Origin of the sequence: Paenibacillus gyeongsangnamensis (assembly GCF_027533625.1) — a bacterium.
GTDB lineage: Bacteria > Bacillota > Bacilli > Paenibacillales > NBRC-103111 > Paenibacillus_G > Paenibacillus_G gyeongsangnamensis.
The window spans coordinates 1-57,671 of record NZ_JAQAGZ010000007.1 but is presented as its reverse complement, the minus strand read 5'-3'; the positions used below and the strand labels follow the sequence as shown (position 1 = coordinate 57,671).

General features: G+C 48.2%; 56 protein-coding genes and 1 riboswitch (1 of these 57 running past the window's edge). Of the genes, 48 read left to right on the top strand and 8 right to left on the bottom strand.

Annotated features, from left to right (window positions below; genetic code table 11):
- The 7 genes in view from O9H85_RS12250 to O9H85_RS12220 are tightly spaced (at most 60 nt apart) and all read left to right on the top strand, a layout consistent with a single transcriptional unit that may run on beyond the window.
- Positions 1-84, top strand: partial view of a carbohydrate ABC transporter permease gene (locus O9H85_RS12250; protein ID WP_269881672.1) — the end only. Its footprint begins 804 nt before the window's first position; 84 of the gene's 888 nt are visible here — the last part of the coding sequence; its start codon lies off the left edge, out of view; the stop codon is at positions 82-84.
- Between the two features lie 60 nt (positions 85-144).
- Complete coding sequence (locus O9H85_RS12245) at positions 145-1,662, top strand: ABC transporter substrate-binding protein (protein WP_269881671.1); 1,518 nt, start codon at positions 145-147, stop codon at positions 1,660-1,662.
- Positions 1,663-1,704: 42 nt separating this feature from the next.
- On the top strand, positions 1,705-4,230 hold the full coding sequence (locus O9H85_RS12240) for a glycoside hydrolase family 2 TIM barrel-domain containing protein (protein ID WP_269881670.1): 2,526 nt from the start codon (positions 1,705-1,707) through the stop codon (positions 4,228-4,230).
- A 39-nt stretch (positions 4,231-4,269) separates the two neighbouring features.
- Positions 4,270-5,052 carry a tyrosine-protein phosphatase gene (locus O9H85_RS12235; protein WP_269881669.1) on the top strand — a complete coding sequence of 261 codons (783 nt, stop codon included), beginning with the start codon at positions 4,270-4,272 and terminating at the stop codon, positions 5,050-5,052.
- A 45-nt stretch (positions 5,053-5,097) separates the two neighbouring features.
- Positions 5,098-6,795 (top strand): glycoside hydrolase family 3 protein, encoded by a 1,698-nt coding sequence (locus O9H85_RS12230; protein ID WP_269881667.1) that lies wholly within the window; start codon positions 5,098-5,100, stop codon positions 6,793-6,795.
- 22 nt (positions 6,796-6,817) lie between these two features.
- Positions 6,818-7,141 carry an HAD family hydrolase gene (locus O9H85_RS12225; RefSeq protein WP_269881666.1) on the top strand — a complete coding sequence of 108 codons (324 nt, stop codon included), beginning with the start codon at positions 6,818-6,820 and terminating at the stop codon, positions 7,139-7,141.
- Between the two features lie 4 nt (positions 7,142-7,145).
- Positions 7,146-7,319: a hypothetical protein gene (locus O9H85_RS12220; RefSeq protein ID WP_269881665.1), complete on the top strand. Its 174-nt coding sequence runs from the start codon at positions 7,146-7,148 to the stop codon at positions 7,317-7,319.
- 176 nt (positions 7,320-7,495) lie between these two features.
- Here O9H85_RS12220 and O9H85_RS12215 read toward each other — a convergent pair whose 3' ends face one another.
- Together O9H85_RS12215 and O9H85_RS12210 are read right to left on the bottom strand one after the other, a co-directional pair.
- Entirely contained in the window at positions 7,496-8,326 is an 831-nt protein-coding gene (locus tag O9H85_RS12215; protein ID WP_269881664.1) for an ABC transporter permease, read from the bottom strand.
- Positions 8,319-9,272 (bottom strand): ABC transporter ATP-binding protein, encoded by a 954-nt coding sequence (locus O9H85_RS12210; RefSeq protein ID WP_269881663.1) that lies wholly within the window; start codon positions 9,270-9,272, stop codon positions 8,319-8,321. Before O9H85_RS12210 ends, O9H85_RS12215 begins: the two co-directional genes overlap by 8 nt.
- A 241-nt stretch (positions 9,273-9,513) precedes the next feature.
- Here O9H85_RS12210 and O9H85_RS12205 point away from each other — a divergent pair, with 241 nt between their 5' ends.
- Genes O9H85_RS12205 through O9H85_RS12180 form a run of 6 tightly spaced genes read left to right on the top strand, consistent with a single transcriptional unit; the run spans position 9,514 to position 15,586 of the window.
- Positions 9,514-10,713, top strand: a complete 1,200-nt coding sequence (locus tag O9H85_RS12205; protein WP_269881662.1) for an FAD-dependent monooxygenase — start codon at positions 9,514-9,516, stop codon at positions 10,711-10,713.
- Positions 10,714-10,727: 14 nt separating this feature from the next.
- Positions 10,728-11,168 carry a sugar 3,4-ketoisomerase gene (locus tag O9H85_RS12200; RefSeq protein WP_269881660.1) on the top strand — a complete coding sequence of 147 codons (441 nt, stop codon included), beginning with the start codon at positions 10,728-10,730 and terminating at the stop codon, positions 11,166-11,168.
- Positions 11,149-12,279: a DegT/DnrJ/EryC1/StrS family aminotransferase gene (locus O9H85_RS12195; protein WP_269881659.1), complete on the top strand. Its 1,131-nt coding sequence runs from the start codon at positions 11,149-11,151 to the stop codon at positions 12,277-12,279. The genes O9H85_RS12200 and O9H85_RS12195 overlap by 20 nt, the downstream gene beginning before the upstream one ends.
- 21 nt (positions 12,280-12,300) lie before the next feature.
- Complete coding sequence (gene rfbA, locus O9H85_RS12190) at positions 12,301-13,212, top strand: glucose-1-phosphate thymidylyltransferase RfbA (protein ID WP_269881658.1); 912 nt, start codon at positions 12,301-12,303, stop codon at positions 13,210-13,212.
- Complete coding sequence (gene rfbB, locus O9H85_RS12185) at positions 13,209-14,273, top strand: dTDP-glucose 4,6-dehydratase (protein WP_269881657.1); 1,065 nt, start codon at positions 13,209-13,211, stop codon at positions 14,271-14,273. The genes rfbA and rfbB overlap by 4 nt, the downstream gene beginning before the upstream one ends.
- Positions 14,274-14,293: 20 nt before the next feature.
- Complete coding sequence (locus tag O9H85_RS12180; RefSeq protein ID WP_269881656.1) at positions 14,294-15,586, top strand: glycosyltransferase; 1,293 nt, start codon at positions 14,294-14,296, stop codon at positions 15,584-15,586.
- Between the two features lie 142 nt (positions 15,587-15,728).
- Here the strand turns inward: O9H85_RS12180 and O9H85_RS12175 are convergent, their stop codons facing one another.
- Together O9H85_RS12175 and O9H85_RS12170 are read right to left on the bottom strand one after the other, a co-directional pair.
- The gene (locus tag O9H85_RS12175) at positions 15,729-16,310 is read right to left on the bottom strand and encodes a TetR/AcrR family transcriptional regulator (RefSeq protein WP_269881655.1); all 582 of its coding nucleotides are present in this window, start codon (positions 16,308-16,310) and stop codon (positions 15,729-15,731) included.
- Positions 16,311-16,326: 16 nt separating this feature from the next.
- Positions 16,327-17,043, bottom strand: coding sequence for an MBL fold metallo-hydrolase (locus tag O9H85_RS12170; protein WP_269881654.1), 717 nt, complete (start codon positions 17,041-17,043; stop codon positions 16,327-16,329).
- Positions 17,044-17,298: 255 nt separating this feature from the next.
- Positions 17,299-17,435, top strand: a riboswitch (cyclic di-AMP (ydaO/yuaA leader).
- An 83-nt stretch (positions 17,436-17,518) separates the two neighbouring features.
- Here O9H85_RS12170 and O9H85_RS12165 point away from each other — a divergent pair.
- Positions 17,519-17,902 carry a hypothetical protein gene (locus tag O9H85_RS12165; RefSeq protein ID WP_269881653.1) on the top strand — a complete coding sequence of 128 codons (384 nt, stop codon included), beginning with the start codon at positions 17,519-17,521 and terminating at the stop codon, positions 17,900-17,902.
- 79 nt (positions 17,903-17,981) lie between these two features.
- Here O9H85_RS12165 and O9H85_RS12160 read toward each other — a convergent pair whose 3' ends face one another.
- Together O9H85_RS12160 and O9H85_RS12155 are read right to left on the bottom strand one after the other, a co-directional pair.
- Complete coding sequence (locus O9H85_RS12160; protein ID WP_269881652.1) at positions 17,982-18,335, bottom strand: DUF4386 family protein; 354 nt, start codon at positions 18,333-18,335, stop codon at positions 17,982-17,984.
- The gene (locus tag O9H85_RS12155; RefSeq protein WP_269881891.1) at positions 18,263-18,712 is read right to left on the bottom strand and encodes a hypothetical protein; all 450 of its coding nucleotides are present in this window, start codon (positions 18,710-18,712) and stop codon (positions 18,263-18,265) included. The genes O9H85_RS12160 and O9H85_RS12155 overlap by 73 nt, the downstream gene beginning before the upstream one ends.
- Positions 18,713-19,125: 413 nt before the next feature.
- Here O9H85_RS12155 and O9H85_RS12150 point away from each other — a divergent pair, with 413 nt between their 5' ends.
- From O9H85_RS12150 to O9H85_RS12035, 24 genes are all read left to right on the top strand, one after another.
- Positions 19,126-21,468 carry a beta-ketoacyl-[acyl-carrier-protein] synthase family protein gene (locus tag O9H85_RS12150; protein WP_269881651.1) on the top strand — a complete coding sequence of 781 codons (2,343 nt, stop codon included), beginning with the start codon at positions 19,126-19,128 and terminating at the stop codon, positions 21,466-21,468.
- 77 nt (positions 21,469-21,545) lie between these two features.
- Positions 21,546-21,830: a phosphopantetheine-binding protein gene (locus tag O9H85_RS12145; RefSeq protein ID WP_269881650.1), complete on the top strand. Its 285-nt coding sequence runs from the start codon at positions 21,546-21,548 to the stop codon at positions 21,828-21,830.
- 102 nt (positions 21,831-21,932) lie between these two features.
- Positions 21,933-23,450: a phytoene desaturase family protein gene (locus O9H85_RS12140; RefSeq protein WP_269881649.1), complete on the top strand. Its 1,518-nt coding sequence runs from the start codon at positions 21,933-21,935 to the stop codon at positions 23,448-23,450.
- On the top strand, positions 23,447-24,190 hold the full coding sequence (locus O9H85_RS12135) for an SDR family NAD(P)-dependent oxidoreductase (RefSeq protein ID WP_269881648.1): 744 nt from the start codon (positions 23,447-23,449) through the stop codon (positions 24,188-24,190). Before O9H85_RS12140 ends, O9H85_RS12135 begins: the two co-directional genes overlap by 4 nt.
- A gap of 11 nt (positions 24,191-24,201) precedes the next feature.
- The gene (locus tag O9H85_RS12130; protein WP_269881647.1) at positions 24,202-24,939 is read left to right on the top strand and encodes an SDR family NAD(P)-dependent oxidoreductase; all 738 of its coding nucleotides are present in this window, start codon (positions 24,202-24,204) and stop codon (positions 24,937-24,939) included.
- Positions 24,940-24,967: 28 nt separating this feature from the next.
- Positions 24,968-25,990 (top strand): 3-oxoacyl-ACP synthase III family protein, encoded by a 1,023-nt coding sequence (locus O9H85_RS12125; protein WP_269881879.1) that lies wholly within the window; start codon positions 24,968-24,970, stop codon positions 25,988-25,990.
- 3 nt (positions 25,991-25,993) lie between these two features.
- Positions 25,994-27,913, top strand: a complete 1,920-nt coding sequence (locus O9H85_RS12120; RefSeq protein WP_269881646.1) for an HAD-IIIC family phosphatase — start codon at positions 25,994-25,996, stop codon at positions 27,911-27,913.
- Positions 27,910-28,143, top strand: coding sequence for an acyl carrier protein (locus O9H85_RS12115; RefSeq protein WP_269881645.1), 234 nt, complete (start codon positions 27,910-27,912; stop codon positions 28,141-28,143). The genes O9H85_RS12120 and O9H85_RS12115 overlap by 4 nt, the downstream gene beginning before the upstream one ends.
- Positions 28,143-28,973 (top strand): 2-oxo acid dehydrogenase subunit E2, encoded by an 831-nt coding sequence (locus O9H85_RS12110; RefSeq protein WP_269881644.1) that lies wholly within the window; start codon positions 28,143-28,145, stop codon positions 28,971-28,973. Before O9H85_RS12115 ends, O9H85_RS12110 begins: the two co-directional genes overlap by 1 nt.
- Positions 28,957-30,495, top strand: coding sequence for a phytoene desaturase family protein (locus O9H85_RS12105; protein WP_269881642.1), 1,539 nt, complete (start codon positions 28,957-28,959; stop codon positions 30,493-30,495). The genes O9H85_RS12110 and O9H85_RS12105 overlap by 17 nt, the downstream gene beginning before the upstream one ends.
- Complete coding sequence (locus O9H85_RS12100; protein WP_269881641.1) at positions 30,492-31,274, top strand: enoyl-CoA hydratase/isomerase family protein; 783 nt, start codon at positions 30,492-30,494, stop codon at positions 31,272-31,274. The genes O9H85_RS12105 and O9H85_RS12100 overlap by 4 nt, the downstream gene beginning before the upstream one ends.
- A gap of 19 nt (positions 31,275-31,293) precedes the next feature.
- Positions 31,294-31,755, top strand: a complete 462-nt coding sequence (locus O9H85_RS12095) for a 3-hydroxyacyl-ACP dehydratase FabZ family protein (protein WP_269881640.1) — start codon at positions 31,294-31,296, stop codon at positions 31,753-31,755.
- Positions 31,756-31,773: 18 nt separating this feature from the next.
- On the top strand, positions 31,774-32,199 hold the full coding sequence (gene acpS, locus O9H85_RS12090) for a holo-ACP synthase (RefSeq protein WP_269881878.1): 426 nt from the start codon (positions 31,774-31,776) through the stop codon (positions 32,197-32,199).
- Entirely contained in the window at positions 32,196-33,125 is a 930-nt protein-coding gene (gene fabD, locus O9H85_RS12085; protein ID WP_269881639.1) for an ACP S-malonyltransferase, read from the top strand. The genes acpS and fabD overlap by 4 nt, the downstream gene beginning before the upstream one ends.
- Positions 33,126-33,128: 3 nt before the next feature.
- Complete coding sequence (gene accD / locus O9H85_RS12080; RefSeq protein ID WP_269881638.1) at positions 33,129-33,977, top strand: acetyl-CoA carboxylase, carboxyltransferase subunit beta; 849 nt, start codon at positions 33,129-33,131, stop codon at positions 33,975-33,977.
- Between the two features lies 1 nt (position 33,978).
- Positions 33,979-34,992, top strand: a complete 1,014-nt coding sequence (accA, locus tag O9H85_RS12075) for an acetyl-CoA carboxylase carboxyl transferase subunit alpha (RefSeq protein WP_269881637.1) — start codon at positions 33,979-33,981, stop codon at positions 34,990-34,992.
- A 48-nt stretch (positions 34,993-35,040) separates the two neighbouring features.
- A complete protein-coding gene (accB, locus tag O9H85_RS12070; protein ID WP_269881636.1) occupies positions 35,041-35,562 on the top strand; it encodes an acetyl-CoA carboxylase biotin carboxyl carrier protein in 522 nt (173 codons plus the stop codon).
- Between the two features lie 5 nt (positions 35,563-35,567).
- Positions 35,568-36,959: an acetyl-CoA carboxylase biotin carboxylase subunit gene (gene accC / locus O9H85_RS12065; RefSeq protein WP_269881877.1), complete on the top strand. Its 1,392-nt coding sequence runs from the start codon at positions 35,568-35,570 to the stop codon at positions 36,957-36,959.
- An 82-nt stretch (positions 36,960-37,041) separates the two neighbouring features.
- Positions 37,042-37,398 carry a YrdB family protein gene (locus O9H85_RS12060; RefSeq protein WP_269881635.1) on the top strand — a complete coding sequence of 119 codons (357 nt, stop codon included), beginning with the start codon at positions 37,042-37,044 and terminating at the stop codon, positions 37,396-37,398.
- Positions 37,398-38,201 carry a hypothetical protein gene (locus tag O9H85_RS12055; protein WP_269881633.1) on the top strand — a complete coding sequence of 268 codons (804 nt, stop codon included), beginning with the start codon at positions 37,398-37,400 and terminating at the stop codon, positions 38,199-38,201. Before O9H85_RS12060 ends, O9H85_RS12055 begins: the two co-directional genes overlap by 1 nt.
- Before the next feature lie 14 nt (positions 38,202-38,215).
- Entirely contained in the window at positions 38,216-39,199 is a 984-nt protein-coding gene (locus tag O9H85_RS12050; RefSeq protein WP_269881632.1) for an MBL fold metallo-hydrolase, read from the top strand.
- A gap of 181 nt (positions 39,200-39,380) precedes the next feature.
- Positions 39,381-40,490 carry an efflux RND transporter periplasmic adaptor subunit gene (locus O9H85_RS12045; RefSeq protein WP_269881631.1) on the top strand — a complete coding sequence of 370 codons (1,110 nt, stop codon included), beginning with the start codon at positions 39,381-39,383 and terminating at the stop codon, positions 40,488-40,490.
- A gap of 36 nt (positions 40,491-40,526) precedes the next feature.
- The gene (locus O9H85_RS12040) at positions 40,527-41,105 is read left to right on the top strand and encodes a TetR/AcrR family transcriptional regulator (protein ID WP_269881629.1); all 579 of its coding nucleotides are present in this window, start codon (positions 40,527-40,529) and stop codon (positions 41,103-41,105) included.
- Between the two features lie 33 nt (positions 41,106-41,138).
- Positions 41,139-44,255, top strand: coding sequence for an efflux RND transporter permease subunit (locus tag O9H85_RS12035; RefSeq protein ID WP_269881627.1), 3,117 nt, complete (start codon positions 41,139-41,141; stop codon positions 44,253-44,255).
- An 83-nt stretch (positions 44,256-44,338) separates the two neighbouring features.
- On the opposite strand, the gene O9H85_RS12030 is transcribed toward O9H85_RS12035, so the two are convergent.
- Entirely contained in the window at positions 44,339-45,286 is a 948-nt protein-coding gene (locus O9H85_RS12030) for a TIM barrel protein (protein WP_269881625.1), read from the bottom strand.
- Positions 45,287-45,351: 65 nt separating this feature from the next.
- On the opposite strand from O9H85_RS12030, the gene bioA reads away from it, so the two are divergent.
- The 6 genes from bioA to bioC are packed head-to-tail and all read left to right on the top strand — an operon-like array spanning position 45,352 to position 51,308.
- A complete protein-coding gene (gene bioA / locus O9H85_RS12025; RefSeq protein ID WP_409348134.1) occupies positions 45,352-46,704 on the top strand; it encodes an adenosylmethionine--8-amino-7-oxononanoate transaminase in 1,353 nt (450 codons plus the stop codon).
- Positions 46,705-46,715: 11 nt separating this feature from the next.
- Positions 46,716-47,438, top strand: coding sequence for a dethiobiotin synthase (bioD, locus tag O9H85_RS12020; RefSeq protein WP_269881624.1), 723 nt, complete (start codon positions 46,716-46,718; stop codon positions 47,436-47,438).
- 21 nt (positions 47,439-47,459) lie between these two features.
- A complete protein-coding gene (bioB, locus tag O9H85_RS12015; RefSeq protein ID WP_409348133.1) occupies positions 47,460-48,458 on the top strand; it encodes a biotin synthase BioB in 999 nt (332 codons plus the stop codon).
- 15 nt (positions 48,459-48,473) lie between these two features.
- On the top strand, positions 48,474-49,652 hold the full coding sequence (bioF, locus tag O9H85_RS12010) for an 8-amino-7-oxononanoate synthase (protein ID WP_269881623.1): 1,179 nt from the start codon (positions 48,474-48,476) through the stop codon (positions 49,650-49,652).
- Complete coding sequence (locus tag O9H85_RS12005) at positions 49,649-50,491, top strand: alpha/beta fold hydrolase (protein WP_269881621.1); 843 nt, start codon at positions 49,649-49,651, stop codon at positions 50,489-50,491. Before bioF ends, O9H85_RS12005 begins: the two co-directional genes overlap by 4 nt.
- Positions 50,454-51,308 (top strand): malonyl-ACP O-methyltransferase BioC, encoded by an 855-nt coding sequence (gene bioC, locus O9H85_RS12000; RefSeq protein ID WP_269881620.1) that lies wholly within the window; start codon positions 50,454-50,456, stop codon positions 51,306-51,308. Before O9H85_RS12005 ends, bioC begins: the two co-directional genes overlap by 38 nt.
- Here the strand turns inward: bioC and O9H85_RS11995 are convergent.
- Positions 51,303-52,523 (bottom strand): spinster family MFS transporter, encoded by a 1,221-nt coding sequence (locus O9H85_RS11995; protein ID WP_269881619.1) that lies wholly within the window; start codon positions 52,521-52,523, stop codon positions 51,303-51,305. The two genes, bioC and O9H85_RS11995, sit on opposite strands and share 6 nt — an antisense overlap.
- Positions 52,524-52,901: 378 nt before the next feature.
- Here O9H85_RS11995 and O9H85_RS11990 point away from each other — a divergent pair, with 378 nt between their 5' ends.
- The 4 genes from O9H85_RS11990 (at position 52,902) to pabB (ending at position 57,309) form a co-directional block, all read left to right on the top strand.
- A complete protein-coding gene (locus O9H85_RS11990; RefSeq protein ID WP_269881618.1) occupies positions 52,902-53,873 on the top strand; it encodes an AMP-binding protein in 972 nt (323 codons plus the stop codon).
- 70 nt (positions 53,874-53,943) lie between these two features.
- Positions 53,944-54,300, top strand: a complete 357-nt coding sequence (locus tag O9H85_RS11985; RefSeq protein ID WP_269881617.1) for an AMP-binding enzyme — start codon at positions 53,944-53,946, stop codon at positions 54,298-54,300.
- 15 nt (positions 54,301-54,315) lie between these two features.
- A complete protein-coding gene (locus O9H85_RS11980; protein ID WP_269881616.1) occupies positions 54,316-55,512 on the top strand; it encodes an acyl-CoA dehydrogenase family protein in 1,197 nt (398 codons plus the stop codon).
- A gap of 36 nt (positions 55,513-55,548) precedes the next feature.
- Entirely contained in the window at positions 55,549-57,309 is a 1,761-nt protein-coding gene (gene pabB / locus O9H85_RS11975) for an aminodeoxychorismate synthase component I (RefSeq protein ID WP_269881615.1), read from the top strand.
- The last annotated feature ends 362 nt before the right edge of the window (positions 57,310-57,671 follow it).

Below are 57,671 nucleotides of genomic sequence, written 5' to 3'. Positions count from 1 at the left end.
GGCGTCGTTCCGATACTGGTTGCGTATCCCTTTTTCCAAAAGTATTTCGTTAAAGGACTCACCGTTGGTGCAGTCAAAGGATAAGGCTACATTCAGTCTTACACTGGTTAGCATAAAAAAGATAAGCTATGGGAGGCTTCAAGAATGAGTAGGAACAAACAAGGAAGAAAAGCGGTGCAAGCCGTGCTAACGACCGCAATTGCTTTATCCATGGTGCTGGCAGGCTGCAGTTCCAAGAAGGAATCAGAAGCGGACAAGCCGTCCAGCGGAACCGGCCTCGCTCCTTACGAAGTGACGATGGCCTTCTATGGGAATCAGCAGAAGGATATGCTGGAAGTTCAGGATGCTATGAACAAGATTACGAAGGAGAAAATCAATGCAACAGTCAAGCTCATGCCGATAGCCGTGAGTACTTGGCAGCAGCAGACGAATCTGATGTTGACAGGGAACGAGAAGATCGATCTGATGTTTGCTTCCTCTGGGTTTAACTATAGTACGATGGTGGCCAAGGGACAATTGAACCCGCTCAATAAGCTGCTCGATAAGTACGGCGAAGGCATTAAGAAGGCATTGGACCCGGCCCAGATTGCAGCCTCCCAAATTAACGGCGAGAATTATGCGGTTACGGCGGTAAGGGACTTGGCTTCGGACTACGGGATTCTGATGCGCAAGGATTTGTTGGACAAATATCATCTTGATCCCGGCAAGATCAAAACCATCAATGATCTGGATGCCGTGTTCCAGGTGATTAAGGACAACGAGGCCAATATGGTGCCGCTTGTGGCGAAAAATCCGGGAACCGCGCCCTTCAATGCCGGTTATATCACCTATGACCCGCTGGGCGCAGGAGTTGGCGTGCTGCCGAATTATGATAACAACCTGAAAGTTGTAGATTTCTATGAAACCAAAGAATACGCGGATCAATTGAACACCTTGCATCGCTGGTACCAGAAAGGATTTATGCTGAAGGACGCTGCAACTAGCAAGCAGGATGGCCGGGAAATGGTTAAAGCGGGGAAAGCATTCGCTTACTTCTCCAATCTCAAGCCGGGTACAGAAATCGAGGCGTCCAGAAAAAGCGGCAAAGAAATGACGGTCGTGCGGCTGACAGATGCTTATACCACGACAGATTCCATATCGGGCATTATGTGGTCCATTCCTAAAAATTCTAAGGACCCGGCGAGAGCAATGATGCTGTTGAATCTGCTTTATTCGGACAAGCAGTTGTACAATCTGTTCACTTGGGGCATTGAGGGCAAGCATTATGTGAAGAAATCCGATAATGTCATCGATTATCCGCCAGGCGTAGACATTCAGAATCTTGGCTACAACTTCGGCACTCCGTATATGTCCGGCAACCAGTTCCTGTCATACACCTGGACAACGGAAGATCCGGATATTTGGAAGAAGATGGACGAATTCAACAAGAGCGCCAAGAAATACAAGGCACTGGGCTTCAGCTTCGATGTCGATAAGGTCAAAACAGAATTGGCCGCCGTTAACAATGTGCTGACGGAGTACCGTGTAGGTTTGGAGACGGGGACACTTGATCCGGCAGAAAATCTGCCTAAATTTATCGACAAGCTGAAAGCCGCAGGCAGTGACAAAATTATTAGCGAGAAGCAAAAACAGCTTGATGAATGGGCGAAGACCCGGAAATAGGATTCGAAAATAAGGATTCAGACGCATAAGGAGCCGCTGTTGATGAGAACCAGGGAAAATTTTGATCGAAATTGGATGTTTCACTTCGGTGAGGTAGGGAAAATTGCCAAGACGGTGAAAAAAGCCGGCATGATCGCCGGGCTGACGAATGCGCTGGGGGAAGAAAGACATGAGCCATTTGCGATCGGCGAAGCTGCACGTATCATCCAGAACATCGCTCGAGAATATCTGGGAGATCCGAACTTCGATCTTACCCAAATGTACGGCTCGGATACGCCCAAGGATAAGATCACAGGCTGGGTGAGCGTTGACCTGCCGCATGATTGGCGATTAGATCAGCCGTACAACCCGGAACGCGGTGGCGCGTTTCAAGGTTATCTGCCCAATGGAGTGGGCTATTACCGCAAGGTATTTCAAATTCCACAGGAGGATGAAGGCAAGAAGATCATCATCGAATTTGACGGTGTGATGCGGAGCAGCTCGGTTTGGGTGAACGGGTGCTTCGTCGGCGACCATCTCAGCGGTTATACCAGCTTTCATTATGACATCACGGACCTGCTGAAATATGGGGATGAGGAAGGGGATAATATTATCCTGGTCCGAACGGATACAACCGGCGGAGATGAAGGCTGGTGGTATGAAGGCGGAGGCATCTACCGCCATGTCTGGTTAACCAAATATGATTACTTGCATGTGGACCGCTGGGGAACCTTTGTCAGAACTGAGCCAATTGACAATGAAATGGCCGCAGTTACGGTCGAAACGACGGTAAGGAACGAATATCCGCAGAAGATGAAGTATGGAATCCGAACGAGTATTCTGAATCCGGCTGGGGAACTCGTTGCCATCACGGAAACTGACTGCGAAACGCCGGGAATCGACAAGCAAACGGTTCTTCAATCGGTTCAAGTGGCGAAGCCGCTGCTCTGGTCGCAGGACACGCCTCATCTGTATGAGGCCGTAACTGAACTGCTGCACGAAGGGCAAATTGTCGACACTTATGGGACCGTCTTCGGCATCCGAACGGTGGAATACCGCCGGGACGGATTATACCTTAATGGTAAGTATGTACAAGTGAAAGGCACTTGCAATCACCAGGATTTCGCTGGCGTGGGCATCGCGCTGCCGGACCGTGTGCATGAATATAAAATCAAACGCCTGCTGGAAATGGGCTGTAACGCTTACCGTTGTGCCCATCATCCGCCGGCCCCGGAGCTGCTCGATGCTTGCGACAGACTCGGGATGCTGGTTCTGAACGAGAACCGGATCACGGAGAGTACGGAGATCAAGCTCGATGATCTGAAATCCATGCTGTACCGTGACCGCAATCATCCAAGTATCTTTATGTGGAGCCTCGGTAATGAAGAGAAGATCAGCGGCAGTTATCAAGCCAATCGGATGCTGAAGCGCACTAAGGATTTGGCGAAACGAATCGATCCTACCCGTCCTGTTACGACGGCCAATCTAAGTCAGAAAGGTATGGACGTCGATGTCAATGGCGTTAATTATGGCGAGACCGTAATAGGAGGCCAATCGATCGGTGACTGGTTCCAATCCCATCCTGAAGCCAAAGTGCTGAATACGGAGAATGTCTCTTTCTTCTCGGCAAGAGGCGTCTATGAGGATGATCGAGAAGGCGGGCGCTGCTCCAGCTACGGCTCGAAATATACGATGTTCGGCAAAGAGATGGATGTAGGCAATCTGGGCGGAGCGGGTGGTACGTCAACGCCTGAACGAAGCTGGCGCTATTTCTTAAATAACTGTTTTTCGGGCGGCTTGTTCGTGTGGACGGGTTTCGATTATCGCGGGGAGACGACGCCATTCCAGTGGCCGTCTGTATTATCGCATTTCGGCATCCTGGATTATTGCGGATTTGCCAAGGACTCTTACTATTTCTATCAATCAATCTGGAAGGACGAGCCTATCGTTCATCTTATGCCGCACTGGAACTGGCCGGATCGGTTGGGACAGCAGGTGGAGGTCCGCGTGTATACCAACTGCAGTGAAGTAGAGCTGGTGCTGAACGGACAAAGCTTGGGCAAGAAGAAAGCGGATGCTGAAGCGGGCGAGCACACGTTATCGTGGCAGGCAGCCTATGAACCCGGTCATCTCGAAGCCATCGCTTATCGGGATGGTATGGTCGCTGCAACAGAGCGGAAAGAGACCGCAACGGAAGCATATTCCGTTCACTTGGAAGCTAACCGGTCTGAACTGCTTGCTGACGGTCAGGACGTGTCCATGGTCACCGTTTCGGTGAGGGATCAATCGGGGAGGGTAGTGCCGGTTGCGAACAACCTGATCAGGTTCCATGTTACGGGTGAAGGCAAGCTGCTTGGTCTGGGGAACGGAGACCCGGGATGTCACGAGCCGGATAAAGGAGATACGAGAAGTGTGTTCAATGGATACGCTCTAGCCTTGATTCAGTCACTGGATAGGGTAGGAGAGATACGTATTGAAGCTTCTTCGGAAGGGCTCGTGCCGGCTGTATTCATCCTTCAATCCCGGGATGGCCAATCTTGGAGGAACAAAGAAAATGACCTGCGACACGGTTCCGCACCGCAAGAATAAACGATATTAAAAACCCGTACATATTATGAGGTGATATTTATGTCAGCAACACGTGATGGGGCGTATCGTGGACAGAGAGTAATCGTTCTCGAGGGCGCACACAATTTCCGAGATATGGGGGGCTATCCAACGGAAGACGGTCGTTCCGTCAAATACGGCTTGTTTTTCCGGTCCGATGAACTCGGGGACTTAACCGAACAAGATTTGGAGTTTCTGAAAACTTTGAAGGTGCGGACGATACTGGATTACCGCAGTGAGAGTGAAGCAGAGCGCAGCCCGACGCCTACTTTGGCGGGAGTGGACTACTACCGTTTGGAGGCTAGTCCGATCGCGGCGGCAGCGAGCGGTCGTACGGAAGACTACCTCATGAGCGGTGCGTTGAATCAAAACACGATGATCGACATGTACGCGAAGCTTCCATTTGCGAATCCCGCCTATCACTTTCTGATCGGTGTGATGGGAAATCCGGAGCAGCACGGCATCATTCATCATTGCGCTGCAGGCAAAGACCGGACGGGTGTTGGCGCGCTGTTGATTTTAAAACTGCTGGGTGTACCCGATGCTGTCGTGATGGAAGATTACTTGCTGACAAACGAGACACTCGGGCCGAAAATGAAGCTGATGCTTGAACGGTTATCCGGGAAATTAGACGCGCAGCAGGTGCAAAACCTGCAGCCTGTGTTCAATGCCGAAGCGGACTATTTACAATCGGCTATCACAGCGGTAATCGAAAAATACGGCAACTGGGACGTTTATTTCGAAAAAGAATATGGAATAACGTCAGAGAAACGAAGCAAAATTCAGGAATATTGTTTGCACTAAACAAGAAACGATAATTGTTTAATCAATCGGTGCGGGAGAACAATCATGATTAACTTGGCGGCAAAACCGTTTTATTTGCAAGATGAGGATATTCAGTGGGTCCAAGAAAAGCTAGCTGAGATGAATGTGAGGGAGAAAGTCGGGCAGCTTTTTTGTCCGATCGGGATGACGGATGATCGCGAGCAGCTGAAAATGTTGATTGAGGGGATAAAGCCGGGAGGTGTATTGTTCCGTCCGGGTCCGGGTAAGGACATACAGGAAGTGCACCGTTTTTTGCAGGATCATTCCAAGTTGCCGCTGCTCATTTCCGCTAATCTCGAGTCCGGAGGCAACGGAATAACCTCAGACGGCACTTATTTCGGCAAGCAGCTGCAGGTTGCGGCGACGGACAATGAAGAAATGGCCTATAGATTAGGGGTTGTAGCCGGCAGAGAAGGACGGGCCGTCGGCTGCAATTGGTCGTTTGCGCCGGTTGTCGATATCGATCTCAATTTCCGCAATCCGATCACGAATGTTCGAACGTTCGGTTCCGATCCGGCTAGAGTCGCAAGGATGGCGAAAGCGTATACCGAAGGAATTAGAAAGAGCGGAGTAGCCGTATCGGTCAAACATTTTCCGGGTGACGGCGTGGACGAACGCGATCAGCATTTGCTCACCTCGATCAATTCGCAATCGGTGGACGAGTGGAACGAGTCGTTCGGCATGGTGTACCGGGAACTGATCGAAGCGGGAGCCGATACCGTCATGGTCGGTCATATTATGCTCCCGGCATATTCGCGGAAACTCGTTCCCGGCATCTCTGACGAGGATTTAATGCCTGCTACCTTGGCCCCTGAACTAATTCAAAAGCTGCTGCGAGAGCAGCTTGGCTTTAACGGCCTAGTCGTCACGGACGCTACGCCAATGGCCGGCTTTATGATGGCGGAGAAGCGGGAAATTGCCGTGCCGAAATCGATTGCCGCCGGCTGCGACATGTTTCTGTTCAACAAGAATATACAGGAAGATTTCGGCTTTATGATGAAAGGTCTCGAAAGCGGGATCTTGACGATGGAAAGACTGGAAGAAGCGGTAACGCGCATTTTGGCGCTTAAAGCTTCTCTCGGCTTGCATAAGCAGCAGCGGGAAGGGACGCTTGTTCCGGGGCCGGAACAGCTGGCGGTATTGCAATGCGAAGAGCATAAACAATGGGCGAAGGAATGTGCGGACCTAGCGGTTACGCTCGTCAAAGATACGCAGCACTTGCTGCCGATTGACGTCGAAACGCACAAGCGCATTCTGCTATATGTGCTCGGGGACGGGGGAGGCCATCGCAGTACGCCGATTTCTCAGTATATGGTAGCCAGATTAAAAGCGGAAGGTTTCGACGTCACCGTTTTCGACAAAAAAAATGTGGACTTCCGGGCGGTGTTCACCGGGGTAGGGGAGCTGGACGAACGATACGATTTGGCGCTATACGTAGCCAACATCGAAACGGCAAGCAACCGGACTACGGTGCGCATCGATTGGGAACCGCTGCTCGCTGCAGATGTCCCATGGTTTGTCCGGGAGCTCCCAACCGTGTTCGTTTCCGTTGCAAGCCCTTATCACCTGCTGGATGTTCCGCGGGTTCAAACGTATATTAACGCTTATTCGGGCAGCGAAACGATCATTGACGCGGTTGTCGACAAGCTGCTCGGCAGATCCGATTTTATGGGCATAAGCCCTGTCGACCCTTACTGCGGCTGCTGGGAGGCAAAACTGTAAGAACGAACAGGCGGAGGAACCTATGGACATTGAAGCGGTTATTTTCGATTTGGACGGCGTGCTTGTGCATACCGATCATCACCATTATTTGGCGTGGAAGGTGTTGTGCGACGGGGAGGACATACCGTTTGACGAGACGATAAACGACAGGTTGCGCGGTGTAAGCCGTATGGTCTGCGTGAACATCATTTTAGAGAAGACGGTTCGTACGTATTCGCAGCAGGAGAAAATACATTTGGCCGAGCGAAAAAACGGGTATTACAAGGAAATGCTGCAATCTTTATCCGCAGCGGACTTGCCCTCAGGAGTTGTGGAGACGCTAGATCAATTGCGGGCGCCGGGATAGCTGCTTGGTCGTAGAGGATGCGGCGGCCGGGGTCGAAGCGGCGCTTCGTGGCGGGATGCGGGTCGCTGCCATCGGCGAGGCCGGTTTATGCAGCATGACGGATTATCAAATCGGCCATATCGAAGAATTGCTGCCCATATTGCAAGCGAATGTCGGCGGAAAGCAGAGGACGATCTGATGCCGATACAAGAATGAACGGGAGTGTCGCCCGCAAAAAAATGATCGTTGCGAGATATTAGTGATAAACATGAGCAGCGGCCCCAGGGCTGCTGCTCGGAATCCATCTTCGAGGGATCTGCTTTCAAGGCGAAATATCCCGTATATGCACCAGAACCCAAGCTGAGACATTATGTACTAGCGTTCCACTCGCCAGTCCATCTTCCATATGAGGAGGATGACGGTTAAGACGAAGAAGCCGGCCAAAGCGAGCATGTCCGTGCCGACGTTGCTTTCCCAACCGGTAGAAAACAAGGTGCGGAATGCATCGGCAACGTACGTGGTGGGGAAGGCGTAGGACAAGTATTGCAATGCTAAAGGCAGATTCGACATCGGCACCATCACCGGTGTCATGAAGCTTAGAATCATCATGATGAGTTGAGACAGCAAACTCGTCATCTGTTCATTGATGGATAGGAATCCCATCATGATTCCGAAGCCGACGCAAGAACCGATCGAAAGAATGATCACGGGGATGATGAGAGGGCTGAAGTGCAGCGTGATGCCGAACACCAGTTGGCCGAGAACGGCCATAATCAACACCGAAGGCAGCGTCATTAGAAATCCGCTGATCAGCTTAGCGACGATAAAATTTATTTTGGAGATTGGCAGCGAGGCGTAAAATACGAAATGCCCCGCATGCTTGGCCACGGACAATTCCTGAGCCAGCGTGTTGATCGCCATGATGATAATTGGAAACACCATGTTCCCCGTGATGATCCGGCTCATAACTTCCTCGGAAGGGTCAAGCATGAAAAATTTCAAAAAGAAAACGACGATCAGAGGGAAGAGCGATACCATCACCACGGACCATACCCAAGAATCGCGTACATTAGCGAATTCGACCCGCAAGAGGAACCATAATTCTTCAAATTGCCGGAGAACGGCCTTCAGTCCTTTCGGAGCGGCGGCAGCCCCTATCGCTTCCGCATCAGACAAAATCCCTCGAGTCTTTATTGCCTCATGCATGTTTCATTTCACCCTTTCCACCAAAGTGAACATATACATCTTCCAGAGACGGCGGTACGATTCTATATTCCTCGCAAGCTAGATCTTCCAAGTTGGTTGAGATTTTTTGCAAATAATGTCCCAATTCTTCTCGGGTCACAAGCATCCGCAGCTGATTCTCGCCAATGACCTCAACGGCCGCCCATTCGTTCAGCATCGCCTCCGCTGCGGCGCGTTTGCCAAGCTGGATCGACATGTCAATCTTCAGCCTTTGATCCACGAGTTTCTTTAGCGGCCCAACGGAATCCAGCACGAGCAGACGGCCATCCTTGACGACTCCTACGCGATCCACTACATGCTCCGCTTCAAAAACATTATGGGTAACAAGCAGAATGGTTGCCCCATAATCGCGGTTCCGTTCCCGGATGATATCCCAGACAAGCTTACGCTTGATCGGATCCAATTCATTGGTCGGTTCGTCTAAAATAAGCACCGGTTGATTTCCGATGATGGTAGTGGCCAGACCGACTATTCTTCTTTGCCCGCCCGAGATCCGCTTGAGCTGCTTCGTACGGATTTCGCCTAATTCCAGCCGGTCAAGCCAATAATTAGTTTCGCGTTTGGCATCGGAGCTGCTCATACCCCTCAGACGTCCCGTGATCAGAATCGCTTCTTGCACCGTCAAGGAAGAGATCGCATGAGGCTCCTGGCTGTAGTACCCAACCAGCCTTGAAACTTGTTTCGAATGCTTGCTCACATCCAAGCCATACAAGGAGATAGTGCCTTTCGTTGGTTTTAGCTGCCCGACCATTTGTTTTACAAGAGTTGATTTTCCTGCGCCATTGGGACCTAAGAGTCCGAGAATTTCCCCGGAAAACACATGGAGGTTGATCCCCTCATTGGCGACTTTCTTGCCCTTACTGTATGTTTTTTGAAGATCAATGATTTCATACACGATATTTGACATGCTTTGTCCCCTTTCTCATATCGGTTCCTATATGAAACCGCATTTATGACTACGCCTTATACTAAAACTAATTAAATTAGTTTGTCAAATGTAAAGTATTTATTTATGTATTTTAAAGTCATTGACATACTAATCTTATTAGTTTAGTTTTAAGTCATAGTTGAACGTGGAGCTCCAGTATCAATTTAAGTCCTTCGTATGAAATAAGGAGTCTAAGATCATGTGGGATGGAGGGGTACGGTTGAGTACATTGGAAACGGACGTTTGCGTGATCGGTGCGGGTCCGGCAGGGATGCTCTTATCACTTCTTTTATTAAGAGAGGGCTTCCGTGTTGTGTTGGTTGAGAGGTCTCAAAATTTTGAGAGAGAATTCCGCGGTGAGTTTCTTCAGCCCGGCGCCTTGCAACTTTTAGATAAGCTGGGCCTATTGAATGCGATGCAGGAGAGGGGCGAAACGATAAAGGATTTCTGTATTCTCGAGAAGGGAAAGCTCATCTTGAAGTTCTCCTTTGAGGAGTTACCGGGCAAGTTCCGATCGGGGCTCAACGTATCTCAGGCTTACGCGCTGCCGCTCATGCTGGACGAGTGCATGAAATTCGAAGGTTTTGTTCTAAAAAAAGGGTTTGCCCCCGCACGTATTTTGGAACATAGCGGTAAGGTATACGGGGTATCCGTAGAGTCGCCGGAAGGAAAGCCATTGGAAATCAAGAGCAAGCTGGTTGTAGGTGCCGACGGCCGGAGTTCGCATATGCGGAAGCTTGCCGGATTTCCAACTTACAAGCATCCCTTTCAAATGGATGTGCTGTGGACGAAATTCCAAAGACCGAAAGACTGGGAAGAAAAAATTGAAATCAGAATTCATGAAGGCGGTTATCTCATTACGATGCCTATCTATCCCAATCAACTGCAGTTAGGGATAGATATGCCGAAAGGCGGCTTAAAGACGCTGCGCGAAAAAGGACTGAATACTTTGGTCCAACGGCTGAAAAATGCAATACCCGAAGCAAAATTGGAATTGGATCAAGCTTTGAATTCTTGGTCGGATTTTCAACAGCTTCCGGTTACTGGGGCACTGGCGACCAAATGGTACAAGGAAGGATTGGTCTTGATCGGCGATGCGGCACATACGATAGGGCCGATTGCGGGACAAGGCGTGACCCAAGCATTAAAGGATGCCATCATTCTCTGCCAGATGATTAAAGGCCACCTTCACCGTGACGTCGTAGACTCCAGCGTGTTGCATAGCTTCCAGCAAAACCGGTTTCAAGAAGTGAAATCGTTGTACAAGCTTCAGAGTTCGCAAGAAAAGTTCCTAATGGCTACTTCCTTCTCCGGGAGATTAACTCGCCGGACGGTGTATTGGATGATGATGAATACTCCGCTTAAGAAATCTTTAGCTATCAGAATGTCCATGAAAGATATTGAAACGATGATGGTTTAAGGGGGAGTGAAACCGTGGGGCTCGAACAAGTGAAGCTCGTCGAGTTACCGAAAATTTCGGATTCTCGGGGCAGTCTTACTTTCATTGAGAATAAGCATATCCCTTTTGAAGTACGCCGGGTATATTACCTTTATGATATTGGTGCCGGAGAAAAGCGCGGTTCACATGCCCATAAAAATTTGCAGCAGTTGATCATTGCAGCTTCCGGCAGCTTTGACGTGGTCTTGGATGATGGAAAAAACCGCCAAACCTTCCACTTAAATCGTTCCCACTGCGGGTTATATTTGCCAAGGCTGCTTTGGAGGGATCTGGAGAATTTCTCTGCTGGTTCCTTCTGTCTCGTATTGGCTTCCGAACCGTACGACGAAAATGATTATTTCAGAAACTACGATGAATTTATTGAACATGTAAACGGAAAAAAAGGAGAGCCGGCCCGTGAATATACCTTTTCTTGAGTTAAAGCCGACCTATGATGAATTAAAGAGCGAGATCGACGCTGCCGTCATGGCGGTTCTTGACCGCGGCTGGTATTTACTGGGCGAAGAAATTACCGCCTTCGAGGAAGAATTTGCCCGCTTCATTGGGGTGAAGCATTGTATCGGTGTCGGGAACGGATTGGATGCGTTGACTATTGCTTTACGGGCGGCGGGAATCGGAGAAGGGGATGAGGTTCTTGTTCCGAGCAACACGTTTATCGCTTCTTGGCTGGCTATTTCCTATGCAGGTGCCCGTCCTGTGCCTGTAGAACCGGATCCCGCCACTTATAATATGGATCCGAATGGTATCGAAGGAAAGATCGGGAGTAAGACGAAGGCGATCCTTCCCGTCCATCTTTATGGCCAGCCTTCCGATATGGATCCCATTATGGACATTGCCGAACGTCATGGGCTGGTCGTCATTGAAGATGCGGCTCAAGCCCACGGCAGTTACTATAAAGGGAAAAGAACAGGCACCTTCGGAGCTGCGACCGGATGGAGCTTTTACCCGGGCAAAAATCTCGGCGCATTCGGAGACGGCGGGGCGGTAACGACCAATGACGATAAGCTGGCCGAACAAATTCGCGCGCTAAGGAATTATGGCTCGAGAGTCAAGTATGTGCATGAGCTTCAGGGGGTAAACAGCAGGCTGGATGAAATTCAGGCAGCTGTGCTGCGTGTGAAATTACGATATTTGGAAGATTGGAACGCAAGACGTAAAGCGATCGCAAGCGCCTATCTAATCGGTCTGGAAGCGGGAGATCTGATTGTTCCCCATGTCCCGGAATGGGCGGACCCGGTGTGGCATCTCTTCGTCATTCGTCATCCCGAGCGTGACCGGCTACAGCAATTTTTGGACGGGCATGGCGTGAAGACGACCATTCATTACCCTATACCTCCGCATCTGCAGGGTGCATATAAGGACATGGGAATGGGCGAGGGGAGCCTGCCCTTGACCGAGCGTCTTCATCAGGAAGTGCTCAGTTTGCCCATAGGTCCCCATTTCAGTCAGGAAGAAGTCCGGTATATCATCGGTTTGGTGAATGACTTCAGTCATACCTACCAGGGACGCAGCGTATCCGTTATCTGATCAACGAAGGAGGGACTTGATATGAAAGGGATTTTGTTGGCCGGCGGACATGGAACCAGACTGTATCCGTTGACTCGCGGGGTTACCAAGCATCTGCTTCCAATCTATGATAAACCGATGATCTATTACCCGTTGTCTGTGCTGATGCTCTCCGGTATCCGGGACATATTGATTATCGGCACCGAACAAGATACGCCGCGGTACCAAAGTCTGTTCGGGGACGGAAGTGACCTGGGATTATCGATTTCTTATGAGATTCAGGATCATCCGAACGGTCTTGCCGAAGCTTTCCTGATTGGCGAATCCTTCATTGGAAAAGATGATGTCGCACTTATTCTGGGAGATAATATTTTCTTCGGACAAGGGTTCACGACTATGCTGCAAGAGGTAGCACAACGCAAAAGCGGCGCAACCGTATTCGGCTACCGCGTCAAAGATCCGACCCGGTTCGGCGTCGTCGAATTCGACGAACAGCAAAGGGTTCTATCGGTCGAAGAGAAGCCTAGAGTACCCAAGTCGGATTTTGCGGTTACAGGTCTTTATTTTTATGATAACGATGTGATTCGGATTGCTAAATCGATCCGTCCTTCAGCCCGCGGAGAGCTGGAGATCACGGATGTGAATGCGGAATATTTATCCAGAGGCAAGCTGCATGTGGAGCTGCTCGGAAGAGGCTTTGCATGGCTGGATGCGGGAACGCACGATTCTTTAATGGAAGCGGCCCAATTTATTGAAACCTTGGAGAAAAGACAAGGCTTTAAAATCGCCTGCCTTGAGGAAATCGCTTTTAACCTGGACTACATCGATGAAATGCAGCTGCAGCGGCTTGCCAAAGGACTTAAGAACGATTATGGACTGTATTTGTCTGAAATTGCTCAGAAAAAACAAAGCCATGCTAAATCATACTATAAACAGGAGGTGTATATGGTATGACCCTGCAGAAGACAAGCGATAAAAAAGCGATTCTTGTCACCGGCGGATCGGGCTTTATCGGTTCGAATTTTATCCTTCATGTTCTTTCAAAGTATGATGGGTATCATATCGTGAATCTTGACAAATTAACGTATGCCTCTGTAAAGGATTTTGGAATCGAAGCAGGCCGATTCCCTAACTATACCTTCCTGCGCGGTGTGATCGAGAATAAAGAGCTTGTCGACTTCGTATTTTCGACCTTTGATATTCGCGGAGTGATTCACTTCGCAGCGGAGTCCCATGTGGATAATTCAATTGCCAATCCGGCTGTTTTTATGGAAACGAACATCTTGGGGACCTTTACCCTGCTGAATGCAGCATTAAATCACTGGATGGGTGGCCCGGGCAAAGTAAAGCCAGGTTATGAAGAATGCCGGTTTCACCATGTATCGACGGACGAAGTGTACGGAGCGTTAGGGGAAACGGGCAAGTTCACCGAGGAAAGCAGCTATGCCCCCAACAGCCCTTACAGTGCGAGCAAAGCCAGCTCCGATATGATTGTTAGGAGCTTCAACCGAACCTATGGATTGAACACGGTAATCACTAACTGCTCGAATAATTACGGCCCGCGTCAGCACGATGAGAAGTTTATCCCCACGATCATCCGATCCGCATTGAACGTAAAGAAAATTCCGATTTACGGAAACGGCCAAAACGTAAGAGATTGGCTGCATGTGCAGGATCATGCGGAGGCCATCGATCTCGTTTTTCACCGGGGTGTGAGCGGCGAGACCTATAATGTAGGCTCCGATAACGAGTGGAATAACATTCAACTTGCAGAGCAAATATGCGCGATTTTGGATGATTTGGCTCCGGAAACGCTCCGGGAAGCGGGTTTGAACAGTTTCAGCGAATTGATGGAGTTTGTCAAGGACAGACCGGGGCATGATTGGCGCTATGCCATCGACTCCTCCAAGCTTCAAAATGAAATGGGCTGGCGCCCCAGGATTGCATTTCAGGATGGGCTTCGCCAAACGATAGAGTGGTATAAGACACGGTATCAAGATCTCGTTATGTCTTAAAGGCGGAAAGGAGTAAAAGGATGGCACGGTTTTTGTTTGCGGTATGGCCTTCCGCAGGTCATGTAAATCCCGGCTTGCCCTTGGCCAAGGAATTGGCGGAGCGGGGGCATGAAGTGATGTTTTATACCAGTACGCATTTTAAGGAAAAAGTGGAAGCTACTGGGGCGACGTTTATCCCATTCAAAAACGTCAGGAATTTTTCCGGATCCACATTAAACGAAGATTTTCCCGATATGCCCAAGTATAAAGGAATAAAATTTTTTAAGTGGGGAATAAGGAACATTATTGCAAATACCATGGAAGGGTTTGACAAGGATATCGCTGAAATACGTGAGAAGTTCAAGGCGGATGTGCTTGTAATCGATCCAACCTTCACGGGATTGATTCCCATTCGGCTCCGGGGCGATAAAATCAAGACGGCCTGCTTCGGCATTCTGCCTCTATCCGTAACCAGTAAGGATACGGCACCGTTCGGTCTCGGAATCTTGCCCAATCATTCTTTCATGGGACAAATGAAGAACCGCATGTTAAATTTCTTTGTTCAGAAGATTGTGTTCAGTCAGGAGCAGAACCATTTTAATCAAATTTTGAGCCGAATGAATTTGCCCAAGCTGGATCCGTATTTTTTCGATGCGGCCGTGCATTACTCTGATCTTTATTTCCAAGGAACATGCCGTTCCTTTGAGTACCCGCGTTCGGATTTGCCGTCGAACGTGAAATTTGTAGGCCCTTATAACCCTCCTGTCACGGCTGTGAAGACCCCCCTTCCCAAGTGGTGGCCGGATCTGAATTCCGGTAAGCCTGTCGTTCATGTAACCCAAGGAACGCTGGCGAATGAAGATTTCAGTCGTCTGATGATTCCAACCATTAAGGCGTTGGCTAACAAAGATGTACTGGTCGTGGCGACAACGGGGAACCGCCCGATATCCATGGTAGGCGATCACCTGCCGAAAAACGTTCGTGTTGAGCCGTTTATTCCTTATACCGATCTGATGCCTCATGTTGACATCATGATTACGAATGCAGGCTACGGCGGCGTTCATTATGCGATTCAAAACGCGGTACCGCTGATTGTGGCGGGTAAGACGGAGGATAAGCCCGAGGTGTGTGCCCGGGTGGAATGGGCTGGGATCGGCATCAATTTGAAGACGGATCGTCCAACCGAACAACAAATCTCGTCTGCGGTGGATACGCTGCTTTCAAGCCCGCGGTTCAAACAAAGGATTACGGAGCTTCAACAAGAGTTCTCGAGCTATGATGCCTACCGAATTTCCGTCACCCATTTGGAAGAGCTTGCCGCGAGCTCACAATAAACTCCGGTGGGGTACGAGCGCTATCGCTCCTACAGGGGATACCCCACCTTCTGCCTTTTGCATTGTTCTGCTTATTCAGGTTTCTCGTCAATCGAAAAATAACCCGATCCACAGTAAATGGGGATCGGGTTATTTTTAAATGCTATGAAAGCGGTTGATTTTTAAGGGTGCGTAATCCCGCTAAAAAGGTATTGATGAGCAGCTCGAGGCTGACATTCGTGTCAGGCTGAGACCCGAAACCTCCCTTTTGCTCAAGTGAAGCGAACCCGTGCATAATACTGCGCAATCCACGTGCTATATGGAATGCGGTTTCCTCTTCCAAATCGTATGCGCTCAAAACCTGGAGGACCAAATCGACGATTTCCTGTCCCAACCGTTGTATTTCCGGGTCCGATGGTTCGAGAGCGACCTGAGTGACTTCATACAATCCGGGGTGGGAGCGGGCGAAGGAGACATAGGCTTTCCCCATCTCATGTATCGCATTGTCCCCGGATCGACCGATAGCCGAACGGGTCAAGACAATAAGGAGCTGCTCGAGACCGTAAATGGCCAGTAATTTCCGTAAGCCTTGCAATCCATTGACGTGGTTGTACAGGGAAGGGGAACGGATATTGAGCTTCTGAGCCAATGAGGTTAATGTAACTTCATCGATACCGTTGGTATCGGCGATTTCCGTAGCTGCTTCTAAGATGGTGGTGAGACTAATTCCTGGTCTTGGCGGCATAGTTGTAACTCCTTTGTTATGTGTAGATCCCAAGTTGGGCTTCCGCTTCGGCTATGGCTCTGCCGATAGCGGCATCCGGCTGTTTCAGCATCCTGCCATGCCCGACAGCGAGCAAGGACGGATGATAATCCTTTAGCTTTCTCGCGCTATCCAGCGCAGTCTGCTTATGCCAAGTGGCCATGGCGGGGAAAGGAAACCAAGGTTTCAATTTACCGGATACGGCAATGCCGCCCCTGGTCTGAAAAGCGTCGCCGGCAATGAGAATGTTGTTGCGCGTGTCGAGATAGGCCATCGATCCCGGAGTATGTCCCGGGGCGGAAACGGCAAGCAACGATCCGATCCGATCTCCATCCCGCAGGAGAATGTCGGCCCGCGTATTCAGCTTTTTAGGCACGCCGCCGCGAATCGGGGTATTGGGCTCATCCGGGGCTAATGTGCAATCTCCGGCCATTAACGGAGCATCCCTATGAGAGATATGAACCAGTAGTTCAGGGGACGCCTGTTTTACAGCGTCAAGCGCTCCTACATGATCCTCATGCGCATGCGTTAACAAAATCCGCTTGATCGGTTTGCCGATGCTGGCGGCCGCCTGCAAGATTCCCTTCGAGCTGAACGGCAACGCGGCGTCGATCAAGGTTAGACTGTCATGTTCCTCAACCAAATAACAATTTACAGGAAAAATCCGTGGAAGAAATGCCAATTGGTAAATTGTCTTTTCGTGAATGATTTGCATGCAAAACCACCTCTTAATGTTATTATAACTAATAAAATTAGTATTATCAATAATTATCATTCCTTGGCTGCTAAAGTGAATTAGCTGGAAAAGAAGCATTCTAAGTAAGACGGGGGTATCGGAAGGAAGTCCTAAACCTATCAAGACGATGATCAATAAGCTTGTGGCGGTGCAAGACTAATGTCATAGAAATTATAAGTAAACCTTACTATTGTTTCAAAATTGGTATTAAGGTAAATTGATAAAGTAAGAATAATTCATAATACGCTTAATTCTTTGGATAAAAGAAGCGGGGGAACCAAGTTTTCTGGGGTGAGTACACTTATTAAGTGTTAGGGTTAACTTTCGACCCGAGTCCGTCAGCTAACTTCGTCAGCGTAGAAAGAAAATAGTAGAAGCATTAATGAGGACAATGATACTTTTGTGCTCTATTCCCTCGCTTCCTTTTTTCGGTTAAGAGAAAGAAGGAGACAGCATGCTTAAGAGCGTAACCCAAGAGGTGAAGAAGCTTTTTCTGTTGAAAAAGTCGAACGCCTCCGTACAGCGTCAAGAAGAGATTCTTCACTTAAAACGACGGCTGGAGACTTTCGAAATCCAACTTTCGAGTTTGGCAAACCGGCCATTAGACGTCGAAACGCAGACTTTAATGGAAATAAGCAAAACGGTCGCACAAAACAATGAGCTTCTAAACAGACTTAGTTCGGAAAGGGGATTAGCAGTTCAACAATTACTGGCCCATCACGCCAGCATTTGCCCAAAAATCTTGGAGGATCATTACCAATTTATCTTAACCATGGCTCATATTATCGGTGGTCCGTATCCTTGTCTCAGAAAGTACATCAGAAGCAGTATTTCATGAGCCGTTTGAAGGATAAATAACGATAGCATTTCAACACAGGCTGCCGGACATTGGCAGCCTGTTTGAGCTATTGCTTGAGTTATTTTCTATCTTTATTGAATGAAAGCGAGGGGTTTCTCCACATATAGATTCCCAGTAAAATCATCCAACAAAGCAGCAAAATATTGGCCGGCATATTGATCGCCATATCTAACTCAGAGAAACCTGTATAGGCCATCACTATGCCGGCAATTGCAGTAGGAACGCCGCCGGCAAGCGCTAAGATACCTAACCATTTAGGAAAACGCGGGTCTTTCATCAATGCAAAGCCGTAGATCATCACAGTGATACCGAAGAGCAAGCTAGCGATACTCGCTAGTCCTATCTCGATTTGTCTGACAGCAAATACAGAATTGAAAAGAGCGTCTTTTTCGTTCCCCTGGGCCTTTGCCAAGTGTTTACCATTACCTTCAAGGCTATACCGTCAACGGCTTGCAATGCGGCTGCTACCGCTAAGCTCGCTGCAGCGCTGACAGCTCCCAAAGTGACTGCAGCGCCGGCGGGCCCCCCTGCTATCCTTCGAGCAAGGAGTACAAGCGACGCCACCATCAAAAAGACGCCGGAAAGCTGTGTTAAATGGCTGGCCACCCAGTTGGGGTCAGCGGCGTACTCCTTGAAAGCTGCCGCAGGCATATTAGGGTCCTCATGCATAGGGTGTAATAATGTGCCGACCAACAAGAATAGTGCTCCGATCATCGCAATCATTGCTGCAAACCTAGCTTCTCTTTCATAGTTACCATCCATAATCGCATCTTTAATAACATTAGGCACTGGGCTAACCCCCTTTCCATTTTTAATTTCCCATTTATTCGTTACGCTAACCCCCATTTATTTTATCATAAGGAAACTTCCTGCACCCTGGTCCCAGGTCGGATTCAATCACGGTTAAAAAAGGTAGAGTTAGGAACTCTTTTTTGATTTATTTTAAACTAATATAATTAGTTTTATAAATAATTAAATTTGTAAAATTATTTTTTTAATTTGTTTAAAATTGTATTTAATTCGTCTTATTAGTTAATAAATTATTTACTTGCCTAAGGAATTTTCGTCTGTTATTTTGAGATTGACAGAAACTAGGTGGATAAGATTATTATAACTTGACCAACCATAGACCTAACATCATGATTATAGTCCTATGATCAGCGCTAAGGTCGATACCTTTTATCATGTTGAGGAGGACAAGTATGAAACCGAAGAAAAGAGTTGTTGTAACGGGGATCGGAATCATTTGCTCATTGGGAGCCGACAAGCATGAAGTCATCGATAACATGAAAAAAAACCAAACCGGCATAGGACCTATTACCCGATTCAATACGGATAAGTTCCTTAGCCAAATCGGAGCCGAAGTGAAAGATTATGCTCCGGAGAAGTATTTTTCAGAACAGGAACAAAATTTATATGACTATTGCAGCCAGTTTGGCATCATTGCTGCCAAGGAAGCCTTGACTGAGAGTGGAATTGAAATTACCCGGGAGAATTCGGCACGTTTCGGCGTGGCTTTCGGTACCTGCAACGGGGGGATCAATTCCTTGGAGGAGCAGGCAACCGTAACCGATTTGGATGTGGAGCGCACCTCCCGGTACCCTTTCTACCAACAGGGTGACAATATCGCGATGAATTTCGGGCTGCATGGGCCTGTAAATACGTTAAACACTGCTTGTGCCGCAAGCGGGAATGCGATCGGCTTTGCATACGATATGATCACGGAAGGTTATGCCGATACCATGCTAGCCGGCGGATCGGATTCCATGTCCTCTTCGGTTTACGCCGGATTTAACGTGCTGCAAGCTCTTAATCCTGTACCGTGTTCCCCTTACAATAATAAATTCGGGTTAAGTCTGGGAGAAGGGGCTGCATTCGTTGTTCTGGAATCTCTTGAAAGTGCGCTCAAGCGGGGCGCGCACATTTATGCTGAGGTTTGCGGTTACGGCTTAAGCAGCGATGCTTATCATGAAACCGCGCCGGAACCGGAAGGCCGCGGCATTCAGCTAGCTGTGGAGTTTGCATTATCCAATGCAAACGTCTCGAAGGATCAAATTGACTATATCAACACACACGGAACGGGAACCAAAGCCAATGACTCTGCAGAGCTTTTCGGTCTGCGCCAGTTGTTCGGCGAAGAGCGTTTCAATCAGATTCAGGTAAGCTCGAGCAAAGCATACTTTGGCCACAATTTAGGAGCAGCCGCTGCAATCGAATACGTGACAACGCTATTGGCTCTAAAGGATGGATTACTGCCTGCTACTTTGCACTTTGAATCCCCGCGGGATGGGGTCAATCCGTTGAATCTCGTCACCAATGAGATGAAAGAAAGCACCGTACAGTACTTTTTGTGCAACAATTCCGCTTTTGGCGGCCATAACGCCTCCATCGTTTCATACAACTGGGCGTACGGGCAGCGTACCGTGCAGGAAACCGAAATCCGCGAACCTAAGCGCGTAGCCGTGGTCGGACTGGGAACCGTCTCAAAATGGGGTCATCGCTCCGGCAGCATTCTGCCATGGCTGATGGAAGAAGAGGCGACGTCTTCCAGCGAGTCCTTCTCCTTGAAAGAATACAATAAAGATTTGTATGAACGCCGGATGAACCAATTATCTCAAAACAGCATAGGCGCCGCCCATCTGGCACTTCAAGATTCCGGTATAACGACCCAAGGGAACCAGCAGGACATTGGTTTGTTCTATGGAACTTCCCGAGGCAGTTTGGAAAGTGCGCAAAAATATTTGACGGCCATTTTCGAGAAAGGCCCGGATCATGCAAGCGGGGTATATTTCCCGGACATGGTGCTCAATTCAACTGCCGGAAAAATCGCAAAGAAGCTTGGGCTGAAAGGCTACGGAACCTCGCTGAGTACAGGCGGAAACGACGGATTGATCAGCGCGCTCTATGGGTATGAAACGATCCGTGCCGGAATCCAGAAGTATGGTTTGATCGGCACGGGGGACGAGCTCTCGGCCATGTCATCTAAAGTGGACTCGGCAATTGGGCTAGACAGAATCCCATACGAAATGGGAGAAGGCAGCGCATTTATGGTCATTATGGACTTGGAACAAGCACAAAACGAAGGAAAAGAAATATATGCTGAACTAAAAGGCTTTGGAACCGCCTTTAGCGGGACGCAAAACGGTTCTGACGGAGAAGTACTGAAGCGGGTGATTAAGATGGCACTGTCACGTTCCGGATTGGATGCTTCATCCATTGACTTTGTGTTCTTTAACAGCACAAGCGGAATGGACGAGCCTACAGCCGACCGGCAGGCGCTCAGCGAAATCTTTGGCGATAGACAGGTGCCCGTGTTGTGTCTGAATGACCGTTTCGGTTATTGCGAATCGGCAGGCTCCTTATTCCATCTCACCGCTGCTGTGGATGCGCTGCGTTCGAGCCGATTCATTGAAGCCCACGCCTTAGAGGCGGCCGCAGCTTCGTCCCTGGATAGAATCGTACATGATGGCGGCGTCGGACTTGTTGTAAGCTCCTCCTTAAACGGCAACTATACAGCTGCAGTTGTTGCCCAGTGGGATAAATAATTTAAGGTTTCTGTGAATGATTCCTCATGGAATCCATTCATGAACATATAAAAAGATGAGATGGGAGAGAAATAATTATGAAATCGTTGGAAGAAATCAAGAACACCATCAAGCAAAGCATTTTGATCGATCGTTTGGAGCTTGAGGACATTACTGCAGAGGAAATTGAGGACAATGCACCGCTGTTCGGCGAAGGACTCGGATTAGATTCGGTAGAGGCACTCGACGTTGTTGCCGGCTTGGAAGCTGAATTCGGTGTTAAGCTGCAAGGGATGGATCAGGAAGAAATCAAGAAGCATTTTTATTCGGTAGAGACTTTGTCCCAATTCGTATCCGATCAATTGGCCTTGTTGGTGAAATAATAAGACATTCCCAAGCTGTGCAGCCGGTGAAGAAAGGTTTCATTTTATCACGGGCTGCTTCTTTTCTTATTATGAAATAGACCCCATGGAGGATTATCGGCAATGAAGGATGTTACGATTATCGGCGCCGGTCTCGGCGGCTTAGTTAGCGGAGCTAATCTCGCGAAAGCGGGAATGAAGGTTCGGGTTCTTGAGAAGCATATCATCCCGGGAGGCTATGCTACGTCATTTAACCGAAAGGTTCAAGGAATAAAACGGCCGGTGGAATTCGAAGTTTCGCTTCATTTGATCGGAGATTTGGCGGAAGGCGGTGCTCTGCGGGAAGTATTGACCGATTTGGGCGTGATGGACCGCGTCGAATTTATACGCGCTAAAAGCTTGTATCGAGCCGTATTTCCGGATAGCGATGTCCGGGTTGAATCTTATGAAGCCTATTTGCGAGCCTTGCAAGAAAGGTATCCGGAAGAGCAGAAAGGCATTGAAGCTTTATTCGAACAATTTGTCCGAATTCGCAAAGAAATATTATTTATGATGAATAAGACGAACAACGGGGAAACGATCGATTTATTTACGGATGGACCGACCGTGTTAGCTTACAATAATTTGTCGCTGGGACAAGTGCTTGACCAATACATCGCTTCTCCCGAGCTTAAATCGGTTTTTTCGCAGCAATGGGCGTACTATGGGCTGCCTCCTTCGCAAATTTCTTCCGTTTACTACGCTTACGCATGGACCGAATATTTGTTGTTCGGCGGTTTTTATCCTAAGGGACGCTCTCAACAAATATCCAATGCTCTTACCGAGATTATTAAAGAAAACGGCGGCGAGGTTCTTACAAGACAACACGTGACGCAAATTGTGGTTGAGGATGGAAAAGCAAAGGGAGTCAGGACGAAAAAAGGGGAGTTCGCCTCCGATATCGTCATCTCGAACGCCGATCCGGTCCAAACGTTCGGTCAGCTTGTAGGTTATGAAAAATTACCGCGCCGTTACGTAAAAAAGCTGGAATCGCTCAAGCCGAGCTTGGCTTGCGTTCAGGCTTACTTGCTGCTCGACATTGATTTTCCAACCGTTTATGGAGAAAAAGATCATGAAATCTTTGTAAACGAATATTACGACCTTGAGCAAGGATATCGGGATACGCTGGATGAACGCTACGAGACGATGCCGTTTGGCATCACCATCTACGAAGTCATGAATCCCGAATATCAAGCGAGCGGTAAAACGACGATGTCTTTGTTTGTGTTAAGCCGTTATGAGGACTGGAACGAATTGGACGAAATAAATTATACACAAAAGAAAGAAGCAGTCACCCGCATCCTTCTGAATAGGCTGGAACGCCTTTATCCGGGTGTGAGCAGTCACATCGAGCACGTTGAGCTGTCTACACCCCGAACGAATCATTTTTACACGGGAAATGTGCAAGGAGCCATCTACGGCGCCCAGCAATCGGTTGATCAGTGCCTGCATCGCAGGCTGCCCCAGACGACTCCCATCGAAGGACTTTTTCTTGTGGGTGCATGGACCCAGCCGGGAGGAGGCTACAGCGGAGTCATCTGGAGCGGACATAATTTGGCCCGTCAGCTGCTGCTCCAAAACAAAGAGGTGGTCGTACAATGAGGATGAAAGATCGGGTTGCCATCATAACCGGCGCTACTCGCGGGATAGGAAAATCCGTACTTTACCGATTTGCTGAAGAAGGAGCAATCGTGATAGGAGTTTACGCCAGCAGCGAGCATCTTGCCAGGCAAATCGAGGACGAGCTCCGTCCACAAGGTGTCAGAACCGCTTTTTTCAAAGGCTCGATTACGGATCGCGATTTTGTTCGCCGCTTGATGGAGCAAGTATATTCGGATTACGGCAAAATTGATGTACTGATCAATAATGCAGGGATTGTAGCCGACAATTTTACGTCTCAAATGTCATTGGATGAATGGGACCGCGTCTATCGCACGAATTTTGAAGGTACATATTCCTGCTGCATCGAGGCAATCCCGTATATGGAACGGCAAGGAAGCGGGAAAATCGTCAACGTCATTTCCGTCACCGGGGTGCTCGGCCGTGAAGCGCAGACCAATTACGGGACTTCAAAAGGCTCCATTATCGGTTTGACGCGCATGCTGGCGCGCCGTTACGCTTCCAAAGGCATTTATGTGAATGCCATTGCTCCAGGGATGATCAATACGGAGATGATAGGCCACGTTCCGAAAGACAAGCTGGATAATTTCCTTGTGCATACGGATTTGAAGAGATTGGGCGAATCGAGAGAAATTGCCGATTCCGTGCTCTTTTTATCCGGAGAAATGTCGGATTATATTGCCGGCGGCGTGTTAAAAGTGGACGGGGGCTTTATGAGATAGGAGGAAATCATGTGAGCAAAGCGATCTTCATCACGAACGGCGATCATGCTTTTAATCAATCCATAGCGAGCCGTGAGCTGGCTGGCGGGCATCGTATAGGGCTCCATTGTACGAATCAGGTACAAGCCGAAGCGTACCGAAATTCGTTGGGAGAGGGCGCAGCGGAACGCCTGCATCTATTCTACGGCGTACCGGCCGATGAAGCGGGAGCTTCGTCCGTTATCGAAGACGCCGTCGCTAAATTGGGCGGATTGGATGTACTGATCCACGGAAATGAAATGCTGGACGAAGATCAATTGTTCGAGCAGGCGAAGGACGAGTTGGGAAGCTTGATTCCATCTTTGTTCCAACGCATTTTCCTGTGGAATCGATCGGCTATCGGTTACATGATAAAGCAAAAATCCGGAAAAGTTATTTTCCCTGTTATCTATGATACGTTGTACTATGATCATTACCCATGCTCTCCGATTTTGAACCATGGAAAAATATCATTGATGAAATGTTTGTCCAGAGAATGCAGCGCGTTTCGTATTGACGTTAACGTAGTGTCATTCGGTTACTATGATGCGGGTTTTGACAAAGCGGAAAAAAAGGAAAAGCAGCGGGGATTGGAAATCTACGGATTGAAGCCAGTATTGAAATCGTTAGATGACATGCTGGAAGTGCTGGATTTTGTAATCGGCGCTCCGGGCAGTTTAATCGGAGGCCAAAATATAGAGATCGGCGTAGGTGTAGAAACCAATCTGTAATGGATGAGGAGGAATTTGTTTGCAATCCGTGAGAATCATAGGCGTCGGAACCGCTCTTCCCGGGGAGCCTATTCCCAATTCCAAGATGGAAGAAGTATTTGCGCTGCGGGAAGATTGGATTGACCTCATGATCGGTACAAAAACGCGCTACTTTGCAGTGGATTTGGACGAGAAGCGCGTCAAGTACGATCTGTGCGATCTTGCCTATGAAGCGGCGCAGCAAGCGCTGAATAAGGCTGAAGTCGCAAATTCCGAGATCGATCTTATCGTGATGTCGACGGCTACGCCCGATCATCTGATGCCGGCCACAGTGAATCTGGTTGCCGATCGATTGGGGATGAATCGCGTACCTGCTTTCGAGATTCAAGCCGGCTGCTCCGGAGCGATTCAAGGATTGGAGGTCGCTTATCGCTTTTTAAGTACGGGAGCTTATTCCAAAGCGCTTGTCATCGGCGGCGACGTTTGCAACAAATACATGAATTTTCGCCTCGATTTCAAAAAATTGCGTTCCTCGGAGCTGATTAACTTGGCATTGTTCGGTGACGGTGCGGGCGCTGCCGTACTTTCAACGAAACCGGAACGCGATGGTCTGAAAATCGAGTACATAGTAAATCGTTTCGAAGGATTGAACCGTGAGCCCGGACAGGTCATGAACTGGTTCGGGTCGCCGAACAGCCATGAAGAAGGCAAAAAAGTCCAGTCGGCCAAAGAAGATTATAAGGCGATCGAACAGGGAGTTCCGGTCATGGCCAAAGAAATGCTGGAAGAACTGCTTGAACAGCTTCAATGCTCTTCCGAAGACGTAAATCATTATATGCCTCCGCAGTTAGGGGGACATATCACGGACAAGATCGTTCAATTCCTCGAAATTGACCCGCACAAAGCGATCAATTGTGTCGCAGAAACGGGAAACAACGGGAATGCCCTTCCATACTTGCAGTTGGAAAGATTGTTCGAAATGATGAAGCCTGGGGAAAAGGCCGTGGGCATTGCCATAGAATCTTCCAAATGGATCAAGACAGGCATCGCAATAACAAAAGAGGAAGCTTAAAAAATGGACACTAAAGAACAAATCCATTATATTCGCCAACTGAAAAGCCAAAATCTTCTCGGAGAAAATCGCACAAACGTCGTCCATATCATCAAAGAAAATCGAAATGCGTTGTTTTGCGAAAAAATCGGCTATACTTTCAAAAATGTTACCCTTGAGGATTGGAATGCCTCCGGCGAGAAGCCTTTGAAACCTTTAAAGGTTGCTGTGATAAGCAATTTTACGTCCGACGCTTTCGCCCTTATGCTTAGACCGTTGCTGCTAAGCGAAGGCATTTGGCCTGAGCTGTATACGGCCGGATTCAATCAATATTATTATGAGCTGATGAATGAGCACAGCGGCCTGTATGAATTTTCTCCGCAAGTGACGGTCTGTTTGTTTGATGAACGTTTAATGTTGGATGAGCTGCCTCGCGAATGGGGCACAGCCGATTTAGAGGAAGCCTGCGAGAGAAAAATAGAACAATTCAATCAGCTCTTGAACATTTATCATCAGCAGAGCCAAGGACTGCTCGTGCTTCATACGGTACCGTTGTCTTCAGACACCTACAACATCAAGATCGATTATAAAACGAAAGCACAATTAAGCCGTATTTGGAGATCTTTCAACATCAAACTTCTTGAATTGGCCGAAGAATGGAGTCAGGTCATCACACTGGATACGGAAGTATTGCTGCAGGAGCATCAGGTGTCCAGGCTGCGGGATCCGCGATTGATGCAATACGGAAGCTTCAATTTAAGCGAAGAAGTGCTGTTTGCTTTTGCTGCGGAAAGCGTAAAAGTCGCGAGAAGCATCGTGGGCTTAACGAAAAAAGGCCTCGTATTGGATCTGGATAATACCTTGTGGGGCGGGATCGTCGGCGATGACGGCTTGAACGGAGTCCAATTGGGAGATTCGGCGCCGGGTAAAATTTTCGTTGAATTCCAGAAGGCCATCCGGCACTTGAAGAACCAAGGCGTGCTTCTGACTGTGAGCAGTAAAAACGAAGAATCCTTGGTGCGGGAAATGCTGGACCAGCACCCTCATATGCAGTTAGGGATGGAAGATATCGTGATGCTTCGCGCGAATTGGAATCCCAAACATGAGAACATCGAAGCCATTGCCGAGGGATTAAACATCGGTTTGGACAGCTTGGTATTCATTGACGATAATCCATTTGAACGAAACCTGGTTCGTGAAGCTCTTCCCGCTGTCATAGTGCCTGAAATGCCGCAGGATCCTTCTTATTATCCGGAAACGCTGCTGTCTTCGGGTTGGTTCAATACGATTAAGCTTACTTCCACGGATTTGAACCGGACCAATCAGTATAAAAAGGAAGTCGAGCGCGATCAGTTGATGAAATCGAGCGCCTCTGTAGAGGACTATTTACAGTCTTTGGATATGCATCTGCATATCCTGCCTGTGAATGAATTTTACTTACCGCGTCTCGCCCAATTAAACGTGAGAACCAATCAGTTCAATATGACGACACGCCGATACCAGGAATCCGAAATCGAGCATATGGAAGGCAGCGGCAGCTACTGGGTATTCGGGTTTCAAACGACGGATCGTTTCGGCGATTACGGCATCATCGGCAGCGTGATTGTAGAAAAGCAAGTGACAGCTTGGCGGATTCGAAACTTCTTGATGAGCTGCCGTGTTTTCTCCAGGAAAATTGAGACGGCGATCCTGCGCCATGTTTTATTGAAGGCTCAAGAAGAGGGAGCGCGCGAGATCATCGGGGAGTATATCCCTACAGCGAAAAACGTGATCGTCAAAGATTTTTACGTGCAGCACGGTTTCGAGCGTGTTCAGGGTGACCGGTTGTCGTCAGACGATAAGGCAAATCCCGAGCTTGAAGTCTTTGTCCATACGTTGGAGCATATTCCGGACGAAGTGACATGGATTAAGATGCATACAGGAGAGGAGGTTACCGCTCTATGATCGACATAAAGGACCTTAAGGAAGTGATCGCTGACGTTCTGGATATGGATGTGGAAGAGATCCATGACGACATCATGCTTGAAGAGTTGAACGATTGGGATTCCGTCAATGCCGTACGCTTGATGCTCCACATCGAATCGGCCCTGGGGATACGCCTTCCGGTGGAACAGATGATGAAGGCGACCAGCCTGAAGGAGCTGCTCGCGGCAGTAACCGAGGAAACCGTTTGATGAAACCTTCCGAAGAGAAGCCGGCAATTATCGCGTTGCCGAAGGCGAGAAGGCATACGTATTATTTTCTGAATTATGCGGATGAATTTAAGTCGGTTTACCTGGATACGGAGATTGATATGTCTGAGGTGAAGAGACGCCGGGATAAGCTGAAATTATCCGGACATCGCATTAGTTATATCGTGTTCCTAATTGAAGCGATCTCTCGGGTCATCCGGCTTTATCCGGAAGCTAACTCTTCCGTCAAGCATGGGATGATTCCCCAAATGGCCGTTTATCACCGCATAGCCGCGAAATTTACGCTCGACAAAACGATGGATGGAAGACGATTTGTGATGTCGGGTATCATCCCTGATTCGGATCAAATGCCGCTCGAAGGTATGCAGAAGATGATCGAATATTACCGCGACACGGAAGCCGATGAGATTACGGAATTTGCCAATGTACGCAAGCTGCAATCGATGCCGCTCTGGTTAGGCCGGTGGATATACAGGCTTGCGATGGGAAACCTTTCGCGTCGCGCTAAGCTCCAGGGCACATTCACCATTACATCTCTTGGACACCGTCCGATTCAAGCTTTCTATCCGATCATCTCAAATACGCTCTGTTTTGGTGTAGGAGCGATAGAAGACAAGCCCGTCGTGATGGCAGGTCAAATAGCAATACGTCCCATGATGAAATTGAGTCTTGCCTTCGATCACAGAGCAATCGACGGAGCGCTTGCCGCCGATATTCTTACAGAAGTGAAAAAGGTTCTGGAATTCGCTTCGGAATCCGATGAAGCGAGCACACAGGGAGAAGAGGTGACTCCAGTTGGCGCGTCGACCTAAAAAGGACAAATATGACGTTATCGTAATCGGTGCAGGAATGGGAGGCTTGAGTGTCGCCACCTATCTGGCGCAGCAAGGTTATTCCGTGTTGGTTGCAGAACGCCATTATTACGCCGGCGGGTACGCCCATTCCTTCAAACGGCACAAGTATACTTTCGATGCTGCCGTTCGAATCGTAGCCGGTGCGGAGAAACATGGCTTGCTTCACGATCTGCTTGAGAAAGCAGGACTTGCAGGTGTGTTACCTTTTATTCAATTGCCGGAAGTGTTTACGGCCTTCTATCCCGAGCACCGGTTTACGGTGCCGAGGCATACGGAAGGGTTGATCGAAACTTATTCACGCCTCTTTCCGGACCAGAAGGAAGGCATCGTTCGACTCGTTCGCGAAATGCAGGAAATTTATCACGCGACCATTGAGCTTCTTCACGCCAGGGATCCTTTCCATGTCATGTCCAATCCGGTGATCATGAAGTATCGTTATATGACATTTCATGATTTGCTGGTCCGGCACTTGACGGATGAAAAAGCCGTATTTACGTTCGCCGCTTTGTGGAGCTATTACGGCTCGCCGCCTACTCGCGGCAGCGCACTGTATTTCGCCTATGCGATCATGAGTTATTTTCAAGAAGATATTTATTATTTAAAAGGAAGCTTTCAGCAGCTGGCCGATGCGCTGGTCGGGCGCATTGAGGAATTAGGCGGCGAAGTATGCCTGCGCAATGAAGTGCAGAAGATCGTGGTAGAAGACAGAACGGCCAAAGGGATTATTTTGCAAACGGGAGAATATGTGGAGGCGCCGATCGTCATTTGCAACGGAGATTTGAAAAAGATGGTGCACGGACTTGTCGGCGAAGAACATTTTCCGTCACGTTATGTCAAACGGCTTTCCGAAATGACCGTATCCATGTCTGCTTTCGAAGTATTTATCGGAACGGATCTGCCGCTGGAATCCTATGAATTAGCGCACGAAACGTTTATTTATAACCTGTATGATTATTCGGAATCGTACGAAAGACATTTGAACCTGAAACAATATGGAGCTGAAGGCTTATGCGGCTTAGCGCTCTCCTGTCCTACGCTGGCCGACCCCAGCTTGGCTCCGCAAGGCAAGCACACCGCGATACTGACTACTTTGGTACCCTATGATATCGGTCAAGATTGGAAAGAACAGAAGCCTAAATATCAAGAAGCGATGATCCGAATTGCGGAAAAGGCCATCCCGGATTTAAGTGGGCATCTTGATTTTGTGGAATCCGGCACGCCTCTCACTTTGGAGCGGTATACGAACAACAGTCAGGGAGCCACCTACGGCTGGGAGCAGAACATGAAACAAATGACGTCAAGGCCGCAGCACGGCACGTCCATTTCCGGACTTTACGTGTCAGGGCATTGGACCGATCCGGGCGGCGGAGTCGTATCGGCTGTATTGTCCGGATACAAATTATATCAGAAAATTATCGACGAAGCCGATTTCAAGGCAAGCGCCTCGTCGGTACTGGTTCAGGCAGGTGAGAAGGCATGAGTAACGTTCAAGTCCACATCAATGATGGGATTCGTTACATTGAATTGAACAACCAGCAGACGAAGAACAGTCTGGATCTGCAGATGGCAACGGATTTGTTTCAAGCGGTACGGTACGCGAATGAGGATCCGGATTGCAAAGCGATCGTATTTCTCAGCTCGGCTCGAGCCTTCTTCTCCTCCGGTCCCGCGCTTGAAGGGTTAATCGAGCTTTCCACGCGGCAGGATGGGCCGGGGCTGCTCGACAGCGTGGTTGAAAAGCTAAACAAAATCATCTTGGAAATCTACGAGTCTCCGAAGCTGACGATTGCCGGTATTCATGGTTACGCCTATGGCGGCGGACTCAATATCATGCTGGCTTGCGATTATCGGATTGCCGAGGAGAAGACGAAATTCATTGAGAACTTCCACTATATGGGCTTTACTCCCGATTTGAGCGCGAGCTATTTCCTGCCCCGGTATATCGGTCTTTCACGAACGATGGAACTGCTGTTGACCGGACGATTGTTTACGGCGAAGGAAGTGGCCGATTGGGGACTGTTTCATGAAGTGGTTGAGAAGAGATCCGTCATGCTGGAACGGATTGACCAGTTGTGCCGCCAGATTCTGCAGGGGGAAGGAAGAAATCTCCCGAGGATGAAGGAATTGCTGCGTTCGTCCTTTTATTCCACCTTGGAAGAGCATCTGGACAAGGAAAAGCGTTATTTAACGGATTGCTTTAAGTATCCCGAAATCACGGAACGTCTGAAAAACGTCGGCAGTTTGTCATTTATCAATTGACATGGAGGTTTGTTAACAAATGAGCGTGTTGGAAAAAGAGCGACTGAACGTGCTGGACAAGCGTCCGCATGAAATATTAAAGCAAGCTCCGCCATTTTTGTTTATCGACCGAGTGCTGCGTTTGGAAGGCAATGAAATCGAATGTATGAAGCACCTCGCTTATAATGAGCCTTATTTTGCAGGGCATTTCCCGGGTGAACCGATCGTTCCCGGAGTTCTCATGATCGAAATGGCGGCGCAGGCCAGCATGCTTTTGTCGATCTCGCTGGAGAATTCCGATCAAACCGAACCGAGAATCGGTTATTTGGTACGAACCCAGGATTTTCGCTTTTACAATCCCGGCCGGCCTGGGGACAGCTTGCATATCATCGTGGAGATGAAAGAGCAGCTGGGAAATTATCACACGACCAAGGCACGCATCATCAACGGACATGATCAATCCAGAATCGCGAAAGGCGAACTTATCTTCTTTCTTCCGTGAGAGGTGATTGCTTTGCTTGTGGGCATTGGATTTGATCTTGTAGATATCGAACGGATCGACAAAATCGTTGCCAGGGAAGAAGACTCTTTTATACGCGCGCTGCTTTCCGACAGGGAGCGCCATCTGTACGAACAATTCCGGAATCCGAAGCGCAGGACGGAATGGATTGCCGGCCGTTTTTCAGCGAAGGAAGCGGCGGCCAAAGCACTCGGTACCGGTTGGACAGGGATTGTAACTCCTAAGTGTCTGGAAATACTGCCCGATTCTCTGGGAAAACCGGAATTGACCGTTCCGGCTGAGGTAGGGAAACGATTTGAATTTCCGATTCGGTCGCATGTGACGATTACCCATACGAAACATACGGCGGCTGCGATCGTCTTCATTGAGAAAATGGAGATTCGACTTGAAGGTGAAGCAGGTTATTTTAGGGAGGGGATAGTGTGAGCTCAAACGTCGCTTTTGTATTCCCGGGTCAAGGGGCGCAAAGCGTAGGCATGGGGAAAGACTTAACAGACCACTTTCCCGGGTCCCGTGCCATTTTCGAAGAGGCGGATCAAGTGCTTGGTTACCCGTTAAGCCGCCTGATTTTTCATGGGCCTGCCGATGAGTTGAAAAAGACGTACCATACCCAGCCGGCGCTGCTGGCAACCAGCATAGCCTTCCTCGAAGCATTTAAGCCTTCTGTCGCAGCACCTCATTATGTGCTAGGGCACAGCCTGGGCGAGTATAGCGCGCTTGTGGCTACGGGTGTGCTGTCCTTTGCGGATGCGGTTCGCATCGTACGGGCAAGAGGACAGTTTATGGACGAAGCCGTTCCCTCCGGTCAGGGGGAAATGGCCGCTGTGATCGGGCTGGATCGGGAAGAGTTGACTCTTCTTTGTGAGGAAGCGAGCCGGGGGGCGGGATTGGTTGAGCTGGCCAACATCAATTCCGGCAGCCAGATCGTGATTTCCGGGACCAAGGAGGGAGTACGGGCTGCAGCCGCTTTGGCCGAAGCACGCGGAGCCAAACGGGTTCTTCTGCTGGAGGTGAGCGGACCGTTTCATTCGTCCTTGATGAAACCGGCTGCGGAACGGCTGATCGGGGTGCTTGCGGACGTGACCTTCAGGGAAGCCCGGGTTCCAGTGATCGCGAACGTGTCCGCCGAGCCTCTTACCGATCCTGAGGCGATCCGCCAATCCTTAATCAGGCAAGTATATTCCCCCGTTCTGTGGGAAGACAGCATTAAGCGGCTTCTTGCGCAAGGGGTAGATACCTTTTATGAAATTGGTCCGGGAACCGTCTTAGCCGGGCTGATCAAAAAAATCAACCGTACGGTGACAGTGCGCTCCATCAACCATGTGGATGCGCTTCTGCAATGTGAGGTGTAAACTGTGTTTTTTCAGAAAAAACGGCCATACGCCATCATTTCTTCGGACCGAACTCAAACCCAAATTCCCGACGGCTTGGTAAGCAAATGTCCACAATGCACGGCTATTCTATACGCCAAGGAACTGGAGAAAAATCTGAAGGTTTGCTCCAAATGCGGCTACCACTTTAAGGCAAGTGTCATGGAGCGCATTCAAATGACGTTTGACGGCGGATTGACAGAGTATGATTCGGACATGATCTCCGAAGATCCGCTGCAGTTTCCCGGGTACAAGGACAAATTGGCGGTACAGAAGGAGAAGTCGGGTCTTAAAGAAGCTGTCGTTACCGGAGAGGGCGAGATTGGCGGCTTTCCCGTTGTCGCCGTTATTATGAGCTTTGATTTTTTCGCCGGCACGATGGGATCGGTAGTGGGCGAGAAGGTGACGCGAGCCGTCGAGACAGCCATGCGCAAAAAGCTTCCGCTGTTGATTTTCTCCACGTCCGGCGGAGCCCGTATGCAGGAAAGCATCCTGTGTTTGATGCAGATGTCCAAAACAAGCAGCGCCATCGCCAAGTTTCAGGAACAGGGCGGGCTGTACATTTCGGTGATCACCGATCCGACCTACGGCGGGGTTTCCGCGAGCTTTGCCATGCTGGGCGACATCATCCTTGCAGAGCCTGGAGCCGCCTTCGGATTTGCAGGCCGTATCGTAATTGAACAGACGATCAGGCAGAAGCTGCCTGATAACTTTCAAAAATCGGAGTTTCATTTGCAGCATGGACAACTGGATCAAGTGATGCACCGGAAAGATTTGAAATTGTCCATTGCCCAGTTGCTTGAATTTCATCAAATCCATGAGGAGGTCGTTTAGCATGAAGAATGATCTGCCTTTTGAAAAAGCGCTGTCGGAACTTCACAATAAAATCGAAGAGCTTCGCCATTTCTCACGGGAAAAAAATATTAATTTTTTTGAGGAGATCGCTTACCTGGAAGAACGATACCGCAAGCTGAAGGATGAAATCTACAACAATTTAACGGCTTCGCAAAAGATGCAGATCGCCCGGCATGTACAGCGTTTCACCACGCTCGATTATATCCAGTGCATGTTTACCCAGTTCTTCGAAATGCACGGGGACCGGTTGTTCGGCGACGATCTGGCGATCGTTGGCGGCATTGCCAAATTGAACGGAACACCCGTTACCGTCATCGGGCATCAAAAAGGAAGAACTACCAAAGAGAATCTTAGCCGGAATTTCGGGATGCCGCATCCGGAAGGTTTCCGCAAGGCGCTCAGGCTTATGCAGCAGGCGAACAAATTTAACCGTCCGATCATTACCTTTATCGACACGCCCGGCGCCTTTCCCGGCGAAGCTGCTGAGGAGCGCGGGCAATCCGAAGCGATTGCCCGTAACCTTTACGAGATGTCCAAGCTGGAGGTTCCGGTCATTTGTATCGTGATCGGTGAGGGGGGCAGCGGCGGTGCGTTAGCTCTCGGAGTAGGGAACCGGGTATTGATGATGGAGCACGCCATCTATTCGGTTGCTTCGCCCAATGCTGCGGCAGCGATCTTGTGGAAAGACGCCGCCAAGGCGGACAAGGCGGCGGAAGCGATGAAGATCACTGCTCAGGATTTGCTCGAACTAGGTATCATCGACAGCATTATACCGGAGCCGGCTAACTGTGGTATCGAAGTCCAAGCTGCCTTAATTAAGAATGAAGTGCTTCGCCACCTGCGGGCGTTACAGGGAATGGATAAGCGGCAATTGCGAGAAAACCGCTACGAGAAGTTCCGTCAAATGGGAAAATATACATTTGAAAACCATGAACCGAATGAGAACGTCGACATGTTGGAGGAAATAAACCCCAAGATTTTGGTGAATGTTTAATCCGATAACGAATAGGTATTTTTGCCCTAGGACGGAGGAGAATAATATATGCTGAGTTTTAATGAAATTAAAGAGTTGATTAAGACGATCGACGGCACTTCCGTAGACGAGTTTGAAGTAGAGAGCGAAGGCCTGCGTCTTGTCATCTGCAAACGGGGTAAGACGGAACCCGCCATGGCGTATCGCCCGTCCGTTCCTGAAATGACGCCTGCTCAGCAAGTGCAGCCGTCTATCTTGGATAAAGAGCAATCCGGCTATCAATTGGCTTCCGCTGCATTGGCCGGCTCGGTTCCATCGGAAGCTCAGCCGAAAGCGGACACGCCAAAGGATCTGCATCCGATCGTGTCGCCGATGGTAGGTACGTTTTATCATGCGGCTTCTCCAGATTCGCCTCCATTTGTCAAAGTTGGAGACCAGGTGAATGAAAACACCATCGTCTGCATAGTGGAGGCCATGAAGCTGATGAATGAAATCGAAGCGGACCGTAAGGGTGAAATTGTGCAAATCCTAGTGGAAAACGGCCAATTGGTGGAATACGGTCAACCGTTATTTTTGGTGAAATTAAAATGAGCAGCATGAGGAAATTTCGCAAAATTTTGATTGCAAACCGTGGGGAAATCGCTGTGCGGATCATTCGCGCCTGCAGAGAACTCGGCATACAAACGGTGGCCGTTTATTCCGAAGCGGATCGCGAGGCACTCCACGTTCAATTGGCTGATGAAGCTTATTGCATCGGACCGGCCGCTTCCAAGGACAGCTACTTACGTTTCACGAACCTGATGAGCATCGCTACATTGACCGATGTGGATGCCATCCATCCCGGATACGGTTTTCTTTCAGAAAACGCCGATTTCGCCGAGCTGTGCCAGAGCGTCAATATCAAATTTATCGGTCCTTCTTCGTCTGCCATCGCAAGAATGGGGGATAAGTCCTCAGCCAAACAGACGATGAAGGATGCGAATGTTCCTGTTATTCCCGGATCGGACGGTATTGTCGAATCGCTTGAAGATGCCATCCGGATCGGACGGGACATTGGATATCCGGTTATTATTAAGGCGACGGCCGGAGGCGGAGGCAAAGGGATACGCATCGTAGATAATGAAGAAGAGCTGGTCCGCCAAATCACGGCGGCAAAGCAGGAAGCCGAGAAAGCGTTCGGCAATGCGGGCGTTTACCTGGAGAAATATTTAACGGGCATGAAGCATGTGGAAATTCAAATTATTGCTGATCATCATGGAAATGTTGTGCATCTGGGTGAGAGAGATTGCTCCATCCAGCGCAGGCGCCAGAAGCTCGTGGAAGAAGCGCCATGCCCGACGCTGACGCCCGACATTCGGGGGCGTATGGGGGAAGCCGCCGTGCGCGCTGCCAAGGTAGTCCATTATGCCGGAGCCGGAACGCTGGAGTTTCTTCTAGGTCCGGACGGGAACTTTTACTTTATGGAAATGAATACCCGGATTCAGGTGGAGCATCCGGTTACCGAGATGGTTACCGGCATCGACATTGTGAAAGAGATGATCCTCATTGCAGAAGGCCATCCGCTCTCCTTCCGTCAAGAGGATATTACGATTAACGGCTGCGCCATCGAGTGCCGCATTAATGCGGAAGATCCGAATCGTCGCTTCATGCCGTCGCCGGGCCCAATTCAGTTTTACTTGCCCCCTGGAGGATTCGGAGTGCGCGTCGACAGCGCCGCGTATCCTGGGTACACCATCCCTCCGCACTATGATTCGATGATCGCCAAGCTGATCGTATGGGGAGCGACAAGGGAAGAGACGATCGCACGAATGCAGCGGGCGCTTAATGAATTTTTCATCGAGGGGATTCATACCACGATTCCGTTTCATATGAGGCTGCTGCAGCATCCTACGTTTATAAGTGGGAACTTTGACATCAAATTTTTAGAAGTGCACGATGTTAACGAATCGCATTCGGTAAAACCGGAATTGGAGAACATACAACGTTAATCGAAGTCCGACCAGAGAGCGCCCGAGCGAATTCGCCTCGGTGTTCTCCTTTTTTTAGGGCAGGGGAAGGAGAAAGATTCTTATGGGTGTTGAAATGCTGGTTTCCCTGTTAAAATCGCTTAACTTGATTTTGCGGTTTCTTCTTGAGGTTTGCGTTGTGATTGCGCTCGGGTATTGGGGATTCAAAACGGGAAGCAGTACGGCTGCTAAATATATTATTGGGTTAGGTACGCCACTACTCATTATGGTGGTCTGGGGGACGTTCGGTTCCCCCGGCGCTTCCATTCCGCTCGTCGGATGGCCGCTCTTGATGCTCGAGATCGTTATCTTCGGATTAGCCGTTGCAGCCCTTTATGGCACCAGCCTCCCGAAACTGGCTGCAGTAATGGGGGGAGTGTTTGTAATTAACCGTATCTTAATGTATATGTGGGGCCAATAATGAAAATCTATGGTTTATACGGTAAAAGCGGTACCGGTAAGAGCCATAAATCCAGTGAAGTTGTTGCACGTTATCAAATCGATGCCGTAATTGACGACGGTATTTTGATCATGAATAAGATGCGAGTAGCGGGCAAATCCGCCAAAAACGAACGTTTCATGTATGCTGCTACGAAAAGAGCGATTTTCTTTTCGGAATCCCATCGCCAAGAGGTTTACAACTTTATCAAGAACACTAAAATTAACAAAATGCTTGTGATCGGCACTTCACAAAAGATGGTTGAAAGTATTGTGAAGCGTTTGGATTTACCGCAAGAAATCGAATGGATTCCCATTGAGTCATTTCAATCGGAAGAGGAATTAAACCTGGCAAAAGCAAGACGCAGCGTAGGCTATCACGTTATCCCGATTTATCCGGTTGAAGTGGAGAAAACCTACCATGGATGGTTTAGTAAACAGGTGATCCGTCTTGGCCAGCGGAAAGAGGAAGTTACACTGGTTAAACCGTTATATTATAAAAATAAAATTACGATAGATCCGCAATGTGTTCGTGACCTGGTTTCGATCGCTGCCGACCCTATTTTGCAAATTCATTCGGTTAAAGTGGACAAAGAAAAAGTGTTTATTAGTTTGTCTTTACAACAAGGATATACGATCGAGAGTTTGCGGCAATGGAGAAATCACTTAATTTCCATTCTAAACAATTCCTTGGGAATTCCATATGATGTAGACGTGGAGTGGCGTGCTATCCTTCCCGCCAAGCAGGCAAAAGGAAAAATAACTAAATTTTTGAATGGATTGTGATGTGATTACGTTTGATGATTTCAAAAGAAGGATGCTCTGTTTATCCGATTATGGTTCCGACACATTATAGTTTAAGAACTTTTAATTTTTATTTGATAGAGGAAGCCGGTTCTTTGTCATTGATTGATGCCGGCGTGGATTCCGAAGAATGCTGGGGAGCGTTCATCAGGATGATGAGCGAAAACGGGTTTACTCTTCATGACTTGACTCGAATCATTATTACTCATAGTCACCAAGACCATGTCGGCTTGATCAATCGTATTTCTTCAGTAAGAGAAATCCCGGTCTATGCCCATAAAGAATCGATTCACCGTTTGAAAAGAGACAAGGAGTTTTTGTCCTTAAGGGTAGCATTCTTTCAACAGCTATATCAAGAAATGGGTTGCGGTACCTCCGGGGAACGGCAAGTACAAAAATTGAAAGAGGATGTACGGGAAAATGAGAAAAACAAAATCCGCGGGGACATTTTGCCGTTAAATGACTTTAATACGGTAGCGGGGCTGCAGGTCATCGAAACACCTGGCCATTCCCCCGATCATTTGGTTTTTTTCCATGAACAGCGCAAATGGCTTTTTATTGGCGACCATCTAATCAGCCACATGTCCAGTAACGCGCTTGTAGAACCGGACCGGACAGGCAGGCGGATCATGACTTTAATCCAATATGTGGACTCGCTTAAAAAGTGTTCGAGTCTCGATATCGAGATTGCTTTCTCCGGACACGGAGAACTGATTCGCAATCATAAAGAATTGGTCATGACGAAATTAAGCCGAATCCATAAAAGGGCGGACATGATTTTGCTTTTGGTTGCAAGCGGAATTTCAACGGCGGCCGAGCTGGCTGTTTCCTATTTCAAAGAATTATATCAAAGAGAGTTTTCTTTGGTCATGTCGGAAATCATCGGTTATTTGGATTATTTGGAAATGCAAAATAAAATCCAAAAAGAGCTGAAAGACGAGATATGGCATTATTACATATACAAGGCAGATGGAGTGTGAAGGTTCCATGCCAAACCGGCCAAAGCAAAAGAAACTTTATAGGGTAACAGTTGAAGTATTTTGGAATAAAGCAGGCGTAATTCTGCTCTTAACCACGATCCTATTTTCCGGCTGCTCTAATGGCACGCCCCCCACTGCCGCTTCAAAGAATGAGCAAGCTTCGGAGCAAACGGTCAAATCGGTGAAAACGGTTAAGGTCAGGATGCAAGCCTGGGACAGCGCCAAAGAACTTGCAGCGAATGTCATTCCGTCACTGGAGATCAATATCGTCCTGAAAGTCGACGGCGATGCCCTGCATGTACTGAAAAAACGCGGCGACACCGTCCAAAAGGACGACGTGATTATCGAGCTTGATAAAAAGGACATGATGCGTCAAAAACAAAAGCTGCTTTATGAACAAGCCAGCCTCGAAGAACAGTTAACCAAGGCTAAACGGGATTTGAACGATAGCATGTTGGAGCTGACGAATAATTTGTTCATAGCCAAGCAAAATTTGGACGATACGACTAAACAATACAACAAGACGTTGAATGATTATGACGTTGGCCTCGCGACCAAGCAGCAAAAGGAGCAATTGGAATCTCAAGTAAATAATTTGAAGCTGAATCTTCAGATTTTACAGCAGAAGCTCGATACTTTGAAAAACAGCAACCCGCTTTCCTCCCTTCAATACCAATTACAGGCCAACGAGATTAGCATGCAAGATGTGGATTCGAGTATCTCCAATTTTGACGTTAAAGCGCCGACAGCCGGAATTTTAACCGAGATGCCGATCGAGGAAGGGATTACGCTTGCACGCGGGCAAAAAATCGGTGTCGTGCAGCGGCAAAATCCGATTAAAATACGAGCCGAAGTAACGGAAACGGACTTGCCCTTTGTGCAAGGCAAGCAAACCGTTCCGTTCAAGATATCCGGTTCGCCGGATAAGCTCCAAGGGAAGGTTACTTACTTGGCGAATGTAGCCGACAGCCAAACAAGAACCTATGCGTTGGAATTGGAAGCGGCCAACGACGACGGTCGTCTGAAATCCGGTATGCGCGTTCAATTGATTCTCGCCGACAACGGGCAGCAGCAAGTGGTTGCCGTGCCGGCGGATAGCATTCTTCGCCAAGAAGGCGAGCCCTTTGTTTACATCGTTAATGGAGACCATGCAGAAAAACGGATGGTTAAGCTCGGGCGCAGCAAGGAATCCATTCAAGAAGTTGTCGCTGGACTCCAGCCAGGCGATGTTTTGGTCGTCTCCGGACAATACCAACTGCAGAATATGGAGAAAGTAAAGCCAAGCGAATAATCCCCTAACCCATTCTCTGCTAGGAGGTTATTCTCAATGAGTGAAAACGAACGCACGCGAACAAAAATCATCGAAGCTGCAACCCGGCTATTTTCCTGCAATGGATATTACAACACCAAAGTATCCGACATCGTGAAAGAAGCGGCTGTCGCTCAGGGAACCTTTTATTTGTACTTCAAAACAAAGGAGGAAGTCTTTCACTTCCTTGTTATGGACTATTTGGGGAAGCTGGAGGACGTCGTTCAAAAAAATATCCAAGTAAAAGACAGTGTTGCATCTCAGAGCGCCCCTCCGGCAAAAGATGTTTTCAATTATTACTACAATCTGTTTCACGATCTGCTAATGATTTATTTTGAGAATAAATCGATTTGGTGGATAACGGTGCGGGACGGAATGAATTTTTCGAAGCTTACAGCCATTCATACTTCCTTTAAAGAACGTCTGGCGCATCTGTTAATTTGTCATTATCCGGATGAAAAAATGGCTTACGCCAGCATCGGTATGGTTGCGGAGTTGACTTTCACCTGGTTTTATATCCGAAAGAAAGGGGTAGAATCGGTTCCCGAGCTGGCCCGCACACTGGCCGAAATTCATATCAAACTGCTGGAAAGTTAACGGACCGGATTTCCGGGAGGAGGATGAATCCGTTTGATTGCGAAGCTGATGAAATATCAAAAAATTACGCTCTTGTTCTTTTTCATTTTCGTTTTGGTGGGCATTTCCAGCTTCACTTCTTTAAGCCAACGGGAGAATCCCGAGATTACCGTATCTACGGCACTCGTCAGTACGATCTATCCAGGGGCCTCACCGGAAAAGGTCGAACAGCTCGTCACCAAGCCTTTGGAAGAGAAAATCAGGGAAATGGATCATATCAAGAACATCGATTCGACTTCGTCCACCAACGTTTCCGTCATTACGGTAGAGATGGAGCCTGGAATCGACTATAAGCAGTCGTGGGATACCTTAAGACAAAAGGTGCAGTCGGTACAAAGCAAATTACCTGCCGAAGCCCATCAGCCCGAAGTGAAGGACGATTTGGCCAAGACGGCGGCTCAAATTATCCATTTAATCGTGGACCGTCCCGAAGATCTGGAGTTGCTGCGCCCTATTACGAAATTTTGGAGGGAACAGCTTCGCACGGTTTCGGGCGTCAACGATGTAGAGATTGTCGGAATTCCCGACAAGGAAGTAAAAGTGATTCTGGACAGCGATAAGCTCGAAGCCTTTCGCCTGCCCTGGTCGAACGTGATGCAAGCTTTGCAGAACGCCCACGATCGTTCGCCGATTGGAAATGTGAATGAAAATAACCGCGACGTTTACGTCCAGCTGACCGGCGAGTGGGAGTCCGCCAGCGATATTGCGGATACCGTTATTTACCGTCCGGCCGGACAGGGCAATACGATTAAACTTCAGGATGTCGCCAATGTCAAAATCGGTACGAAAAAAGTGGAAGAACAAGTGTTTCACAACGGCAAAACAGCGGCCGATGTAGTCATTTACCCTGCGAAGGGCCAAGATATACCGTCACTGCAAAAAAGGATCGACGAGAAAGTTTCCGAATTGCAAGCTCAGCTTCCCTCTAAAGTGAAGATGGTATCGTTGTTCACGCAAAAGGAAAGCGTCAATAAGCTGTTTTCCGATCTGACGCGAGAAATGCTGATTGGCATAGCTGCCGTTCTGCTCGTCTGTTCCATGGGACTTACGTTAGGTACGGCCATCATGGTCGCGCTGGCGATCCCGGTTTCCATCGCGCTCGGTTTTATCCCGATCGGCATGTCGTCCATTGACTTGAATCAAATCACCATCGTAGCACTCGTCATCGTATTAGGTATACTCGTAGACGATGCGATAGTCGTAAACGACAATATCGAACGCAGACAATCGCTCGGGGATTCGCCATCGGTTGCATCGCTGGAAGGCAGCCGGGACGTGGCCATTTCCATTATTACCGCAACGGTTGCCACTGCAGCGGCTTTCTTCCCGCTATTTTTCCTAAAGGACAATATCGGCGACTTTATCCGCCCGATTCCCGTCGTTGTAAGCTTGACGCTAACGGCATCCATGGCCATGTCTCTGACCATCGTTCCGATTTTCCGTAAATGGACCGGCGAGCGCGCTCTTCGTATGGGAACCGCAGTCCGGAAGAAGCCGCCCGGACTTCTTGGCGGGCCGTTGCAGAGCCTTAGCGTATATTACGGGAAACTCATTCGCCGTTTGTTGAAAAAGCCGCTGCTAACCGGTATGGCGGCGCTTATTATCGGAACATCCAGCTATGCGCTGCTGCCGCTGCTTGGCGTTCAGTATTTTCCAAGCGCGGAGCGGGACGAATTTTTGCTTGATGTTACAATGCCCGTAAGCAGCAGCTTCAATCAAGTCTCCGACATGATGCAAAATTTATCGGCCTGGGCGAATCGCCAGGAGGGCGTCCGTTTTGTCACTGCCTATGCCGGGAGAACAGCCCCCAAGTTTTATTACGCCGAAACCGTCTCTACCGACACAAGAATCGGACAACTGTTTGTCAAGGTCGACGAGTCGCGCGTCCATACCGGTGAACTCGTGTCCAACTGGCGCCGGCAGCTTAAGATAATGTACCCGGACATCGAGCTTCTGCCTAGAGAGCTGGAGCAGGGCCCCCCTGTCGGAGCGCCGATTGCCGTCAAGATCAGCGGTCCGGAATTAAGCGAGCTTAGCGTCCTCTCCAAACAGGTGCAGACTATTTTAAAGGGCATTCCGGGAACAGCCAACGTCTCCGACGATGTCGGCGAGGATATGTATACGATGGATCTTCAGCTTGATAAGAACAAAGCGCGTTTTTACGGCGTGAGCGAGAAGGACTTGTCCGCAACCGTGCGGCTAGCCACGGAAGGCGTTGAATCTGCCAAGCTTGAGCTCGATAACGAGAGCATTCCCGTTACTCTTTATAGCGGACCGGATAAGTCACCATCGATGAAAACGGTGGAAGGTTTGCTCATTCCGTCGCAAACCGGGGAGCTATATCCGATCAAAGAGTTTGTTAGCTTGGGCTCAAACCGTATGATCACTTCCGTTCTGCATCATAATCTGGTGAGAACGATTACGGTGAGAGCTTATACGGACGGGCGTTTGCCCGCAGATATCGTGGCCGAGCTGCAAAATAAAGTGAAGCAAATCCAAAAACCGGAACGTTACACGTTTGAATATGCCGGCGAGAATGAGGAACGCAACGACGCGTTCGTTTCCATAGGCAAGCTTTCGATTGTCGTCGTATTCCTCATTTTCATCATTATCGCGATGCAATTCTATTCCTTGTCCGTTCCGTTTCTTGTAATGACTACCGTCTATTTAGCTATGGGAGGCGCATTAATCGGACTGTTCGTGACCGGAGCGCCAATCGGTTTCATGGCGCTTATGGGGTTTGTCAGCTTAGCGGGGATCGTAGTGCGTAACGGAATTGTGCTTATCGAATTTATTGAACACGCAAGGCAAGGCGGCATGGAGCTGTATGACGCCATTGCCGAATCCGGCCTGGCGCGGCTTCGTCCTATCCTGCTAACATCCGCTACGGCCATTGGAGGCTTAATGCCCATGGCGATCATGGGTGGCAGTCTGTGGCGTCCAATGGCTGTAGTCATCATTTCGGGACTTATTTTCTCCACTCTACTGACGTTGTTTATCGTTCCTTCGTTCTATTTAAAGCTTGCCCAGTGGAGGGACAACCGCAAGAAGAAGCGCAGCGGAGCGGTAATGGAAAGCTCTCCCGTTCAAGGTCAGCCCGTTTCCCGATAAGAATCGTTTTCAGCAGCAACGAGACTGCTGCAAAAGTGAATATGACTTTTGCAGTGCTCTCTCTGCTGTATTGGGCTGCTCATTTATGTACAAGACAGCTCGAGTTCATTAAAGTATTTTACACTATCGATCATTGGAGTACAGTCGTTATGGTCTCCTTTAAGATTGATTTCAAAGATGAAATCTTTATCCATAACGTACGGCTTCACCATTTTCCAATCGATTTTTCCTTCACCTAACGGAAGCGAATCATGCTTCTCTCCCATACTATCCACTAAATGAAAATATTTGGCATGCTTTTGAGTAGATTCAAGAATCTGCTGTAATTTTCCGTTATCGCCCCTGCAAGCTATAAATGAATGACTTACGTCGATATTTAATGGCAAGTCGAGCGGCCTGATTAACTCATCCAACAAATAGGGATTATCGAACGAAAAAATACCCTGTATCGTATCCTCCCATACAAATCGATCCGATGCGAAATCAAGAATATCTTGTATTCGCCTTCTCATCTTTATTGTACTCTGCTTGTCCGAATTAGAACTTATGGTATTCACATAATGGGCATGAATTACGGAGTGTATGTTTTCATTGTGGCAAATAGTTGAAAGAATTTTAGATGTTTCGTAATAGTAATTCCGCATATCTTCATCTTCGGAAAGGATGTCCAGATAAACTCCATTATGCGTTGAAGGCTGATGCAAGTAGACTCGAATATTAAGATTTTGTAGGAATCTTATTTTTTCAACAAGTCTGGATGTGTCCAATAAATCGTATTCGTCAAGATACAATTCGATGATTTCGGGGTTATATTGTAAACGGTCTTGAATACTTTGGTCACTCAAATTACTTTTTATCCTGACAAATTTCATCATCTCACCTCTCACTTTTTGTAATTCCAACAATTCCTCACTATTAAGGATAACTCTATAATAATCTTCAGAGCAAGCGGTCAACATTTCATTTTCGTAAAGATGTTCTCCTTTTTGTTCTGCCTTTACACGATATCCCGGGTCTGTTAAAATGGTCACAAATGTTAACCGTAATTAAATTTACGTGGTTAACGTTTAAAATTGCTCAATAGCGGGTGATTGTTGTGGCTTCTCTTTATGAACAACTTGCAGCCTTGGATAAATCTCATGTGTGGCATCCTTTTACCCAGATGAGAGATTATAACAACGCTGATCCTCTCATCATCGAACGCGGAGAGGGCGTAAAGCTGTATGATGTTCTTGGGCGGGCATATTATGACGGTTTCTCCTCCGTATGGCTGAACGTTCATGGCCATAACGTTCCGGAGCTCAATCAGGCGATTACGGATCAGCTGGGGCGAGTGGCCCATTCCACACTGCTTGGCATGGCGAATATTCCTGCGATTGAGCTTGCGGAGAAGCTGGTGAGGATCGCTCCGGCGGGATTAACGAAGGTGTTCTACTCCGATTCGGGGGCAACCGGCGTTGAGATTGCTCTGAAAATGGCTTATCAATATTGGCACAACAGGGGAGTATACGCGAAAAAGAGCTTCATCACCATGAACCAAGCGTATCATGGCGATACGATTGGCGCGGTCAGCGTAGGAGCGATTCCTCTGTATCATGACGTTTTTCGTCCGCTGCTGTTTCCTTCTCATGTGGTACCGTATCCTTATTCGTACCGTCATGAAGGAGGCGCCGTGGGAGCGAAGGAGGAGACGTTGTCCGCGATTCAAACCATATTGGAGACTCGTTCGGACGAGATCGCAGCTCTCATCGTGGAACCGATTGTACAAGGGGCAAGCGGCATCATCGTCATGCCGCCGGGTACGCTTCGCGATATCGCTTCGCTGTGCCGCAAGTACGGGGTTTTGTTCATTGCCGATGAGGTAGCCACGGGCTTCGGCCGGACCGGCGCTATGTTCGCCTGTGACCTGGAAGGGGTATCCCCGGACTTCATGGTGGTAGGGAAGGGACTAACCGGCGGTTACCTGCCTGTGGCGGCTACCCTGGCGACAGATGAGGTGTATAACGCTTTCTATGCGGATTATGAAGAGCAAAAGTCATTCTTCCATGGTCATTCGTTTACCGGTAATCCCTTGGGCTGCGCGGTTGCACTTGCCAGTCTGAAATTGTTAGAGGACCGGAAGATCGTCGAAGGTGTCCGAGTGAAAGCGGACTTCGTGGCTGCGAAGCTGGCTGCATTAGCGGATAGGTCGCATGTGGGCGAGGTTCGGCAGCAGGGATTGATGATCGGCATCGAGCTGGTACGGGAGAAGGCTTCACGTCGGTCTTACGATTGGGCGGACCGTATCGGTGTCCGTGCGAGCCTCCGGGCACGTGAGCTGGGGATGCTCACGAGGCCCCTTGGCAATGTAGTTGTCTTCATTCCTCCACTAGCCAGCACAGTAGGAGAGCTGGAAGAAATGACGAATATTCTCGCCCGGGCGATCTGCGAAGCTACGGAGGGGAGCTGAGATTAGCAGGTATGAACCGACGAATACGCGGACTTTTCATCACGGGGACCGATACGAATGTCGGTAAGACCATAGTGACTGCGGCATTGGCTGCAGCACTGCGCGCAGATGGAATGCAAGTAGGCATATGGAAGCCTGTGCAATCCGGCGCCCCGATAGGCAGCGGGGTGACGGATGCGGAGAGGCTGGTGCTCGGAGCCGGACTTGATGAGCGGCCTGAGGCGATCGCGCCTTTCAGCTTTCGGGCTCCGCTTACCCCCGTGCTTGCCGCAAAACAAGAGGGAGTGAAGCTGACGCTTCACATGCTGCTTGCGGCCGGCGAGCCGTTGATCCGGCGGTATGATTCGCTGCTCGTTGAAGGGGCCGGGGGGATCGCGGTCCCGCTGACAGAGGACGCGTTGGTGGCGGATCTTATCGCTAGGCTCGGGATATCGGCTATGATTATAGCCCGTACAGGGCTCGGAACAATTAACCATACCTTACTGACGGTCTCATTATTACGCCAGCGTGCGATCCCGATTGTGGGCATTGTAATGAACGAAGGGGGGCAGTATGATGCCGACAAGGATCCTAGCTTCACTACGAACGCGGAGCTGATTGAGCACTATAGCGGGCTGCCCGTACTTGGGCGCTTCCCGTCGCTTTCGGGAGAAGCTTGGACGACGGAAGACTTGGCCAATGCCGCCCGAGCCTCTTTAGACCTCAATGCTATAAGGCGGGCGCTTGGATATTAAACTATGGAAGGATGATTTTTCGTGACGACAAGTGTTCATTTTACCGATTGGGCCCATCTTTCACGAAAAGCGATTGCAGGAGAAGCTATTTCAGAGCAAGAAGGGCTGGCTGTACTTGAAGCGGATAACGATGATGTTCTGCCGTTGATGCAGGCTGCTTATACGGTGCGGAGGCATTATTTTGGGAAGAAAGTAAAGCTGAACATGATTATTAATGCCAAGAGCGGCCTTTGTCCGGAGGACTGCGGGTACTGCTCGCAATCGATTGTATCGACGGCGCCGGTCAAAAAATACTCGATGCTGGACAAAGAAACCTTGTTAGCCGGCGCACGTGAGGCCATGTCCCGTAAAGCGGGGACTTACTGTATTGTAGCGGCAGGTAAAGGGCCGACGGACAAAGAGTTGGACCAAGTGGTCGAGGCGGTAAAGGAAATCCGAGAAACGATGCCGCTCAAAATATGTGCATGCCTAGGAATTCTGAAGGAGGAACAAGCCGAGAGGCTTGCCGATGCGGGAGTTCACCGGTATAACCATAACCTGAACACGAGCCGTGCCAACTATCCTTCAATTACAACCACCCATACATACGACCAGCGCGTGGAAACGGTAGGCAAGGTGAAGACCTACGGGATGTCTCCTTGCTCGGGCGTCATTATCGGCATGGGGGAGACGAATCAAGAGATCGTAGAGATGGCTTATGCACTCCGTGAGCTGGATGCGGATTCGATCCCCATCAACTTCCTGAACGCCATTCCGGGTACTCCGCTCGAGAATGCGGGTCGAACCCCGGCTATGAAAGCGTTAAAGGTGCTCGCACTGTTCCGCTTTATCTGTCCTTCCAAGGAGATTCGGGTCGCCGGCGGACGAGAGGTGAATCTCCGTACACTGCAGCCCCTATCACTCTATGCAGCCAATTCACTCTTTGTCGGTGACTACTTGACTACAGCGGGTCAAGAAGTCACGACAGACCACCAGATCATTGAGGATTTGGGATTTGAGATTGAAATGTGTGCATTGTAAGGCGGTGAACCGCTGATGGATTGGATGAATATCGAGCTGGAGGCTTGGGCCGGGGAAGCAAAAGAGCGGGTTCTGCGGGAAAGCATCCCGGCAAGGAATCGAACCGGTTATATCGAGCGTGGGGGACGGCTGCTGCTCAATTTGTCCTCTAATGACTATCTTGGATTGGCCGGACATCCGGCCATTTTGGAGGCGATGCGGGATTCTCTGCTGCATGAAGCAGCGGGCTCGGGCGCCTCTCGACTTGTAACGGGAAACGGCCCTTCCTTCAGTCGCTTGGAAGAAGCCGTTGCCCAGTGGCAGCAGAGCGAAGCGGCGCTCGTATTCGCCAATGGGTATGCGGCGAATTCCGGGGTAATCAGCGCCCTCGTGGGTCGGGGCGATGTAGTCTTCAGCGATCGGCTGAACCATGCGAGCATCGTCGATGGCATCACGCTTAGCCGTGCGGAGCATGCGCGTTACCGTCATAACGATATGGAGCATCTCCATTCGTTGCTGACGAAGTATCAGGGTGCCAGGCGAAAGCTGATCGTAACGGATACCGTCTTCTCTATGGACGGTGATCATGCTCTGCTGCGCAAGCTGGTTCAACTCAAGCGCGAGCACGGAGCGATGCTGATGGTAGACGAAGCGCACGGCAGTGGAATTTATGGCGCTCATGGCGAGGGGTTGTGTCATAAGATGGGCTTGAAGCACGAGGTGGATGTGCACATGGGCACGTTCAGCAAAGCGTTCGGAGTCTATGGCGCTTATGTCTGCGGCAGCAGGACTCTCATCCGATGGCTGGTTAATAAAGCACGGCCGCTGATCTACTCTACCGCGCTGCCTCCCGTTGTACTCGCGGGTGTATACACTGCGCTGGAGCTTGTTCGGACGGAGGCGATACGCAGGGTACAATTGGATGAGGGAAGCCGACTGCTGCGAGACGCGCTTCGCGAAGCCGGCTTCCGGGTAGGTTCCGGCGACTCTCCCATTATACCGGTCGTCATTGGCGATAACGATACCGCCTTATCATTCAGCTCTGCTCTGGAAGAGGAAGGCATCGCCGCCGTTGCGATCCGGCCGCCTACGGTTCCGGAGGGTACGGCCCGAATACGTTTCTCCGTTTCGGCGGCGCATACAGCGGCCGATCTGCTCGATGCTGCGGTCCGCATACGCCGAGTCGGTCTTCGGATGGGAGTGATTGTCTCATGAAAGGGATGGAATATGGCAGAAGGAGCAGTTTCCCATTCGAGACGGAGGGCAGCGGGATGTATACATCGAATACAACGATTCTGTGGCTGACAGGATGGAGCATGCCGGTGACGATCTTTGATCGGCTCCAATCGCTTCTGCCGGAGTTTCACCATCATTCCGTGGATTACAGCTCGGCAGGTGCAACGGAGGAGCTGCTGGATCGGATAGAATCAGCTGCAAAACATTGCAGAGCTGCATCAGATAGGGAAGTCGCTGCATCAGCGTCCCACCCTAAGCTGGTCATCGCAGGCTGGTCACTCGGCGGCTTGCTGGCTCTTCGGCTGGCAACCAACGGTGATGTGGACGGCCTGGTGCTAATCGCCTCAACGGCCCGTTTTGTACGCCCGAAAGAAGCAAGAGACCGGGGCTGGCCGGATGTGTATCTGCGTCAGATGAGATCAGCGCTTGCAGAAGATCGAGCGAAGGTTGAATCCCGGTTTCGCCGGACGCTGTTCACGGATGAGGAACGGGAAGCGGGGCTTGAGGCCGAGCTGCCAGGTCCCGGCAGTTGGACAACCTCTGCCCTTCAGGCAGGGCTTCAGCTGCTCAGCGTGGAGAATGTCCTGCCTCTGCTGACCGACCTTCTACAGCCGGCGCTAATCGTGCATGGCTTGGAGGACAGCATCTGTCCATACGGAGCGGCTGAAGAGCTGTACAATCAGCTGCCGCAGGCGGAATTAATCAAGCTGGAGGGGTGCGGACATGCGCCTTTTCTTGGGCGAGAAACCGATATCGCGTCCAGCATAAGGAGATGGTGGAATGGTAAGCAGAGTTCAGGCGATACGCAACCGGTTTAATCGGAGCGCAGCGGGAGCCTATGACACCCATGCCCAAGTACAGCGGCACATGGCCGATTGGCTCGCCGATTCGATGTCTTCTAGCGGATTCCTATCGGGGGCGGAAGGCCTTGATGTGCTCGAAATCGGCTGCGGCACCGGCATATTGACTGAGCTGCTGCTTGAAAGGTGGCCTTTCTTACGGATCAAGGCAATCGATTTGTCACCCGCCATGCTGGAAGCCGCTGAACGGCGATTGCGTTTGAGAGCAGCCACAGAGCAAGCCAATGCTACCGTGATTCATTTTCTCCTCGCTGACGTCGAGGCATGGGCGGCTTCCGCGCCTTCGGCTTCGTACGATCTGATTGTCTCGAGCGCTTGCTTTCAATGGCTGAGCTATCCGCAGGAGACGCTTCGTCAGTTGTGCCGCATTCTTCGCCCCGGCGGACGGCTGCTCTTCTCGACCTTTGGCCCGGACACTTTTCGCGAGCTGCATGAGTCTTTCGATAAGGCCTACTATGCCAACGGAATGAAGCCGCAGCGTCATGGACTATCTTTTCCGGCTGCGATCGATTGGCAGGCTTGGCTTAGCGAAGCGGGCTTCTCCAATGTTCAAGGGGAGCGGAAGCTCCAACATCATACTTATCCTTCCGTTAGGGCCTTCTTGCATTCGATCAAAGCTGTGGGAGCCAGCACATCGGAAGCAGCCGTGGACCATGGTTTAGGAGCCAGGCACTTATTCACAGCTATGTTTGAACAGTATGAAAGAATGTTCCGAGTGCCCGAAGGCGGCGTTCAGGCAACTTACGAGTTGTTCTTGCTTCAAGGGACCTTATGAGCTGGAAATAGACCCTTGACTTACGAAGCGCACATGGCTTCGCAAGCCGGCAGCTAGGAAGAACAACGCTGCCAAAACCATCGGAATAGGCAAAAGCGATATGGAAAAAGAGAGGCTTGTGCGGTCAGAAATATAACCGATGATTGCCGAACCAGGAATATCGCCTAACAAATGCATAATCAGCAAGGCAATGGATTGGGACGTGTTCCAGAGCGGCTTTTCCGTTACGTCGAGAATGAATGCGGAAGCAACTCCGACATGCATGAGCATGAATAATGTGGAGAAAAAGAAGAAAGTGATATTGTGCATTGCCACTCCGAAAAACAAAAAGACGGCGGACAGCGTCATTACCAGTGTTAGAATGTAAGCCCTCCCGCGAGGATTGCGTTTTTGCCAAGCGTCGCCAATCCAGCCGCCCAGGGGTGCGCCGATCAAACCGGCAAGTACTTGAATGGCGCCGGTAACGAGGCCGGCTTGACCTAAGCTGTAGCCAAAGTCGCGAACGAACAGCGAGGGAGCGAACAGCACGATGGAACCGAACGCAAAGCTGATTCCTGAATAACCGAGGCAGGCAAGCATGTAGGCCGGATTCCGGAACAGGGAGCCAATCCCCTGGAGGTTCCATCGCCAACCTGCAGGAGCGGCAGCGTCGGCATCCACCGCGCTGCTCTCAATGCGAAGTCTCCAGGTGAGCACGGCAAGGATTAAGCCGGGAAATCCGACGAGCGCAAAAGCGGCCTGCCAACCGACTTGTGCACCGATAACGCCGCCCAGCAAAACGCCTGCGGCTCCGCCAACCGGTATCCCCAAGTTAAATAATCCTAAAACGATGGATCGCCTATCTTTTGGAAACTGCCCTGATAAAATGGCGCTTGCCGTCGCCGCATAAGCGGCTTCCCCAAGCCCGACAAACGAACGGAACAAAAACAGAGAGGATAGCGACCAAGCAAAAGAGGAAAGAAAGGTGGCTACACTCCATATGCCAACCCCGATGGCGGCAACCTTGTGAGGCTTCCATCGGTCCGACCAAATGCCGAACGGCAGCGCAGTAAACGAATAGGTAATCATGAACGCGGTTCCGAGCGAACCGAGCATCAGATCAGTCGCATGAAAATGTTCCTTCAGCAGTGGAAGAACGCCGGAAGTGATGTAGCGATCTAGATAATTGACAATATTCATTAGTAAAAATAACGTGAAAATTCGGCCTCGTGTCAAACGGTTTCCCTCCCCAAGTCCTCTATTCCCTTACTATTCTATAACACTTGTATTATTTTTACTATTATTAATATTTTTAAAACTAATATTAATTTATAAAAGGCTAATATGAATACTCCGAAAGTTGAGCATTTTAGACCCTTTAGTCCGAGAATTCCCTAGAAAAGATTAAGGGGATAATGGTTTCCACTTTGAAAATTAACTAATATAATTAGTTTTAAATTTATAATATTTTATTTTTATTTTCCAAATACATTGACACACTAATTATATTAATTTAAATTAAGCCGTAGTACACTAAATTTTTACATTTAAGAAGTGATAATGGATGGGCAAGGGAATAAGCCGAGTTCCAGTTCTAAGTTAGGAGGGAATATTTTGATTAACTCTAACGATTTATATGAATTTATAATGAAAGAACATAAAAATAACAACCAAATTTCTTTAAATTTCAATCGGTCAGTTAGTTACAGGATGCTTGAAAATGAAGTTGAGAGATGTTGTTTGAAATTATCAAATGAGGGAATTAAAGAGGGGAGCCGGGTTGCCTTAAGAGTGGTACATTCGTACTCGTTGATCTATTTAATTCTTGCGTTGTGGAAAAATAATAACCAAGTAATGTTACTCGACCCGCGCTTAAAAGAAAATGAGGTAAATGAACTCATTCATATTGCTAAACCTAACTTTTACATAGAATCTATTCAACAACATAGTCTGCTAGCCAAATTTAAGGAAGAAGTAGAAATAAAACTCGTTAAACATTATGACGATTCGCATTCTGATCATGTTTCATTAATATTAAGCTCTTCAGGTTCAACCGGAATTCCAAAGATCATAGGGAGAACCCCGGAATCTATTATTGAAGAAATAAAAAATACCGCCAAACAAGAAGGTTCAATAAGGAAGGACGATACGGTTCTTATTTTATCTTCATTACATCATAGTTATGGTTTAATTACCGCGTTGTTACATTCGCTTTATTCAGGAGCTACGGTTACATTTTCGCAATCAAATCAAAAAAATGAAATCATTAATACATTAATTAATAAGAAGGTAAGTGCTTTATTTGCCGTTCCTGCTCATTATGAATTGTTAACAAATTCATTTGAACAGGCAGCTTATCCTCGATTAAGAATAGCGCTATCGGCAGGGGATATTTTAAAAGAAGAGACATTTGACAGGTTTCATGATCAATTCGGAATTCCGATTGGCTTGAATTATGGAATGACCGAAGTGGGAATGATCTCTATCGATTTTCTGGGAAGATTCCCTCAAACCTGCGGTCCGAATCTGCTGTGGATTCAATTACAAAGTATTGAACGATCAACTATATTTATGTCTTCCGCATAGTTCATATCTAACTCAAGAAACGGATAACAGATATGAGGATCAATGGCTTAAAACGAACGATATCTGTGAAATGAAACGGGTGCTTAATACGGAAGTTCTCATCATTAAAGGAAGATCGGACTCGTTAATTATTATTGGCGGATTAAAAGTGAATTTGATGGAGATTGAAATGAAATTGAAGAATTTTTCGGAGATAAACGAAGCGTTGGTCATTTTTAATGACAAAGATCAATGGATAGAAGCCTATATTTCTCCTAAAAAAGAGATCGAGCTCACAACATTATTGTCGTGGTGTAAAGAACATTTTGCGCATTATAAAATACCCAAACGTTTTCATCTGGTTGAAATGATACCGAAGACCGCAACAGGCAAAATAAAACGAGTCATAACGGAACCTATAAGTCCAATTCAAACTCTATCAACTTAAAAGGGGATGGTAGAATTGCCACCTAGTTATTTATTTGAAGAAAGCGTGGATAATGAACGTTATATGGATAAAGCTTTAGAAATAAGCGAATTCGCCAAAAAAAACTCCCAAATAATTGATAAAGAAAACAGATTTCCTATTGAAAATTTTCATTTATTAAAGCAACACGGTTTTATGGGGCTCATTATTCCAAAAGAATATGGCGGTCTGGGACTCGGTTATGAAGTTATGGTTGAAATTTCGAAAATATTATCCGCAGGATGTCTTTCAACCGGAATGATGTGGTCTATGCACTGCCAGCAAGTGGCCATATTGGTGAATCATGCTTCCGAACAATTTAAACAAATGGAATTGCGGGATATTGCAGAAAACGGCTTTTTAATCGGGTCAGTAACTACAGAAAAAGGGAAAGGAGCAGATTTATTAAGAGCGCAGGCCCCTTTGAAATTTGAAAATGATAATATATTAGATCATATTTTATTAGATCGATTAGCCCCTGTAGTATCCGGTGGATTGCATTGCGATGCTTACTTAATTTCCATGCGAAAAGATGATAGCGCGAGAGAAACAGATGTAAAGCTTGTATATGTTAGACGCAGTCAACTCGAAATAGAGCAAATTTCCGATTGGAACACCATGGGGATGAGAGGTACAAACAGTGTATCTTTAGACCTCAAAGGAAATATTCGTCTAGAGCAAATTATTAATCCCACTCAAGATTTTCTTAATATTGCTACGATCACTCAAATCCCTATCGCACTCTTGACTTGGGCGGCAAGTTGGTTGGGAGGTGTACAAGGTGTTTATCGCTCGTTTAGGAATTTATTAAAGGATCCGACTACGAAACAGCACTTTAATGTAAGTTCCGATCTCCTGATGGAAAGACTCGGAAGAATCAGACTTAAGTTGGATACGGTTGAATCCTATTTACGCGAAACATTAAACGAATACGAAAAATATAGAAATCATGAAATGGAATGTTTATTCAGACCTGCTTTCCGAATTAAAGTGAATAATGTAAAAATACTCGCTTCCGAGCAACTATTCGAAATCGTCAATGACCTTATGAATATTGCCGGGCTCAAATACGGGTATTCTGAAAATAAGCAGCTGCCTTTGGAAAGGTTGTTTAGAGATATACGTTCGGCTAGTCTAATGTATCACAACGATAAATTGTTAATTGCGAGCGGAAAGTTATCTTTGATGGATTAAGATGATATAACTTCAAAAAAAGGAGTTAGCGAAAGAATGAACGATCAAGAATTTTTGCTGTTTGAATTTAATGACAGACTCAATAATCAAGAAAATATGATCTTTCGTAATCCGGTTAAAATTATTTCGGCTGCTCAAGTGAATGAGGTGATGCCCGCTTTGCGTGAAATCGATGAGGCAGTAAAAGAAGGTTATTATGCTGCAGGGTATGTATCTTACGAAGCCGCCCCAGCCTTCGATTCTGCATTTCAAGTTTGCGGCAATGCCAATATGCCCTTGCTTTGGTTTGGTCTGTTTCATGAGCCTGAATATACAAAAAAGGATACAGATATCCAATATCGAAAGGGAGAATTTAATCTTTCAGAGTGGAAACCTAATATATCTATGGAGACGTATCAAAAACATATCGCATTAATAAAGGATGCGATCTTGAGGGGAGATACGTATCAAGTAAATTATACCATTCGTCTCTTAAATGACTTTGAAGGGGATGATTTTTCGTTCTATCAATGCCTTAGTCAGTCGCAAAGAGGTCAATATTCGGCTTATTTACAAACCGGACGGTTCCGAATTCTTTCTGCTTCTCCGGAATTATTCTGTTATTGGGACGGCAGGAAAATTGTCACAAAACCAATGAAGGGCACTGTAAAACGCGGTCTAACAAATGAAGAAGATCGAACGTATCATGAATTTTTGGAAACCTCAATAAAAAATAGAGCGGAAAATTTAATGATTGTAGATTTATTGAGGAACGATTTGGGGCGGGTTGCTGAGGCGGGATCTGTTAACGTAGATAAAATCTTTGAAATTGAAACGTATCCTACAGTTTTACAGATGACCTCAACCATATCAGCTGCTACGCAAGAAAAAAAATCGCTGACTGACATTTTTTCCGCATTATTTCCATGCGGTTCCATTACAGGAGCACCCAAAGTAAGTACAATGGGTTTAATCGCCGAACTTGAGCAAGTGCCAAGAGAAGTCTATTGCGGAGCCGTCGGTTTCGTTTCCCCTAATGGCTTCTCCGTATTTAATGTAGCTATTCGCACAGTGGTGGTCGATACTTTATTGAATACAGCGGTATATGGAGTAGGGGGAGGCATCACTTGGGACTCTACCTCAGAAGATGAATACAATGAAATATTAACCAAAGCCGCTCTGTTAACGGAAAATAAAAAGAGCTTTGAATTATTTGAGACCATCCGATTAGAAAACGGGAATTATACCCTTCTGGATTATCATCTAAATCGAATGAAGTCATCTGCCAAGTATTTCGACATTCCATTTAGAGAACACGAAGTAAATTCACTATTGGAAGAATATAGTATACAACACTCTAATGAGTTACGTCGTATAAAGTTATTGATGTCTATGAACGGTGAATCCCGAATTGAATCTGAACCTCTGCAACTCATGATAAACGATATAAAAAAAGTCTCATTTGCCGGATCTCCTATTAATCCAAAAAACCGATTTCTCTACCATAAGACAACCTACCGTGAAATGTATGAACGGCTAAAAGAAAGCCGACCGGATGTTTTTGACGTTCTTCTTTGGAATGAAAAAGGTGAGATTACCGAGTTTACAATAGGAAATATAGTTCTGGAAATTGGTGGAAAAAAATTCACGCCTTTAAAGGAATGCGGCTTATTACCCGGGACGTTTAGAGAATATCTACTCCAAGCTGGGCAAATTGAAGAGTGTATTTTAACGAAAGAGGATATAAAAAGAGCATCAAAAAGTTGGTTGATCAATAGTTTACGCAACTGGGTTCCTGTGGAATTTGTGAATTCATGATTTAATTCGATTGAAAGGATGATCCGCATGATTTTAGTAATCGATAATTACGATTCCTTTATGGTGCTACAAGATGTCAAGACAGTTTTTTTAGATTTTTAAGGTGTGAAATCTTGCACAATGTTTGTTGTAATTGCCCCGAAGGGACAAGCAGTTAATCGATCAGTGATGGAAATATTGAAAGATATTACCACTGAAGAAGATGTTCATAGGTTGAGGACGTAGCCCAAGCGAAGGCGCGGGAGAAAGGCTTTCTCTTTTGTCATTCACATGTGGATAATAGAATAACGTCACGGTTATACACAGCAGCCGGCGTATGGTTTTGCAGAGACTGATGCGGCAGATAGTGATTGTGCAGATGA

Coding starts and splice junctions, on each gene's coding strand:
- O9H85_RS12245 (WP_269881671.1), top strand. CDS start 145: ATGAGTAGGAACAAACAAGGAAGAAAAGCGGTGCAAGCCGTGCTAACG.
- O9H85_RS12240 (WP_269881670.1), top strand. CDS start 1,705: ATGAGAACCAGGGAAAATTTTGATCGAAATTGGATGTTTCACTTCGGT.
- O9H85_RS12235 (WP_269881669.1), top strand. CDS start 4,270: ATGTCAGCAACACGTGATGGGGCGTATCGTGGACAGAGAGTAATCGTT.
- O9H85_RS12230 (WP_269881667.1), top strand. CDS start 5,098: ATGATTAACTTGGCGGCAAAACCGTTTTATTTGCAAGATGAGGATATT.
- O9H85_RS12225 (WP_269881666.1), top strand. CDS start 6,818: ATGGACATTGAAGCGGTTATTTTCGATTTGGACGGCGTGCTTGTGCAT.
- O9H85_RS12215 (WP_269881664.1), bottom strand. CDS start 8,326: ATGCATGAGGCAATAAAGACTCGAGGGATTTTGTCTGATGCGGAAGCG.
- O9H85_RS12210 (WP_269881663.1), bottom strand. CDS start 9,272: ATGTCAAATATCGTGTATGAAATCATTGATCTTCAAAAAACATACAGT.
- rfbA (WP_269881658.1), top strand. CDS start 12,301: ATGAAAGGGATTTTGTTGGCCGGCGGACATGGAACCAGACTGTATCCG.
- rfbB (WP_269881657.1), top strand. CDS start 13,209: ATGACCCTGCAGAAGACAAGCGATAAAAAAGCGATTCTTGTCACCGGC.
- O9H85_RS12180 (WP_269881656.1), top strand. CDS start 14,294: ATGGCACGGTTTTTGTTTGCGGTATGGCCTTCCGCAGGTCATGTAAAT.
- O9H85_RS12175 (WP_269881655.1), bottom strand. CDS start 16,310: ATGCCGCCAAGACCAGGAATTAGTCTCACCACCATCTTAGAAGCAGCT.
- O9H85_RS12170 (WP_269881654.1), bottom strand. CDS start 17,043: ATGCAAATCATTCACGAAAAGACAATTTACCAATTGGCATTTCTTCCA.
- O9H85_RS12165 (WP_269881653.1), top strand. CDS start 17,519: ATGCTTAAGAGCGTAACCCAAGAGGTGAAGAAGCTTTTTCTGTTGAAA.
- O9H85_RS12150 (WP_269881651.1), top strand. CDS start 19,126: ATGAAACCGAAGAAAAGAGTTGTTGTAACGGGGATCGGAATCATTTGC.
- O9H85_RS12145 (WP_269881650.1), top strand. CDS start 21,546: ATGAAATCGTTGGAAGAAATCAAGAACACCATCAAGCAAAGCATTTTG.
- O9H85_RS12140 (WP_269881649.1), top strand. CDS start 21,933: ATGAAGGATGTTACGATTATCGGCGCCGGTCTCGGCGGCTTAGTTAGC.
- O9H85_RS12135 (WP_269881648.1), top strand. CDS start 23,447: ATGAGGATGAAAGATCGGGTTGCCATCATAACCGGCGCTACTCGCGGG.
- O9H85_RS12120 (WP_269881646.1), top strand. CDS start 25,994: ATGGACACTAAAGAACAAATCCATTATATTCGCCAACTGAAAAGCCAA.
- O9H85_RS12115 (WP_269881645.1), top strand. CDS start 27,910: ATGATCGACATAAAGGACCTTAAGGAAGTGATCGCTGACGTTCTGGAT.
- O9H85_RS12110 (WP_269881644.1), top strand. CDS start 28,143: ATGAAACCTTCCGAAGAGAAGCCGGCAATTATCGCGTTGCCGAAGGCG.
- O9H85_RS12100 (WP_269881641.1), top strand. CDS start 30,492: ATGAGTAACGTTCAAGTCCACATCAATGATGGGATTCGTTACATTGAA.
- O9H85_RS12095 (WP_269881640.1), top strand. CDS start 31,294: ATGAGCGTGTTGGAAAAAGAGCGACTGAACGTGCTGGACAAGCGTCCG.
- accA (WP_269881637.1), top strand. CDS start 33,979: ATGAAGAATGATCTGCCTTTTGAAAAAGCGCTGTCGGAACTTCACAAT.
- accB (WP_269881636.1), top strand. CDS start 35,041: ATGCTGAGTTTTAATGAAATTAAAGAGTTGATTAAGACGATCGACGGC.
- accC (WP_269881877.1), top strand. CDS start 35,568: ATGAGGAAATTTCGCAAAATTTTGATTGCAAACCGTGGGGAAATCGCT.
- O9H85_RS12060 (WP_269881635.1), top strand. CDS start 37,042: ATGGGTGTTGAAATGCTGGTTTCCCTGTTAAAATCGCTTAACTTGATT.
- O9H85_RS12055 (WP_269881633.1), top strand. CDS start 37,398: ATGAAAATCTATGGTTTATACGGTAAAAGCGGTACCGGTAAGAGCCAT.
- O9H85_RS12050 (WP_269881632.1), top strand. CDS start 38,216: ATGATTTCAAAAGAAGGATGCTCTGTTTATCCGATTATGGTTCCGACA.
- O9H85_RS12040 (WP_269881629.1), top strand. CDS start 40,527: ATGAGTGAAAACGAACGCACGCGAACAAAAATCATCGAAGCTGCAACC.
- bioD (WP_269881624.1), top strand. CDS start 46,716: ATGAACCGACGAATACGCGGACTTTTCATCACGGGGACCGATACGAAT.
- bioF (WP_269881623.1), top strand. CDS start 48,474: ATGGATTGGATGAATATCGAGCTGGAGGCTTGGGCCGGGGAAGCAAAA.
- O9H85_RS12005 (WP_269881621.1), top strand. CDS start 49,649: ATGAAAGGGATGGAATATGGCAGAAGGAGCAGTTTCCCATTCGAGACG.
- bioC (WP_269881620.1), top strand. CDS start 50,454: ATGGTAAGCAGAGTTCAGGCGATACGCAACCGGTTTAATCGGAGCGCA.
- O9H85_RS11985 (WP_269881617.1), top strand. CDS start 53,944: ATGAAACGGGTGCTTAATACGGAAGTTCTCATCATTAAAGGAAGATCG.
- pabB (WP_269881615.1), top strand. CDS start 55,549: ATGAACGATCAAGAATTTTTGCTGTTTGAATTTAATGACAGACTCAAT.